We start from the raw sequence: 55,955 nt of genomic DNA, 5'->3' as shown, positions 1-55,955 counted from the left end.
ACCGGACGCGTCCGACGGGCACGCCCCCGAGGGGCGGTTCGCGCACCGGCACGGTCACGGGCACGCCCACTCCCTCGCCCACCACCGCCGGCTCGCCAGGATCGTCAAGGTGGTCGCGTTCTGCGCCGCCACCGTCGCCGGGAGCATGCTCGTCCTGCGCGGCAACGAGGCCATCGCCGGTCTCGGCACGCCGACCACCGCCGATTCCCGGACCACCACCGCGACCGCCGCCGGGGCGCCGGACCCGGGCCGGGTGCTCCAGGTCGTCGCGCACCCCGACGACGACCTGTACTTCATGAACCCGGACCTGCGGTACTCCATAGCCTCCGGCCACCCCGTGACCTCGGTCTACCTGACCTCCGGCGAGGCGGACGGCGTCAACGCGGGCTCCGCCAAGGGCGCCTCCACCCGCCCCGACAAGCCGGCCTACGCCGAGGCCCGGCAGAACGGCATCCGCGCCGCCTACGCCAAGATGGCCACCGGCGACCGCAGCAGTCCATGGAAGCGGACCGTCGTGCCGACCGTGGGCGGCGCCCACGCCGAGGTGGACGTCCTCGTCGCGAAGCCCGAGGTCAACCTCGTGTGGCTGCAACTGCGCGAGGCGGGCCACGTCTACCAGGACGTCCCCGACAGCCTGCACGGCTTGTGGGACGGCAAGGTCCCGCACCTGGAATCGGTGCTGGCCTCCGGCACCCCCGTCGAGCAGCCGTTCACGTACACGCGGGACCAGGTCGTACGGACCCTCGTGGGGATCCTCGCCCGCTACCGGCCGACCACCATCCGTACCCAGGACCCCACGCCCGGCCGGACCTCGGACACCAAGCGGTACACCGACCACCAGGACCACTTCTACGGCGCCCGGTTCGTGCAGCTGGCGAGCGCGGCCTACGCGCGGGAGGTCAAGGACCGGCCGCACTTCGCGACGCAGAACTACGTCGGCTACTTCAACAGCTCGCTGCCGAGCTCCCTCGACCCGACCGAGGCGCGCGAGAAGCTGGACATCCTGGACACCTACGCCTGGCTGGACCGGAAGAACCACTGCGGCAGCGAGGCCGGCTGCGGGGACCTCAAGGTCGCCGACCGCCCGGCGGGCAACCGCTGGACCGAATCCATCAACTACGCCCGTGGCAGCGGAACTTCCTGGCTGACCTCGGACGCGCAGCAGGGCCTGTGGGCCTTCAAGGTGCTCGACGGGCAGGTCGCCCTCTGGCACCGGACCGGATTGATAGGCCGGTGGAGCGGGCCGCGTCTGCTCCCCGGAACGGGTATGGACCAGGGCGTATCGACCGTCACGCTGAAGGACGGCCGGATCGCCGCCCTCGGCACCCGCACCTCCTTCGGGGAGGCGCCTTCCGACTACCGGCGCGAGGTCGTCCTCGCCGTGCAACGGGCTCCCGGCTCGGAGGAGTTCGGGGAGTGGGAGTCGTTGGGCACCCCGGAGGGCGCGGACGAGGAGTGGACGTCCGACATCAGCGCGCCGGCCGTGGCGGTCGACGGCGCCGGGCGGATGGCGGTGTACGTGCGCGACGGCGCGTCCACCCTGCGCGGCCGGACCCGGGCGGCGGACGGCGCGTGGGGGCCGTGGGAGCGGCACGGCGGCGGCGACCTGCACGGCACCCCCGTGACCGCGACGGACGGTTCCGGGCGGCTGATGGTGTTCGCCGCGACCACCCGGTCGGTGACGGGCTGGGCCCAGCCGGAGCCGGGCGCCGCGCTGGGGCCGGCCACGGCCACCGGCCTGCCGGAGACGACGGTGCCGTTGACGGCGGCGGGCCGCGAGGGCGGGGTGCGGCTGTGGTTCCGCAAGCCCGGATCGGGCAACGTCCGTACCGCCCTGATGACCGCGGGCGACGGGCTGCGGGCGACCGGCCTCACCGACCTGGGCGGACTCCAGGGCTTCGGTTCGGTGACGGCGAGCGGAAACCTCCTCGCCGGCCGCTCGTCGGGCGGGCAGTTGGGCTCGGACCTCGGCCCGGGACACCTGTGGCAGCGCTCGCCGCTGATGTTCGTCGGCGCGCCGTCCAGCACGTTGACGGGCAGGAACCTGGTCAGCCTGGCGGTGGTCGGACTCGACGCGCGGCTGTACGTCACGTCGTCGGCGAACGGCTCGGGCGGCCCGGGCGGCGGTGGCGGGGTGGACGGCGCGAGCCGTGCGGACGGCGCCGGCGACGCGGGTGGCGCGGGCGGTTCGAGCGCCTACCTGGCGCCGTGGATGCCGGTCGGCCCGAGCAACACCGGACCGTAGCGAACCACCCGAAGCCCAGCAATCCGCGCATACTGCGAAGAACGCCCCTCCCAGGGGCGTTCTTCGCTTTACCGACACGGTCAACTCCGTCCAGGATCCGGGCACATGCACCTCCGGGAGCCCCAACAGGCACAATCACACCCGGTCGTTTTCGGAAAGCGGGCGTCATCGGCGAAATCGGTGAACCAAGTCCCCCGATTTGGCCTCTCAATGACCGAACAGCGGTTCTTCCCGCCCCGGAACGACCTCAAGGCGCTGACCGATGCCCGTTTCCCGCCGCCGCTTCCTCCTCGCGGCCGTGTTGCCCATGCTCACCCTGGGCGCCACCGGTGTGCTCGCCGTCGCCTCGGGCCAACAGACCTCGGCCGAGGCGACCGGGACGCGGGGCACGCCGCCCCTCCTCCCCGCGAGCACCACGGCCGGAACGGTGGTGCAGGTCGTCGCCCACCCCGACGACGACCTGTTCTTCATGAACCCCGACCTCAGCCGGTCCCTCACCGCCGGGACCCGGGTCACCACCGCCTACCTGACCTCGGGCGAGGCCGACGGCCGCAACGAGGCCCGCGGCGGCGAGGCCAAGGACCCGGAACAACCGGCCGACCGCTCCCACTACGCGGAGGCCCGGCAGAACGGCATCCGCGCCGCCTACGCCCAGATGGCCACCGGCGACCGCGGCAGCGCCTGGAAGCGGACGGTCATACCGACCGCGGGCGGCGGGGAGGCCGAGCTCGACGTCCTCGTCGCCCGGCCCGAGATCCACCTCGTCTGGCTCCAACTGCGCGAGGCGCGCAGCCCGACCGGAAAGAACCCGGACAGCCTGCGCGGCCTGTGGAACGGGGACATACCCGCACTCGAAGCCCAACTGGCCTCGGGCACCCCGGTCGCACAGCCGTTCACGTACACCAAGGACCAGGCGATACAGGCGATATCCGGGGTCCTGGAGCAGTACCGGCCGACGACGATACGCATGCAGGACCCGACACCCGGCCGGTACGAGCACACCGGCAAGTACACCGACCACCAGGACCACATGTACGGCGCCCGCTTCGTGCAGGCGGCCACCGCGGCGTACGCGGAGCGGGTCACGGACCGCCCCCGGTTCTCCGTCCAGAGCTACCTCGGCTACCACAACGGCGCCCTGCCGCACTCGCTGGACCCGCAGACGGCCGAGACGAAGACCGGCTACCTGCGGACCTACGCCTGGCAGGACCGCGCGGACTGCGGCAGCCCGTCCGGCTGCGGCGACCGCAAGGTGGCCGGCAGCCCCACCGGCCGCAACTGGGCCCAGTCGCTGCGCTACGCCCGCGCCGACACCACCTCCTGGCTGACCGAGGGCACCCCCGGCCGACTGTGGGCCTTCACCGCGCTGGACGGCCGGATGGCCGTCTGGAACCGCGACCGCGCCGGCGCCTGGACGGGCCCCGCCCTGCTCCCCGGGGCCGGCATCGACCCGGGCGCCACCACGGCCCGCCTGCCCGACGGCCGCATCGCGGTCCTCGCCACCCGCACCACCCTGGGGTCCGGGGCCGCCGACTACCGGCGCGAGGTCGTCCTCGCCGTCCAGACCGTCCCCGACGGGCCGTTCGCGGCCTGGCAGTCACTCGGCACCCCCGAGGCGGGTGACGAACCCGGCACCTCGGCGATCAGCGCCCCGGCCGCCGCCGTCGACCCGGCGGGCCGGCTCACCGTCTACCTCCGCGACACCCGTCGCACCCTGCGCGCGAGCGTGCAACAACCGTCGGGCGGCTTCACCGACTGGCAGCGCCTGGGCGGCGAGGACCTGCAGAGCGACCCGGTGACGGTGTTGGACGCCGCCGGCCGGCGCCACGTCTACGCCAGCACCGCCAAGTCCGTCCTCGCCTGGACGCAGCCCACCCCCGGGGCCCCGCTCGCCGGCCCCTTCCCCACCGCGCTGCCCGCCACCACGGTCCCCCTCACGGCGACCCCCGACGGCGCGGGCGTCCGCCTCTGGTTCCGGCGACCCGACTCGGGCGTCGTCCGCAGCGCCCTGGTCACCGCGGGCCCCGGCGCGCCCCAGGTGTCCGCGCCCACGGAGACCGGCGGCCGGGCCGGCTACGGAGCGGTCGGTGTGGCGGGCCGCCTCGTCACGGGCCGCGCCGACACCGGAACCATCGCCGCCGCCCCGGTGGGCGGTCCACCCGCCTGGACCGAGTCCCGCATGCTCTACGCGGGCGCCCCCGCGGCCGTCCAGGAGGCGGGCGGCGGCGTCACGACGGCGGTCCTCGGCCTCGACGCCCGCATCCACACCGCCACCGCCGGTCCCGCCGTCGGCCCCGCCCCCGTATGGCGCCCGGCGGTCGCGACGGCGGCCCTGCCGAAGGCCTGACGCACCCCGGCCGTCAGGACGCGCCGTCGGGCGGAGGCACGGTCTCGACGGTGCCGGCACGGCGTGCGCGTTCGACCGCCAGCACCGTCAGGTGGCTGGTGAGGGACTCCCGCGGCCCGGACCTGACGAGGTCGGGGTCGCCCGCGGCGACGGACGCGACGAAGGCGTCCATCAGCGCGGCGTCACCGCCGCCGTGACCGCCGCCCGCGTCCGCGGTCCCCTCGACGTCGACCTCGACGGTTTCCTCGCGGCGGGTCAGGAAGTCGTACACCCGCACCTGCCGGCCGTCGCCCCGCAGTTCGCCGCGGGTCCCGAAGACACGGGTCCGACGGTCGGCCTGTTCGGTGAACGCGGTCATGGTGAACGTGGCCGTGGCCCCCGAGCCGAACTCCATGGACACCACCTGGTGGTCGACCACGTCGTTGTCACAGGCGTACACGCACCGGCCGTACGGCCCCTCCCGCAGCGCCACCTCCAGGGCCCGCGGGGTGAACTCGTCGATCACCACGCTCAGCGGCCATCCGTGCCGGCCGGCGGCGAGCCGGTCACCGTAGTCCCTGGGTGCGGAGTACGGACACGTGGCCTCCACCGAACAGTCCAGGCAGCGGTCGGCGGCGCCGGCGGGCCGGTTCCCGGCGTGGAAGTGGGAGAGCCGACCGAAGCTGGACACGCGTACCGGCGGCTGCCCGAGGACGTACTGCAACCAGTCGAGGTCGTGGCAGGACTTCGCCATGATCATGGACGTCGATTCGTCCTCCCGCCGCCAGTTGCCCCGGACGAACGAGTGCGCCTGGTGCCAGAACCCCACCGGTTCGAGGTGCTGCACGCTGACGACCTCCCCGAGACGACCGGAGTCGACCACCCGCTTCAGGGCCTGCGTGTAGGGGGTGTAGCGCAGCACGTGGCCGACCGCGAGGATCACCCCGGCCTCCTCCGCGGCGGCGACGATGCGCCGGCAATCGGCCTCCGTCAGCGCCATCGGCTTCTCCAGCAGGATGTGGCAGCCGAGCGCCGCGAACGCGAGTACGGGCTCCAGGTGGTCGCGGTCCAGCGTGCAGACGAGCACCGCGTCCGCGACCCGGCCGCGGGCCGCCAGCACCCGCCAGTCGTCGACCGCCGCGTCGGCCTCCAGCCCGTGCGCGGCGACGAGCCGGTCCCGCCGGACCTTGCGGGGCTCTGCCAACGCCACGACCCGGGCCCGCTCCGGATGTTCCAGCGCCCAGGCCGCGTACCCCGTTCCCCGCTGACCGGCACCGACCACGGCGAGAGTGATCATCGAAGCACCTTCCCGCTCCGGCCCCGCCCGCACGAACGAAGCCCGTACCCGTGAAGCCGACACCGGCCGGACGCCGGGCGCCGGCGACTCCCCGTCACATTCCGGCACTTGCCCCACCGCGCCGTCAACTCCCCGCGCGGAAGGATCCCTCGGGAAGGCGGCCGGGCCGCCGGGGAGGGGACCGCCACCCACCCGAACAACGGCGCCGGCACCGAACTCCGTTCCGCCGCATCGACCGGCCGCGCCCTTCCGGGCTCCGCCGCTCACGGAAGGCTCGGGTGGATCGGCTCGTTCGGCGGCGGGGCGCACACGAACCCGCCCCGAAAGGTCCGGTCCGTGGTCGGGAGGCGGCCCACGGACGGCCCGGGAGCGCGAAAACGACTTCGGGCCGGCGGTCATCGACCGTCGGCCCGAGGTGTCGGAAGATTCCGACAGTGGCGCTGAACTGCGCCTACAGCACCGGCATCATCTTGCGGAGTTCGAAGGCCGTGACCTCGCTGCGGTACTCCTCCCACTCCTGCTTCTTGTTGCGCAGGAAGAAGTCGAAGACGTGCTCGCCCAGCGTTTCGGCGACGAGTTCGCTGCGTTCCATCAGGGAGATGGCCTCGCCGAGGTTCTGCGGGAGGGGTTCGATGCCCATGGCGCGGCGCTCGGCGTCGGAGAGGGCCCAGACGTCGTCGTCGGCTCCCGCCGGGAGTTCGTAGCCCTCCTCGATGCCCTTGAGGCCCGCCGCGAGGAGGACGGCGTACGTCAGGTACGGGTTCGCGCCGGAGTCGATCGAGCGGACCTCGACGCGCGAGGAGCCCGTCTTGCCCGGCTTGTACATCGGGACGCGGATCAGGGCCGACCGGTTGTTGTGGCCCCAGCAGATGTACGAGGGGGCCTCGCCGCCCGAGCCGGCGGTGCGGGAGGATCCGCCCCAGATCCGCTTGTACGAGTTGACCCACTGGTTGGTGACCGCCGCCGTCTCCGCCGCGTGCCGCAGCAGGCCCGCGATGAAGGAGCGGCCGACCTTCGAGAGCTGGTACTCGGCGCCCGACTCGTAGAACGCGTTGCGGTCGCCCTCGAAGAGGGACAGGTGGGTGTGCATGCCCGAGCCCGGGTATTCGGAGAACGGCTTCGGCATGAAGGTGGCCTGGACACCCTGTTCGAGGGCGACCTGCTTCATGACGAGACGGAAGGTCATGATGTTGTCGGCCGTCGAGAGCGCGTCGGCGTAGCGGAGGTCGATCTCCTGCTGACCGGGGGCGCCCTCGTGGTGGCTGAACTCGACCGAGATGCCCATCGATTCGAGCATGGTGATCGCCTGCCGGCGGAAGTCCATGCCGACGTTCTGCGGGGTGTGGTCGAAGTAGCCGGAGTTGTCGGCGGGTACCGGACGGGACCCGTCCAGCGGCTTGTCCTTCAGCAGGAAGAACTCGATCTCCGGGTGGGTGTAGAAGGTGAAGCCCAGGTCGGAGGTCTTGGCGAGGATGCGCTTGAGGACGTAGCGGGGGTCCGCGAAGGACGGGGAGCCGTCCGGCATGAGGATGTCGCAGAACATCCGGGCCGTCCCGGGGGCCTCGGCGCGCCACGGCAGTATCTGGAACGTGCTCGGGTCCGGCTTGGCGATCATGTCGGACTCGTAGACCCGGGCGAAGCCCTCGATCGCGGAGCCGTCGAAACCGATGCCTTCGTCGAAGGCCTGCTCCAGTTCGGCGGGTGCGACAGCGACGGACTTGAGAAAGCCCAGTACGTCGGTGAACCACAGGCGCACGAAGCGGATGTCGCGCTCCTCAAGCGTCCGGAGGACGAATTCCTGCTGCTTGTCCATGGCTTCATCCTCGCAGTTCAGACGGCCTGTGCACCACCGCCCCGAGGAGTGGGTGGGCACAGTCGGGCCGGCCCAGTATCGCCGGCGGTGGTTTCCGCCACATTACGCACCCCCGAAAGGTGATGACACCCCGCACTGACCGTGGGCCGGTCATGAGCATTACCATCGGCGCCCATGGGGGCTGGGGAGCACGAAGGGCGCGGGGACCGCGGGCGTCGGCCCGTGCGTCGTGCCGCCGTCGTGCTGCTGATCGCCTTCGGGGTGGCGGCCGTGATGGCCTTCCTGTGCGTGCGGCCCGCCGACGCGCACGCGCCGGACCCCGTACGGGCGCAGTCCGCGCACGCCGTCTGCGTGTCCCCGTACGACCTGCCGGGTTGCTCGCCGCTGTCCCGCGTGACGCCGGCCGTGCTGCCGGCGCCGCCGCCCGCGGTGGCGCTCGTGGGGGCCGGGTCCGATGTGGCCGCCCGTACGGCGCCGGTGGGGCCGGTCCGCCCTCCCGGAACGCTCGCCCGCGCCCCCGACCTGCACGCCCTGCAAGTGCTGCGGACCTGACGGGTCCCGCTCCGCACCGCACCGCACCACAGGCTCGACCCCGACACCCCCCTCACCAGAAGGAACCAGGGCACATGGCCAGCAGGACGTCCGACCAGCACTCCCGCCAGACGCGCATAGCCGAGATGCGCCGCGCCGACAAAGCACGCGACCGGCGCAACAAGATCATCGCCATCACGGCCTCGACGGCGATCGTCGCCGGACTCGTCGGCTTCGGCGCGTGGGTGCTGATCGACCAGAAGCAGAAGGACGAGGCGACCGCGAAGGCCAAGGCCTCCGCCATCAAGAACCCGGTGAGCGGCGAGCAGGAGTGGGACGCGAAGAAGCTCGGCCGCAACCACGTCGAGACGCCGGTGAAGTACGAGATGAACCCGCCCGTCGGCGGTGACCACCACCCGCGCTGGATGAACTGCAACGGCGACGTCTACACGGAGCCGGTCCCCGAGGTGAACGCCGTCCACTCGCTGGAGCACGGCGCGGTCTGGGTGACGTACAACGACAAGGCTCCCAAGGCCGACCTCGACAAGCTGTCCGAGAAGGTGCGCAAGCTCCCGTACACGCTGATGAGCCCGGTCAAGGAGCAGACCGGCGCGATCATGCTCAGCGCGTGGGGCAAGCAGGTGACGGTGGAGAGCGCGGCCGACCCCCGGGTCGAGCAGTTCTTCACCAAGTACGTGATGGGCGCGCAGACCCCCGAGCCGGGCGCGGCCTGCACGAACGGGCTGACCGGCAAGTGAACCGTACGTACTGGGCCGCGGGCGCGGCCGTCGTCCTGGCCGTGCTGTTCGCGGTCGGGGCCACGGTCGCCACCGCGAGCGGCTCGGGCGGCGGCGACGCGGCCCGCACCCCGGGGCTGCACTCCCCCGACGCGGGGTTCGCCCGGGACATGGCGGTGCACCACCAGCAGGCGGTCGAGATGTCGTTCGTCGTCCGTGACCGCACGCAGGACGAGCCCGTCCGCACCCTCGCCTACGACATCGCCAACACCCAGGCCAACCAGCGCGGCATGCTGCTGGGCTGGCTGGACCTGTGGGGGCTGCCGAAGGTGGTGGCCGACGAGCCGCCGATGTCCTGGATGGGGACCGCCGAGGACGGGGGGCACGGCGGGCACTCCGGGCACGCCTCGGCCCCCGCCGGATCCGGGGCGATCATGCCGGGCATGGCCACGAAGGAGGAGCTGACGCGGCTCGGCGCCGCCGCCGGCCGGGACGCCGAGGTGCTCTACCTCCAGCTGATGACCGACCACCACAAGGGCGGCGTCGCGATGGCGGAGGGCTGTGCACACCAGTGCCAGACCCCGGCGGAGCGGGAACTGGCCCGGGGCATGGTCGAGGCCCAGCAGTCCGAGCTCACCCTGATGGCGGACATGCTGAAGCAGCGCGGGGCGGCGCCGCGCGGCTGACGCGTACGGCTCGCCCACGAGCGCCCGTACGGGTGAGGAGGCACGGTCTCCCATCCGTACGGGCGTTTCCGTTCCCGCGTCGGGCCCGGTCGGGTCGAGCCTCGTCGAGCCCCGTGGAGTCGCGTGGAGTCGCGTACTCCGAACGGGCGAACGAGGATGGGGACGCCGGGACGGACGCGTCCGCGCCCGCCGCGACGGCGTGCTCAGGAGGTTCCCACGATGACCACCGCCGGAGAGATCATGCACCCCGGGGCCCAGTGGATTCCCGCCACCGAGACCCTGGACCGGGCCGCTCAGCTCATGAGCCGCCTCAACGTGGGCGCGCTGCCCATCAGTGACACCGAGCAACGGCTCTGCGGCATCCTGACCGACCGCGACATCGTGGTCGGCTGCGTTGCCATGGGGCACGACCCGTCGAAGATCACGGCGGGTGACATGGCCAAGGGGACGCCGCGCTGGATCGACGCGGGCGCGGACGTCTCGGAGGTGCTCCAGGAGATGCAGGACCACCGGATCAAGCGACTGCCCGTGATCAGGGACAAGAAGCTCGTCGGCATGATCAGCGAGGCCGACCTGGCCCGGCACCTCTCGGACAAGCAGGTGGCCGACTGGGCGGAGCAGGTCTACGCCCGGGGCTGACGGATCGGGCACGGGGGCGCCGGGCTCGCGCGCCCCGGGGCCGACGGGCCCACGGGGCTACGGACGATGCCGCCGGGGCCGCTCGGCGGCCTCCAGGACCGCCCGTGCCACCTGGTGCGGGCGGTCCAACATGACCAGGTGCCCGGACGGTTGCGCCACCTCGAAGCGCGCTTCGAGCAGCGCGGCCAAGGCCTCCTGCCGGGCGAGCCAGCGCCGTGCGGTGCGCCCGGTGCCCCCGACGTGACCCACCATGACGGTGGCGGGTGCCTCCAGGGGGTGCGTACCGCGCAGGGCGGCCACCTCCGCGGCCGTGTCCGGGTAGCGGGAGTTCTCCAGCAGCGCCCCGCGCCAGACCCGGCCGGTGCGGTAGCAGCGGCGTACGAGGTCCGGCGGGGCCGGGTCGCCACCACCGGTCCGCGAGGCCCGTACGACCAGGCCGCGGGCGGCCGGGCCGAGCGCGGCGGGGAGCCCGGCGACGGTCACCGCCCGGCCGAGGACCCGGGCCGCGCCGGTGCGCAGCGCGGCGGGCAGCAGCGCGCGCGGGTGCTCCTCGACGCTGGAGTCGAGGAGGACGACGGCCGCGGTGCGCCCGGGGTACAGGCGGCCGAAGGCCTCCGCGTGGAATCCGGCGATGGAGTGCCCGACGACGGTGACGGGCCCGGAGTCGGTGACCGGGCCGAGGGCGTCGAGGAGGGCGGCGATCCGGTGGGCCTCCCCGGCGGCGGTCGCGGGTTCCGCGGCCGGCCCGCTCAGCCCGTGTCCGGGCCGGTCGAAGCGGACGACGGTGCGGCCCCGGTCGGCGAGGAGCCGGGCGACCGGGTCCCAGTCGAACCAGGCCATGGCGAGCCCGGCGGCCAGCACGCACACCGGCCCCCGGCCCTCGACGAGCACGTGCAGCGGGACCCCGTCGACGCGTACGAAGCGTCCGGCGCCGCCGCTCACGTCCGGCGCTCGCGGTGGACGGAATGGGCGAGCAGCCCCAGCCAGACCGCCACGAGCAGCACCTGGAGCCGCTGGCCGGCGCCGAGGGCCCAGGTTCCGTGACCTGCGGTGAACATGGCGATGGCCGTCAGGGTCCAGGCGGTGGCGAGGAGCTCCAGGACGACGAGGGCGGGACCGTAGCGGGCGAGCGGCGCGAACCAGCCGTAGCGGCGGGCCGCGATGGTGAGGGCGACGATGCCGGTGAGGGCGCCGGTCATGGCGAGACTGCTGCTGACGGCATGGGCCTGATGGGTGGCCGGGACCAGTCCGGCGGTCTCGCGGGCCGCGCATTCGGGGTCCACGGTGGGCGCGCAGCTGAGCGGCAGCCAGGCGTCGGCGGCGGTGGCCGCGCCGAAGAGCGTGATGCCCGCCCAACCGATGACCGCCCACGGGCGCCGCGACTCGGCGTACCGCACCAGCCGGGCCAGGGCGAGGAGTCCGCCGAGGAGGACGAGGACGCCCGCGGTGAAGTCGGTGGCGCGGAACAGGCCGCCGAGGGGCTGGTCCTGCGCGGCGAGCTCGCTGACGTACGTCTCGATCGGGTTGAGGCCGGTCGAGAGGACGACTTCCAGCACCCACGCGGTGTAGGCGGCGGCGCCGAGACCGATCAGGGTGGCGACGGGCCAGGCGCTCCGCACGGAGGGGCCGTTGCTGCCATTTGTACGCATAGTGTGACTAATCCTAAGCAGATCCGGGTCCGGTCCCCCGGTCGGTACCACCGGGCCGACCGGGCCCACGGAGGTAGGACGTACGGGCACCCGCCGACGTTGCCCGCGCCGCGCGTGGCGATCACCACTGCCGGCACGGGACGACGCCGGGGGTCGGGTGTCGGCGGGGCGGGTGATCGCCATGGATCCAGACAAGCCGGTGGATACCGCCCCCGGATCACCGCACCGGAGGGGCGAAGTCGGTTGGTGGGGCTGCCCCGTCGTGACAGGCTGGCGCACGCCCCGCCCGCCCACCGCCCGAGGACGCCCCGGTATGAGCACGCCCCCGAACCCGCCCAACGACTCCGTCGGCCCGCCGACGGAGGCCGAGGGGACACCCATACCCGAGACCCCGGCGCGGACGTCCCTGTCGAAGTCCCCCTCCACCGAGCCCACACCGCAGGACGCGCCCCCGGCGACGCCGGCCACCTCACTGAGCAAGACCCCTCAGGACGAACCCCCGGCCGCGCCGGCCACGTCGCTGAGCAGGACACCCCAGGACGCGCCCCCGGCGGCCCCCGCCACCTCACTGAGCAAGACACCGCAGGACGCGCCCCCGACCGCGCCCGCCCCTCCGGTTCCGGTACCGGCACCGACGCTGCACGACCACTTCGGGCCCGACGCTCCCCCGGCGACTTCCCCGGCCCCCGCGCCCGTGGAACCGCCCGCCCCCGGCTTCGGTGCCCCCACGACGGCGGAAGCCCCCGCGGCCCCCGCCGAGCACAACCCGTTCGCGCCTCCCGCCCCCGGCGGGTTCGCGCCGCTCACCCCGCCCCCGCCGCCCGCCGGCGGCTACGGCGTGCCGGCCAACGCCTGGGGAGCCCCGACCGGCCCCACCGCCGGGTATCCGGGTCAGCCGGGATACCCGGGTGGCCCGCAGGCCCCTCCCGGCCACCCGGGCCCCTCCGGATACCCGCCCTACCCCGGCTATCCGGGCTATCCGGGCCACCCGGCGTCCGGCCCGCCCGCCAACGGGCTCGCCGTCGCCTCCCTGACCCTCGGCATCATCGCGATCCCGGTGACCTTCGCCCCGTTCTTCTTCTGGCTCGGCACCCTCATCGGCCTCACCGGCCTCGGCATGGGCATCGGCGCCATGGCCGCCGCCCGGCACGGCGCCGCCCGCAAGGGCATGGCGCTCGCCGGCACGATCCTGAGCGTGGTCAGCCTCCTGACCTCCGTCGCCGGCGGGTTCCTCACCGTGGCCGTCGCCCGGAGCACGTCGGAGAGCATCGACGAGGACTGGGAGGAGGACGAACCCTTCACCCTGCCGTCGGGCGGCCCGACGTTCAGCCTGCCGCCCAAGCCCCGCGACGAGGGCCCCGGCATCAGCACCCCGCTGGCGTTCGGCGAGACGTACTCGTACCCGAGCGGCATCAAGGTCAGCCTGTCGTCGCCGAAGAAGTACGTCACCAACAGCAAGGTCTTCAAGGTCGGCAACGCCGTGCAGCTGACGCTCACCATCACCAACGGCACGAACAAGCCGCACGAGGTCATCTACGCCGTGCCCGACATCAAGGACGAGAAGGGCAACGAGGGCGAGGTCGTCTACGACGTCCGGATGCCGCAGCACGTCGAGGGCACCATCGAACCGGGCCGGTCCGCGACCGGCACGATCGCCTACGAGATCCCCGAGGGCGCCACGCGCATCGACGCCGTGATCTCCCCCGGCGTCATGCTGCGGGACGTGAAGTTCAGCGGCCCGATCGGCTGACGCCGACGGGGCCCGGATGCCCGGACCACAGGACATCGCGTCAGAAAGACGATTAGAGTGGGCGGCGTGCCTCAACTTCGTCTCGCTCTGAATCAGATCGACGCGCACGTCGGCAACATCGCCGCCAACGCGGACTCGATCGTCCACTGGACCCGGCACTCCGCCGAGCAGGGCGCACACCTCGTGGCGTTCCCGGAGATGGTGCTGACCGGGTACCCCGTCGAGGACCTCGCCCTGCGCGGTTCCTTCGTCGAGGCCTCCCGCGAGGCGCTCCGCGGGCTCGCGGAGCGCCTCGCCGCGGAGGGCCTCGGCGAGCTGCCGGTGGTCGTCGGCTACCTCGACCGCACCGAGCAGGCCGTGCCCCGCCTCGGCAGGCCCGCCGGTTCCCCCGAGAACGCGGCCGCCGTCCTGCACGGCGGCCGGGTGGTGCTGCGCTTCGCCAAGCACCACCTCCCCAACTACGGCGTCTTCGACGAGTTCCGGTACTTCGTGCCGGGCAACACCCAGCCGGTCGTCCGGGTCCGCGGCATCGATGTGGCCCTGGCCATCTGCGAGGACCTGTGGCAGGACGGCGGCCGCGTCCCGGCCACCCGTGCCGCCGGAGCCGGGTTGTTGATCTCCGTCAACGCCTCCCCGTACGAGCGCAACAAGGACGACCTACGCCTCGAACTGGTCCGCAAGCGGGCCCAGGAGGCCGGTTGCACCCTCGCCTACGTCGCCATGATGGGCGGCCAGGACGAGCTGGTCTTCGACGGCGACTCGATCGTGGTCGACGCCTCCGGGCAGGTCGTCGCCCGCGCCCCGCAGTTCTCCGAGGGCTGCGTGCTGGTCGACCTGGAGCTCCCGGCCGCCTCGCCGGACGCCCCCGAGGGCGTCGTCGGCGACGGCCTGCGGATCGACCGCGTCGTCCTGTCCGAGGAGCCGGTGGAACCGTACGAGCCCGTCGTCCCCGGCGGTTATGCGGACCGCCTCGAAGACGACGAGGAAATCTACGACGCGCTCGTCGTGGGCCTGCGCGCCTACGTCAGGAAGAACGGGTTCCGGTCGGTCCTGATCGGCCTGTCGGGCGGCATCGACTCCGCGCTCGTCGCCGCCATCGCCTGCGACGCGGTCGGCCCGCAGAACGTGTACGGCATCTCGATGCCGTCGAAGTACTCCTCGGACCACTCCCGGGGTGACGCGGCCGGGCTCGCCGAGCGGACCGGGCTGAACTTCCGGACCGTGCCGATCGAGCCGATGTTCGACGCCTACATGGGCTCGCTGGGCCTGACCGGCCTGGCGGAGGAGAACCTCCAGTCCCGACTGCGCGGCACCATGCTGATGGCCGTCTCCAACCAGGAGGGCCACCTCGTGCTGGCCCCGGGGAACAAGTCCGAGCTGGCGGTCGGCTACTCCACCCTCTACGGGGACTCCGTCGGCGCGTACGGCCCGATCAAGGACGTCTACAAGTCGGACGTCTTCCGTCTCGCCCGGTACCGCAACCGGGCCGCATTCGAGCGCGGCGAGATCCCGCCGATCCCGGAGAACTCGATCCTGAAGCCGCCGAGCGCCGAACTGCGCCCGGGCCAGGTCGACACGGACTCCCTGCCGGACTATCCGGTGCTGGACGCGATCCTGGACCTGTACGTGGACCGCGACCAGGGGCTGGACGCCATCGTCGCGGCCGGCTTCGACCGCGAGCTGGTCGCCAGGACCCTGCGGATGGTCGACACGGCGGAGTACAAGCGCCGGCAGTACCCGCCGGGCACGAAGATCTCCGCGAAGGGCTTCGGCAAGGACCGCCGGCTGCCCATCACCAACGGCTGGCGCGAACAGGCGTAGGCACGGCCGCGCCGACCGGGACGGCGCTCGCGGCCACGGCCGCGGGCGCCACGGCCACCACTGGGGCCTGGCGTCGAAGTCCCGTCGTCGCCGCGAGGCAGACGGGAGTTCGACGACAGGCCCTACGGCCGGACGGTGAGGCGGGCCGCGATGGGCAGGTGGTCGCTGCCCGTGCGCGGCAGGGTCCAGGAGGCCTCCGGCTTGATGCCGCGCACCATGATCTGGTCGATGCGGGCCATCGGGAACTGCGCGGGCCAGCTGAAGCCGAAGCCGTCGCCCGCCGCGCCCTGGGTGGAACGCATCTGCGAGGTGACCTCGGACAGGGCCCGGTCGTTCATGGTGCCGTTGAGGTCACCGAGCAGGATGACCTTCCGCAGGGGTTCGGCGGCGAGCGCCGCACCCAGCGCGTCGGCGCTGTTGTCGCGCTGGTTCGCGGTGAAACCGGCGTTGAGCTTGACCCGTACCGAGGGGAGGTGGGCGACGTAGACACCGATCGCGCCCGTGGGACCGGCCACGGTGGTGCGCATGGCCCGGACCCAGCCGAGGCGGATGTCGACGGGCTTGCTGGAGGTCAGCGGGTACTTGCTCCACACTCCGACGGTGCCCTCGACGGCGTGGTACTTGTACGTGTCCGCCAGGGCCTTCTCGTATATCGGGACGGCACTCGCCTTCAGCTCGGTCAGCGCCAGCACGTCGGCCTTGGACTTCGCCACGGACTCGGCGGTGCCGAGCGGGTCGAGGTTGTCGGCGTCGACGTTGTGCGCGGCGACCATCAGGTTGCCGCCGGCGCCTGACTTGTCGGTGACCAGACCACCGAAGAGGTTCGCCCAGACCACGGTGGTCAGCAGTATCGAGATCAGCGCGGTGGCCGACTTGCGGATCACCGCCGCGACGAGCAGCACCGGCACCATCAGGCCCAGCCAGGGCAGGAAGGTCTCGGTGAGGCTGCCCAGGTTGCCGACGTCGTTCGGCAGCTCCGCGTGCAGGATCATGACCAGCGAGGTCACGGCGGCCAGCGAGGCGGTCACGATGCCGCGCTTCCAGATGCCCCGGTCGTGCCTCAGTCCGGCCAGCCGGCGCCCGAGACCGGTTCGCGAGGGCCCCGGCTCGGAGCCGCCGTTCCCCGTCTCCGTCATGTACGCCTGTGCCATGCCCATGTCCTCGCTGCCGTGCTCGCGCTCCGTCCCCGCCCCTTGACCCTAGGCGATGCACGGAGCCTTCGGTGCCGTCCTTCACGGCCGTACGACCGGAGGGACGAACGGCCGTGCGGCAAGGGTTCCGCTTGTCACGAAACGCGCACATTGGCTCGGGCGCGCCCTGAGCCGCAGCAGGAGTGTGACGGACCGGTCATCCGCCGCCCTCCGCGGCACTTCCGTCGTGGGCCGGACGGGTGCCACCATGGTGGGTGAGTCCGGGGACGCCGTGAGGGCGCCTCGAGATGACACAAGGAGCAGTTGCAATGTCGCATGCCGTTTCGCCTGCCCGCGAGGCCTCTCCGACCCTGTACGGGGGTGCGGGCACCCGCCGCATCACCGTCCGCGACCTCACCCTCGCCAAGGAACGCGGCGAGAAGTGGCCCATGCTCACCGCCTACGACGCGATGACCGCGTCCGTGTTCGACGAGGCCGGCATCCCGGTCATGCTCGTCGGCGACTCGATGGGCAACTGTCACCTCGGCTACGAGTCCACCGTCCCCGTGACGATGGACGAGATGACCCTGCTGTCGGCGGCCGTCGTACGGGGCACCAGCCGGGCCCTGATCGTCGGCGACCTGCCGTTCGGCTCCTACCAGGAAGGCGCCGTGCAGGCGCTGCGCAGCGCGACCCGGCTGGTCAAGGAGGCCGGGGTCGGGGCCGTCAAGCTGGAGGGCGGCGAGCGTTCGCTGGCCCAGACCGAGCTGATCGTGCAGTCCGGCATCCCCGTCATGTCCCACCTGGGTCTGACCCCGCAGTCCGTGAACGCCATGGGCTACCGGGTGCAGGGCCGCACCGACGAGGCCGCGCACCAGCTGCTGCGCGACGCGAAGGCCGCCCAGGACGCGGGCGCCTTCGCGGTGGTCCTGGAGTTGGTCCCGGCCGAGCTGGCCGCCGAGGTCACCCGGTCCCTGCACATCCCGACCGTGGGCATCGGCGCGGGCTCGGAGTGCGACGCGCAGGTGCTGGTGTGGACCGACATGATGGGTCTGACCGGCGGGAAGATGCCGCGGTTCGTGAAGCAGTACGCCAACCTCCGCAAGACGATGACCGACGCGGCGAAGGCCTTCGCCGAGGACGTCGTCGGCGGGTCCTTCCCGCAGGCGGAGCACGCCTTCCACTGAGGCGGTCCTTGAAGGTCACGCCCGGCCCGACGGCCCGCCGACACGGATGTCGGCGGGCCGTCGTCCGCCTGTCGGACGCTTGTAGGGGCTTTGTCAGTGGCGGATGGTCCCATGGTGGGCATGACGCGAAACGACAACCATCCCAACGCCGTGGAAGTGCGGGGTCTGGTCAAGCACTACGGCGAGACCAAGGCCCTCGACGGTGTGGACCTCGATGTCCGCGAGGGCACCGTCCTCGGGGTCCTCGGCCCCAACGGCGCGGGCAAGACGACCCTGGTGCGCTGCCTGTCCACCCTGGTCGTCCCGGACGCCGGAACCGCCCGGGTCGCCGGCTACGACGTGGTCCGCCAGCCCCGGCAGCTGCGCCGGACCATCGGCCTGACCGGGCAGTACGCCTCGGTCGACGAGAAGCTCTCCGGCTGGGAGAACCTCTACATGATCGGCCGCCTGCTGGACCTGTCCCGCAAGGACGCCCGGCTGCGCGCGGACGAGATGCTGGAGCGGTTCTCCCTGACCGAGGCGGCGAAGAAGGCCGCCATGAACTACTCCGGTGGCATGCGCCGCCGGCTCGACCTGGCCGCGTCGCTGATCGGCAACCCGGCCGTCCTCTACCTGGACGAGCCGACCACCGGTCTCGACCCCCGCACCCGCAACGAGGTGTGGGACGAGGTCCAGCGGCTGGTCGCCGAGGGCGCGACCGTCCTGCTGACCACGCAGTACATGGAGGAGGCCGAGCAGCTCGCCAGTGAGCTGACGGTCATCGACCGCGGCAAGGTCATCGCCAACGGCAAGGTCGACGAGCTGAAGGCCCGCGTGGGGGGCCGCACCCTGCGGGTCCGTCCCGTGGACCCGTCCGACCTGCCGGGCATGGCCCGCTCCCTCGCGGAGGCCGGTCTGGACGGCATCGCCGGTTCGCAGGCCGTGCCGGACGAGGGCGCGCTGCTGGTCCCGATCCTGAGCGACGAGCAGCTGACCGCGGTGGTCGGGCTGCTGGCCGCCCGCGGGTACGCGATCGCCGACCTCGGCACGTACCTGCCCAGCCTCGACGAGGTCTTCCTGTCCATCACCGGGCAGAAGCCGTCCTCCGCCGAGGAGTCCGTCACCACCGAGAAGACCGAGCGGAATCAGGAGGTCGCGGCATGAGCACCGTAACCACGACGAAGCAGCCCGCCGACACCGCGTCCGCCCAGGCTCCGGCGGTCGTACCGGCCGGTGAGGGCCGGATCGGCCTGCGGGCCAACCTGCGGCACATCGGCGCCCTGGTGCGCCGCAACGCCCTCCAGATCAAGCAGGACCCCGAGTCGATGTTCGACGTCCTGTTCATGCCGATCATCTTCACGCTGCTGTTCGTGTTCGTCTTCGGCGGCGCGGTCTCCGGCAAGGGCAACCAGGGCGCGTACGTCAGCTATCTGGTCCCCGGTCTGATGGCCATGATGGGGATGAACATCGCCATGGCCGTGGGCACCGGGGTCAACGACGACTTCAAGAAGGGCGTGATGGACCGCTTCCGGTCCATGCCGATCGCCCGGTCGTCGGTCCTCCTCGCGAAGATCGTCGTCGAGATCGGCCGGATGCTGATCGCCATCGCGATCCTGCTCTGCGTCGGATTCATCCTCGGCCTGTCGATCGACGGCTCGGTCCTGGACCTGTTCTTCGCCGTCGGTCTGTCGGTCGTCTTCGGCGCCTCGCTGATGTGGATCTTCATCCTGCTGGGTCTCACGATGAAGACCGCGCAGGCCGTCCAGGGCATGGCGATGCTGGTCCTGATGCCGCTCCAGTTCGGCAGCTCGATCTTCGCCAAGCCGGACACCATGCCGGGCTGGCTGCAGAGCTTCACCGACTACAACCCGCTGTCCAACCTGGCCGACGCCGCCCGCGCCCTGATCAACGGCACGCCGCTCGGCAACTCGGTGTGGATGACCCTGGCCTGGTCCGTCGCCATCACGGCGATCACCATGCCGCTGGCCGTCCGCAAGTTCCGCCAGAAGACCTGATTCCCACCGGGTCGCAACGGTCCGTTCGGATCGCGTCCCGGACGGGCCCCCGACCCGGGCCCGGATCAGCAGAACAGGGCGGTGGCCTCCTCCAGGGTGAGGCCGCCGCCTTCGGCGTACGCCGCCTCGTACGCCGCGTCACCCAGCGCCTCACGTAGCAGTTCCTCGGCGCGGGCGGAGTCCTCGCGTTCGGTCGACACGGGGAAGTGCCCCGTGGGCAGCAGGGCCCGGTAGGCGCCCATCAGCCGGGCCGCGTCGCGCATCCGTCGCTCGCCGCCGAGGAACGCCAGGGAGAGGCCGGCGGTCAGCAGGTAGACGGCGGGCATCTGCGGGGCCACCAGCAGCGCCATCGGGTCCTGGACGGACCCCATGGCAGGGCGGATCCGGTCCAGGGCGTCCTGGTGGCGGCCCTCCCGGTTGTCCAGCCAGGCCATCGTGCCGAGCAGGAAGCCGTCGAAGACGGCGAACGCGCCGAACGCGAACTCGTCGCGCAGGATTTGGAGCTGCTCCCGGGCCTCGGCGATGCGGCCGGTGCGGCCGAGGATGCCCGCGAGGAACATCCGGGCCGCCGGCAGGGCCTCGGTGCCGTATTGCTGGAAGGTGGCGGTGACGTCCTTGAGGATCTGCTCGGCCTCCTCGTGCCGGCCGCTCTCCGAGAGCGTCCCGGCCATCCGGACGCGCAGCACGGCCACCTGGACCTTGGCGCCGAGGCGTTCGGCGTAGGCGATGGCCTCCCGGTAGTCGCGGGCGGCCGGGCCGTACTCGCCGCGCTTCTCCAGGGATTCGGCGCGCGCCGACAGCGCTTCGGCGCAGCCCCAGGCGTCGCCGAGGTCGCGGAACAGCGCCAGGCTCTCGTCGGCGTCGCGGGCGGCGTCACCGGCCCAGTCGGCACGGTTGGCGAGGACGTTGGCGCGCAGTTGGAGCGCGGAGGCCAGTTCCCAGCGGTAGCCGAGCGCACGGGCGGTGGTCACCGTCGCGTCCACGACCTCCTTGAGCAACCCGGGGTTGCCCGAGATCATGACGGCGTAGATCCACAGGGAGCTGGGCGTGCGGCAGGTCTGGGGCAGTCCGGGCCGGTAGGCGGTGAGCACCCCGTCGATCTGGGCCCGGACGTCCGGGCTGTTCCAGGTGTCGTTGGTCTGGTCCCGGGCGGCCAGCCGGACCAGGTGGACGGCGCGCCAGGCCTCGGTGAGGAGTTCGCCGGAGTAGGGCGGGGGCGAGTCGACGAGCCGCTCGTGTACGGGTTCGGCGGGGACCACGGGCGGGGCGAAGGGGTCGGGGCCGAGCGCCGCGGCGGCCTCGGTCCAGTGCCGGGACTCGGCCCGCAGGTCGTGCATGTGCCAGTACCAGCCCAGCGAGTGGATCAGGCACAGCACCTCGTCCGCGTCGCGGGTGGTGACGGCCCGGCGCAGGGCGGTGCGCAGGTTCTCGTACTCGGTGGCCAGCCGGTCGGCGGCGGCCCGCTGGCCGTGTCCGCGGAGCACCGGTTCGGTGGTGCGGGCGAGTTCCCGGTAGTGGACGAGGTGACGGTGCCCGGTGGCGCCGAGATCCCCCGGCGCTTCGGCGAGGCGTTCGGCGGCGTACTCGCCGACGGTCTCCAGGAGGCGGTAACGCATGTCGGCGCCGTCGGGGCCGGGGGTGGCGACGACGAGGGACTTGTCGACGAGGGAGCCGAGGGTGTCGGCGATGTCGAGGCCGCCGTGCGCGCAGACGGTCTCGGCGGCGGCGAGGTCGCAGCCGCCGGCGAAGACGGACAGCCGGCGCAGGACGGTGCGTTCGGCTTCGTCGAGGAGGTCCCACGACCAGTCGACGACGGCCCGCAGGGTCTGCTGGCGGGGCAGGACCGTGCGGGAGCCGCCGGTGAGGAGCCGGAACCGGTCGTCGAGCCGGTCGGCGATCTGGCGCGGGGTGAGCAGCCGCAGCCGGGCGGCGGCCAGTTCGATGGCCAGCGGCAGGCCGTCGAGGCGGCGGCAGATCTCGGCGGCGGCGACCGGGTCGTCCGCCGGGCTGAAGCCGGGTCGCGCGGCGGCCCCCCGGTCCCCGAGGAGGCGGAGCGCGACCGGGTCGGGCAGGGGTTCCACGGGGCGCAGGGTCTCCCCCGGTACGCCGAGGGGTTCGCGGCTGGTGGCCAGGATCTGCACGCCGGGGCAGTGCGTGAGGAGCCGTTCGGCGAGTTCGGCGGCGGCGCCGATGACGTGCTCGCAGTTGTCGAGGAGCAGCAGGATCCGGCGGCGCGCGCAGTGCTCGGTGAGCCGGTCGAGGGGGTCGTCGCCGGCCCGGTCGGTCAGGGCCCGGATCTCCTCGGCTGCGGCGCCGCGGAGCTTGGTCTCGCGGGCTCCGAGGGCGGCGAGGACGGCTTCGGCGACATCCTCGGGGTCGTCCACGGGGGCCAGCTCGACGAGCCACACCCCGTCGGTCCAGGCGTCGGGGAGGTGCGCCCCGTCGGCCGGGGTCCCGTCGGCGCGGGCCCGGTCGGCGCGGGCCCGGTCGGCGTGCGCCTCGGCGGCCTCCTGGGACAGGCGGGTCTTGCCGGCGCCGCCGGGGCCGAGCAGGGTCACGAGCCGGGCGCGGGCGAGGTCCTCGCCGATGACCCGGATGTCGTCCTCACGACCGACGAAGGTGGTGAGGCGGGCGCGGAGGTTGCCCGGGGCGGGCGCCGGCTCGGGCGGGCGCGGGGCGGCGGCTGCCGGCTCGGCCGGGGCGGGGCCGCCGGTGACCGACGCGGGCTCGGCGGGCGCCGGGGTGGGGGCGGTCCCCGCGGGCGCCGCCACCACCGGGGTGCGCGGGAGCTGCGGCTCGGGCGGGCTGAGGAGCTCGGTGTGCAGGGCGCGCAGGGCGGGGCCCGGGTCGGCGCCCAGGCGGGCGGCGAGGTCGCGGCGGACGTCCTCGTAGGCGGCCAGGGCCTCGGCGGGCCGGCCGGCGTCGCGCAGGGCCCGGATCCGCAGCACCTGAAGGGGCTCGTCCAGGGGCCGGCGGGCGCACAGTTCGGCCAGCTCCGGCAGGATCCGCGGGGCGTCGCCGAGTTCGAGGGCCGCGGCGAGCCGACCCCGGCGCGCGTCCAGGCGTACGGCCTCCCAGCGGGCGGCCTCGGCCGCCGGGTCGGGCAGGTCGGCCAGGGCCGGTCCGCGCCACAGGGCGAGGGCCTCGTCGTAGCGGGCGGCGGCGCCCGCCGGGTCGGGGGTGTCGGAGGCTTCGCGGACGAGGCGTTCGAAGCGGTACAGGTCGATGTCCTCGCGCCGCGCGTCGAGCAGGTAGCCGCCCTCGGCGGAGCGCACGGCCCCGGGTCCCAGGGCCCGCCGCAGCCGACCGACGAGGGCCTGGAGCGCGGCGGGGGCGTCGGCGGGCGGTTCCGCGTCCCACACGTCGGCGACCAGCAGGGCGGGCGGGACCGCCCGACCCGGACGCAGGGCGAGCGCGGTCAGCAGGGCCCGCAGGCGCGGGCCGCCGACGGCGACGGTGCTCCCGTCGTCGCGGATGGCCTGGGCGGTGCCGAGAATCGCATAATGCACCGGCCCATTGTCGCCGCCCCCGCACTCCTGCCCGCGCACGGGCCGGGGTAGGTTTCGCCGCATGGGTCACCAGGGCAGCCGCGGCGAGCGGCAGATCAGTTCCGTATTCCTCGGCGTGGTCGCCGTCATGGCGGTCACGGGCTGGGCCGTGTGGACGGGCTACGCGGCGAGCCCGGGGTTGGCCGTCTTCCTCTTCGTGACCTCGGCGTGGATCGTCTCGCTGTGCCTGCACGAGTACGCGCATGCCCGCACGGCCCTGCACGGCGGTGACATCAGCGTCGGTTCGAAGGGCTATCTGACGCTGAACCCGCTGAAGTACACGCACCCGCTGCTGAGCATCGTCCTGCCGGTGGTCTTCGTGATCCTGGGCGGGCTGGGTCTGCCCGGTGGCGCCGTGTACATCGAGCGGGGTCGGATCCGGGGCCGTTGGAAGCACAGTCTGATCTCGGCGGCGGGTCCGCTGACCAACGTGGCCTTCGCCGTGGTGTGCACGGCGCCGTTCTGGCTGCACGCCCTGGACGGGGTGCCGGTGCCGTTCCGGATGGCGCTGGCCTTCCTGGCCCTGCTCCAGGTGTCGGCGGCGATCCTGAACTTCCTGCCGGTGCCCGGCCTGGACGGGTACGGGGTCATCGAGCCGTGGCTGCCGCACCGGGTGCGCCGCGAGGTGGAGCCGCTGGCGCCGTTCGCGCTGATCGGCGTGTTCGTGCTGCTGTGGATCCCGTCCGTCAACACGGCCTTCTTCGACGCGGTGAGCGGGGTGCTGAGCACGCTCGGCGTGTCGGACCTGGACACGTACTGCGGTCGCGACCTGTACCGCTTCTGGAACGAGACGGACGGGTTCTTCTGCGCGCTCCCCGCCGAGTAGGCGCGGGAGGCCCGGGCCGGGGGCCCGGCGGCGGGGCTCAGACCTTCTGGGGCTTCTCCGCCTTGGCCTTGCGCATGTAGTACCAGGCCATGTTCGACGTCAGGCCGGCCAGCAGCACCCACACGATGCCGAGGAAGCTGCCCTCGACGAAGGCGACCACGGCGGCGGCCACGGCGAGGACGCAGACGACAACGGCGAACACGGCAAGGCGGGGCATCGGGAACAGCTCCTCGGCGACACGGGGCGGGGTCGAGCTCCTCCAGTGTCCCCCATGCGCCCCGGCGCGGACGGCCGGGGCACGGCCGCGGGAGGGCCGGATGCCGTCGGGGCCGCTGCGGGCGGCCCCGACGGGGGGCTCACACGTCGGTGAGGCGGAGTCCGGCGTGGGCCTTGTAGCGGCGGTTGGTGGAGATCAGGTTGGCGACCATGGCCTCGACCTGGTGGGCGTTGCGCAGCCGGCCGGCGAAGACGCCCCGCATGCCGGGGATGCGGGCGGCGAGGGCCTGGACGAGGTCGGTGTCGGCGCGGGACTCGCCGAGGACCATCACGTCGGTGTCGATCTCCTCCACCGAGGCGTCCTGGAGCAGGACCGCCGAGAGGTGGTGGAAGGCGGCCGTGACCCGGGAGTCGGGGAGCAGGGCGGCGGCCTGCTGGGCGGCGCTGCCCTCTTCGACCGGGAGGGCGTAGGCGCCCTGCTTGTCGAAGCCGAGCGGGTTGACGCAGTCCACGACGAGCTTGCCGGCGAGGTCCTCGCGGAGGGCTTCCAGGGTCTTCGCGTGGCCCTCCCACGGCACCGCGATGATCACGATGTCGCTGCGGCGCGCGCAGTCGGCGTTGTCGGCGCCCTCGACCCCGAGGCCGAGTTCCGCGGCGGCCGTCTCGGCGCGGTCGGCGGCGCGGGAGCCGATGATCACCTTCTGACCGGCGCGGGCGAGCCGGTAGGCGAGGCCCCGGCCCTGGTCGCCGGTGCCGCCGAGGACGCCGACGACGAGGCCGGAGACGTCCGGCAGGTCCCAGGGGTCCTTGGCCGGCGGCTTCTGCGTGCTGTCTGTGGAGGTCATGGGGGCGAGGGTACTGCCGAGTAGTCGCCGGTTCGAGTCCCGTGGTGCACGGCCAAGTGGAAGGAAGCGCTCCTGAAGGTGTGCCCGATGGTGCAGGATGCCGTCATGGACGCCGTCAGGGTCGCGCTGCTGCGTGAGGTGCTCGCCGGTACCGAGTGGCCGCGGGAGGCCCGCCGGTTCGCGGGTTCGCTGCGCCGGTCGGTGACGCCGTCCGGGAGCGGTCCGCTGCTGGTCGGCACGGAACAGTACGAGCCCTGGCACATGGCCGCGCACCTGGTGGACGAGGCCGCCTGGTCGGGGTTGCCGGAGCTGGCGCCGACGCTGGTGCGCCACCGGGTGCTGCCGGGGGAACCGCCGCACCTGTCGGTGGGGCTGGGGCGGCTGGAGGGGGCCCGGCGCGGGCACACGCTGCTGGTGGTGGCTCCGGAGCGGCCCGGCGCGGGGCTGCTGGAGCGGGTCCACGACGCCCGCCGCGCGGGGGCCACCGTACTGGCGCTGGACGCCGGGGACCCCGATCTCGGCGCGCTGGCGCACGAGGCGCTGTCGGTGCCGCCGGACACCGCCGGTCTGGATCTGGACACGGTGCAGCACCTGGTCAGCGCGGCGGCCGGGGAGAACGGCCCGGCCGCCCGGCGGGGGCCGGGGCGGTTCCGGGACCGGCTGGCGCGGCTGGCCGATCAGCTGACCGCCCCGCCGGCCGGCCGCTGGTAGGCGGCGCGGGCGCAGGTCCTAGGGCGTCGCGGCCCCGCCCTCGCCCTCCTCACGGGTCTTGTCGTTCCACTTCGGATCGTTCTGCCATTCGAGGTTGCGTTCCTGCGCCGTCTCCATGGCGTGGCCGGCCTCCTCGGGGCTCCCGTACGGGCCGAAGCGGTCCTTGGCGGGGCAGTCGGGGCCCTCTTCCACCTTGTTGTGGACCAGGCAGTAGTACCACTCGCCCGGCTTGCCCACCTGACGCTTCTTGAACAGGGCCATCGTCGTCCGGCTCCTCTCGATGCTGCTCTCGCAGCCATGCTGCCCCATCCCCGCTGGATACACTCGCTCGCATGTCTGGCCAGTCGCTGCTCGTACCAGGCGAGCTCTCTCCCGTCCGTTCCGTTCCCGGAAACATCCGCCGGCCCGAGTACGTGGGCAAGCCCGCGCCCACTCCGTACACCGGACCGGAGGTGCAGACGGCCGAGACCATCGAGGCCATGCGCATCGCCGGCCGGATCGCCGCCCAGGCGATGGAGGAGGCCGCCAAGCTCATCGCGCCGGGGGTGACCACCGACGAGTTGGACGCGGTCGCCCACGCGTACATGTGCGACCACGGTGCCTACCCGTCGACGCTGGGATACCGGGGCTTCCCGAAGTCCCTGTGCTCCTCGCTGAACGAGGTCATCTGTCACGGCATCCCCGACTCGACCGTCCTGCGGGACGGCGACATCGTGAACCTCGACGTGACCGCGTACATCGGCGGGGTGCACGGCGACAACAACGCCACCTACCTGTGCGGGGAGGTGGACGAGGAGTCGCGGCTGCTGGTGGAGCGGACCCGCGAGGCCCTGAACCGGGCGATCAAGGCGGTCAAGCCGGGCCGCCAGATCAACATCATCGGCCGGGTCATCGAGTCGTACGCCAAGCGCTTCGGCTACGGGGTGGTCCGGGACTTCACCGGGCACGGCATCAACTCGTCGTTCCACTCCGGTCTGATCATCCCGCACTACGACAGCCCGCACGCCACCACCGTCATCGAGCCCGGCATGACCTTCACGATCGAGCCGATGCTGACGCTGGGCACCCACGACTACGACATGTGGGACGACGGCTGGACCGTGGTGACGAAGGACCGCAAGCGGACCGCGCAGTTCGAGCACACGCTCGTGGTGACGGACAGCGGGGCGGAGATCCTGACCTTGCCGTAGGCATGAACCATCCGGACCTTTTTACCGACAAGGCGTCGGGAACACATTGACTTAGGCAAGCCTAAGTAGGAAGATCGGGCATGGCGGCACTGCCGCCACGCCTGTTTCCCCTTCCTTTCCGGAGGTCCGTCTTGGACGCCTTCTCCACGGTCATCCGTGTCGCCTCGCACGAGCAGCACACCGAGGCCGAGACCTCGACGTTCATGAGCGACCTGCTCGGCGGGCGGCTCGGCGTGGACGCGTACACCCGCTACACCGAGCAGCTGTGGTTCGTGTACCGGGCGCTGGAGGAGGCGGCCGACGCCCTCCGGGAGGACCCGGTGGCCGGGCCGTTCATAAGGCCCGAGCTGATGCGGCAGGCCGAGATCGAGCGGGACCTGGCCCACCTGCGCGGGCCCGGGTGGCGCGAGAGCCTGGTCGCGCTGCCCGCGACCGCGGCGTACGCCGAGCGGGTCGCCGAGTGCGCGGCGTCCTGGCCCGGTGGCTACGTGGCCCACCACTACACGCGCTACCTGGGCGACCTCTCCGGCGGCCAGATCATCCGCGACAAGGCGGAGCGCACCTGGGGCTTCGAGCGCAAGGGCGACGGCGTCCGGTTCTACGTGTTCGCCGACATCTCCAACCCGGCCGCCTTCAAGCGGACCTACCGGGAGCTGCTGGACGCGATCGCGGCGGACGACCTGGAGAAGCAGCGCATCATCGACGAGTGCAAGCGCGCCTTCGACTTCAACGGCGCGGTCTTCCGCGAGCTGGGCGAGCAGTTCCGCCTCAGCGCCTGACCCCGTACGCGAACGGAGGGCCGGCCCGGTGCGATGCGCACCGGGCCGGCCCTCCGTCATGTCCGACGCGTCGCCCCACGGGACAGCCCTCAGGCGGCGAAGCGGACCCGTCCGCCGATCTCGATCGTGCCGTCGGGGGCCGGGGCGGTGAGGATCTGCGAGCCCTCGCCCTGGGTGATGTTCAGGGCGCGGCCGAGTTGCGCGGTCAGCAGGATCGCCGCGGAGCCGGTGGCCTCGTCCTCGACGACGGCGCCGTCGGGGCGCCGGGGGAAGCCGCGGGCCCGGACCCGGCCGGCGGCCTCGTCCTCCCAGGCCCAGGCGTACAGCCAACCCTCGCCCGGGGGCGGGGCCGGCAGGGCGTCGACCTCGGCCGCGCTCGCGTACTGCTCCGTGCGCTTGCCCGTGACCCACTCGGGGCGGGCCGTGATCCAGGTGAACTCCCCGTCGCCGCGGGCCCATACGGAGCCGGCCGGCGGGTTGAGCTCCTCGATGTCGAGCAGCCAGGCGACGCCGACGAGCGGGTGTCCCGCGAAGGCCATCCGGGTGCCGGGCGTGCGGATGTCGACGACCCCGCGCTCGGGGTCGTCGACGAACACCGTCTCGCTGTAGCCGAGTTCGGCGGCCAGCGCCTGCCGGGACGCGTCGTCCGGGCAGGTGCGGCCGTCACGGACCACTCCGAGCGGATTGCCGAAGCGGCCGTCACCCGCGCAGAAGACCTTGAGCACATCGAGATCGTTCACGCGGGCATTCAAGCACGGCTCAGGCCTGGGCCGTTCGGCGCCGACGGGCGACGAACACCGCGCCCGCACCGGCGGCGACCACCAGGGCGGAGGCCCCGAGGAGGGCGCCGGCCGGGACCTCGGATCCGGTGGTGGCCAGGTTGCCGCCGACGGAGCCGCCGCCACCGGCCGAACCGCCGCCGCCGACCGAACCGCCGCCCACGGCGCCGCCGGTGGTGCCGGCGCCGGTGGTGCTGCCGCCCGAGGAGCCGCTGCCGCCGCTGCCGGCCGGCGGGAGGGTGACGTCCTTGTCCACGGCCACCGAGAGGTCGAGGGAGTCCATCGGCTTGCCCGGCTTGTACTTGTCCAGGACGGCGTTGTCGTTGGCGAAGACGGCGGAGCCCTGCTCGGTGAAGACGGCCGGGACCCCGTTGAGGGCGAGCAGCCCGTCCTTGGTCTTGTAGTCGGCCTTCGACAGGTCGAGCGTCGCGAAGGGGATGTCCTTGCGCAGGCCCGCGGCCGTCTTCGCGTCGAGGGTGAGCGTGCCCGTCGCGCCGTTGCCGACGACGCGGATGTTGCTGAACGTCAGGTCGAGCGCGTGCGCCGGGTACTCGAAGCGCAGGGTGCCGTCGAAGGCGGCGTTCAGCTTGCGGTTCTTGGTGTCGAGCTCGCCCTTGCCGAAGGCGAACGCGTAGGTGTTGCCGCTCTTGGCGGCGCCGCCGGACGCGGTGATGCCCTTCTCCCCGACGTACTCGCGGAAGGACTGCATGATGCCCCAGGTCAGCTTGCCGCTGAGGATCTTCTGGGGGCCGTCGGCGGGAGGCGTGACGGGCGGGGTCACCGGCGGCGTCACCGGCGGGGTGACGGGAGGCGTCACCGGCGGGGTCACGGGCGGGGTCACGGGAGGCGTCACCGGTGGGGTCACCGGCGGCGTGACGGGCGGGGTCACGGGAGGCGTCACCGGCGGGGTGACCGGGGGCGTCACGGGCGGGGCGAACTTCAGGGCCACCGTGACCTTGTCGCCGTCCGCGCCGGAGTAGGCGGGGCGGGCGAACACGGCGGCGAACTCCGGGGTCAGCTTGGTCGACAGGCCGGCCATGTTCATTCCGGTGAAGGCCACGTCCGCGAGGGGCACGTTCGGCGTGAGCGTGCCGTTCTTGGTGACGTCGGCCGTCAGCTTCTTCGTGCCGGTGCTGATCCGGAAGTTCTCCATCTTCACGACGAACCCGTGCGCGGTCCCGTCGAAGACGACGCGGCCCTTGAAGTTCGCGGTGACGACGTGGCCGCCGTCCTTGTCGTACTGACCCGTCGCCTGCCCGAAGCGGAAGCCTCCGGGTATCTCGGTGGCGCCGTCCTGGACGGTGACCGAGCCGATGCCCTTCACGTATTCGCGCAGGCTCGTGAGCACCCCCCAGTCGAGGGTGCCGTCGAGCACCGGGATGGGCGCGGCAGCCTGCGCCGCCGCGGGCTGCGCTGCGGCCTGCGCGGCTGCGGCCGGGGCGTTGCCGTCGGCGGTGGCGGGCAGGGCGAAGGCGGTGGTGCCGAGGGCGGCGGCGGTGAGTACGGCGGCCGCGACGGCGATCGGGCGGCGGGGGGACGACGACATGGCTGGGTGCTCCTGAAGGACCGTGACGAAGAGGAAGGGGGTGGGGCGGGTGCTACGGGGCGTCGGGGGACGCGGGCGCGGCGGGCGCGGGCTCGGCCGCGTTCGCGCGGCGGGACCGCAGCACCAGGAAGGCCGCGCCGCCGGCCAGGACCAGGACGGCCGCGGCGAGGGCGACGTACAGCCCGGTGTCGGAGGACTTGCTCGCCGCGGCGGCGGGTGCCGGTGCGGGAGCGGCGGAGGGGGAGGAGGCCTGGGGGGCCGGCGCGGGGGCGGCGGTGGAACCCAGGTCGGGCAGGGCCGGGAGCTGTGCGCTGCCGTCCAGGGCGACGGCGAGCGAGATCGGGTCCATCTCGGTGCCGGCCTTGTACATGGAGTTGAAGGCCTGGGAGCCGCCCTCGGTGAGGGTGGCCGGGGCCTCGGTGACGGTGGCGAGGTTGCCCTCGGTCTTCAGCGCCTTGGCGTCGAACTCGACGAGCGCCACCGCGTTCTTGGTCTCCGTGCCGGTGGTGACGTCGGCGGACAGGACGCCCTTGCCGTTCTCGACCTTGACCCCGACCTTGGCGAGCTTAAGGTCCAGGTGGGCGCCGGTGAAGTGGACGGTGCCGGCGAACGCGGCGTCGAGGGCGCCCTTCGAGCCGTCGTACGAGCCCTTGCCCTGGGGGAAGCGGAAGAGCGCGCCGCCGTCCTGGGCGCCTTCGGCGAGGGTCCACTTGCCCTGGCCGATGGAGCCGGTGACGTACTCGCGGAAGGTGCGGCGGATGCCCCAGTCGACGGCGGCGTCGGTGAAGGCGCCCTGCGCCTGCGGGGTCGCGGCGGGGGTGCTCGGCGTTTGCGAGGGCTGCCGCGAGGGCTGCTGCGCGGGCTGTTCGGCGGTCGGGGCCTTGACGTCGGCGGACAGCGAGAGGGGGTCGAGCCGCGCGCCGGCCTGGTAGTAGCCGGCGAAGGCCTTGGCGCCCTGTTCCGTGAGGGTGGTCGGAACGTTGGTGAGGGCGAGCGGGCTGCCGCCGCCCTTCATGTTGATGCCGCCCAGCCCCAGGGTGGCGAAGGGGACCTGGGACTGGTTGGTGACCGCCCCGGTGTCCTTGGCCTTGCTGGAGACGTCCAGGTAGAGGGTGCCGCTGCCGCCGGAGATCCTGACGGTCGGACGGCTGACGGTCATGTCCAGTTCGTACGCGCCGTCCGGCTTCTGGTGGCCCTGGAAGGCCACGCCGCCGGTGAAGGACGCCGTGAACTCACCCGTGTCCGGGTCGTAGGAGCCGTTCGCCGAGTGGAAGCGGAAGAGGCTGCCGCCGACCGTGGCGGCTCCGCTCCTCAGCTTGAAGCCGCCCTTCGCGATGGGACCGGTGACGTAGCTCTGGAAGGAGGACTTGAGGCCCCAGTCCAGTCGGCCGCCCTGTACGGTACGGCTCGCCGCATGAGCCGCGGTGGCCGGGAGCAGGGCACCCAGCAAGGCCGCCAGCAGGGCGACGGCGAACACACGGACGGATCTTGCGGGCATGAATGTCCCCTCCAGGGTCTAGCAAGCGAGGTTAGGCTAACCTAAGCTATCCCGGTCGAGGGGGGAACCCCCACGCCGGCAGAACCTCAGAGCCCCCAGTCGGACGATCAGGACGGTGCCTTCGTGCCTACGCCCGCCGCGTCAAACCGCTTCCCCCGCCTCGCCGTTGCCCTCGTGGCGATGGCCCTGGCGGTGACGGGATGCGGAGGTACGGCCACCCCCGAAAACTCCCCCGCGGCGAGTGCCGCGGCCGTCCCGGACCGGATCGAGCCGCTCGCCGCCGCACCGGTCCCGGCCCTACCGGTGACGGTGCCCTCGGTGGACGGCCCCCAGGTGACCGTCACCTCCGCGGACCGGATCATCCCGCTGACGGGCAGCCTCAACGAGATCGTCCAGACCCTCGGGCTCGGCAAGCAGGTCGTCGCCCGCGACATCACCGCCACCTTCGAGCAGGCCTCCGCCCTGCCGGTGGTGACACGTGGACACGACGTCTCCGCCGAGAGCGTGTTGTCGCTGCGCCCGACGCTGGTGCTGGCCGAGACCACCACCGGCCCCGCGGAAGCGATTCAGCAGATCCGCGACGCCGGGATCCCGGTCCTGGTGATCGCCCCCGCCAAGACGCTGGAGGACGTCCCGAAGCGGATCGACGCCGTGGCCGGCGCGCTGGGCGTCCAGGACGCCGGCGCGCAGCTCAAGCAGCGCACCGCCGACCGGATCGCCGCCGCCCGCAAGGACGTTCCGGCCGCCTCCGGGAAGAAGCCCCGCGTGGCCTTCCTCTACCTGCGCGGCACCGCCTCCGTGTACCTGCTCGGCGGCTCCGACTCCGGCGCCGCCTCGCTGCTGGAGGCCGCGGGCGCCGTCGACACCGGCAAGGACTCCGGCCTCGGCAAGGACTTCACCCCGATCACGAGCGAGGCCCTCGCCGCCGCCGCGCCCGACGCGATCCTGGTCATGACCAAGGGCCTCGAATCGGTCGGCGGGGTCGACGGCCTCGTCAAGGTCCCGGGCGTCGCCCAGACCCCGGCCGGCATGGACCGCCGAGTGGTCACCGTCGACGACGGCGTGCTGCTCAACTACGGGCCCCGCACCGACCAGGTGCTCTCCTCCCTGGTCGCGCAGCTCTACGGCAAGGGCGCCTGAGCATGACCCTCCCCTACGATCCCCCGCAGGCCGCCGGCTCCGCCACGGACCGGCCGACCGCGACGGAAACGCCCGTGACGGAGGCGGCGGTGACGAAGCCGGCCGCACTCCCGCACCCGCCCTCGGCCCCGCAGGGGCCCGGGGCGCCGGAGCCGGCCGAACCGTCCGCCGGACCCGACGCGGGTCCCGCCGGGCCGCGCGGTCGCCGGGCCCTGGTGCTCACCGTCGTCCTCGCCGCCGCCCTCGTCGCGTGCGCGCTCCTCTCCGCCGGAACCGGCGCCTACCGCATTCCGACCGGGGACGTGCTCGCCTCGATCCAGCACCGCATGGGCCTCGGCGGCGCCGCCCTCGACCGGGTCGGGGAGAGCGTGCTGTGGAACGTACGGCTGCCCCGCGTCGTCCTCGCGCTGCTGGTCGGAGCCAGCCTCGGCTGCGCGGGCGCCCTCATGCAGGGCGTCTTCGGCAACCCGCTCGCCGAGCCGGGCGTGATCGGCATCTCGGCCGGCGCCGCCGTCGGCGCGGTCGCCGCGATCGGACTGGGCCTCACCTTCCTCGGGAACTGGACCATCACGGCCTGCGCCTTCGTCGCGGGCCTGATCACCGTCTGCGCCGTGTACCTGCTGTCCCGCAACGGCGGCCGGACCGAGGTCGTCACCCTGATCCTCACCGGCATCGCCGTGAACGCCTTCGCGGGCGCCCTGATCGGCATGTTCATCTTTTTCGCGGACAGCGGTCAGGTCAACCAGATCACCTTCTGGCAGCTCGGCTCGCTCGCCCAGGCCACCTGGCCCAAGGTGCTCGCCGTCCTCCCCTGCGCCCTCGCCGGCCTGTTCGTCGCCCCCTTCTACGCCCGCAAGCTCGACCTGCTCGCCCTGGGCGAGCGCCCCGCCCGCCACCTCGGCATCGACGTCGAGCGGCTGCGCGTCGCCCTCATCCTGGTGGTGGCCCTGCTGACGGCGGCGGCCGTCGCCGTCGCCGGCGTCATCACCTTCGTCGGGCTCCTCGTCCCGCACCTGCTGCGGATGGCGAACGGCCCCGGGCACCGTTTCCTGGTGCCGGGCAGCGCGCTGGCCGGGGCCCTCGTGCTGCTCGCGGGCGACCTGGCCGCCCGTACCCTCGCCCAGCCCGCCGAGTTGCCCCTCGGCGTGCTGACCGCCCTGATCGGCAGCCCGTTCTTCTTCTGGTTGCTGCGTCGCACCCGCCGCAAGCAAGGAGGCTGGGCGTGACCAGCAAGCTGACCGGGCTGTTCGGCCGGAACAAGCGGACGGTCCCGGACCGGCCGCTGCCCGGGGCCGCCGTCGCCGAGATCGAGGGTCTGCGCCTGCGGCTCGGGGACCGCGAGGTCCTCTCCGGGATCGACCTGACCGCCGTGGCGGGTGAGGTGCTGGCCCTGGTCGGACCGAACGGCGCGGGCAAGTCCACCCTGCTCGCCGCACTCGCCGCCGACCTGCCCGCGACCTCCGGCAGCGTACGGATCGACGGGCGCCCGGTGGGCGACTGGTCGGCGCCCGAGCTGGCGCTGCGCCGGTCCGTGCTCCCGCAGGCCGCCGCCCTGTCGTTCCCCTTCCCCGTCGCGGACGTCGTACGGATGGGTCGCGCACCCTGGGCGGGCACCGCCTTCGCCGACGCGGACGAGGAGGAGGTGGCCGCCGCCATGGCCGCCACCGAGGTCACCCACTTCGCCCGGCGGCCCTTCTCCGCCCTGTCCGGGGGCGAACGGGCCCGCGTCGCGCTGGCCCGCGTCCTCGCCCAGCGGGCCCCGCTGCTGCTGCTCGACGAGCCCACCGCGGCGCTGGACCTGCGCCACCAGGAGCTCGTGCTGCGGATCTGCCGGGAGCGGGCGGCGGCCGGGGACGCGGTGGTCGTCGTCCTGCACGACCTCGGGTTGGCGGCGGCGTACGCGGACCGGGCGGCCGTGCTCCACGACGGCGGGATCGCGGCGGACGGGCCTCCGTCCGAGGTGTTCGGCGACGCCTTGCTGAGCCGTGTCTACCGGCAGCGGGTGGAGGTGTTCCCGCACCCGCGCACCGGCGCGCCGCTCGTCGTTCCGCTGCGCGAGCGGACCCGCCCGGGCACCGCCGACGACCGCGCGGGACGGCTCACGGACCCCGGCTTGACCCGGGCTTGACCACGGCTTGAGAGTGAAATGGCGGGGCCGTGACGGGCTTGTGTCCGGGGTGGAAATGTGAGAGGTGATTCACTGGACGGGCGGGTTGAGGTGAGGTAAGCCTCGGTTAAGTTAGGCCTGCCTCACTCGCTCATCACCCCCCGTCCTCAGCCCCGCAGGAGCCCCCATGCGCCCCGCCCGCATCACCGTCCTCACCGCGGCCGCCGCCGTGGCCGCGCTCACCGCCGTCACCGGCTGCGCCGAGAAGAGCGGCGGTACGGGCACCGACGCGATCAGCGTGAAGGCGTCCGACAGCGCCTGCGAGGTCTCCGCGAAGGAGTTCCCCGCGGGCAAGGTCACCATCGACGTCGAGAACAAGGGCTCCAAGGTCACCGAGCTCTACGTGCTCTTCCCGGACGACCGCATCGTCACCGAGCGGGAGAACATCGGCCCCGGCACCAAGGCCTCCATCACCGCGGAGATCAAGGCCGGCGACTACGAGATCGTCTGCAAGCCCGGCATGAAGGGCGACGGCATCCGCCAGAAGGTCAAGGCCACCGGCGAGGGCGGCGGCGAGAAGCGCAGCCCCGAGTTGGACGCCGCGGTCGCCGCCTACCGCAAGTACGTGCAGGAGCAGGCCGACGAAACGCTCCCGAAGGCCCGGGCGTTCGCCGACGCCGTCAAGGCCGGGGACGTCGAGGCCGCGAAGAAGGCGTACGCGCCCTCCCGCATCGGCTGGGAGCGCACCGAGCCGGTCGCCGAGTCCTTCGGCGACATCGACCCGAAGGTCGACGTCCGCGAGGACGGCCTGGAAGCCGGCCAGGACCCGGCCAAGGATTGGACCGGCTGGCACCGCCTGGAGAAGTCCCTCTTCCAGGACAACAAGATCGACGACAACGACAAGAAGCTCGCCGACACCCTGATCGCCGACCTCACCGACTGGCAGAAGAAGGTCGGTCAGGCGGAGATCACCCCCACCTCCATGGCCAACGGCGCCAAGGAGCTCCTCGACGAGGTCGCCACCGGCAAGGTCACCGGTGAGGAGGAGCGCTACAGCCACACCGACCTCGTCGACTTCAAGGCCAACGTCGAGGGCGCGCAGAAGTCGTACGAACTGCTGAAGCCGACCGCCGAGAAGAACGACCCCGCGCTCACCAAGCAGTTGGACACCCAGTTCGCCGCGCTGACCCTGCTCCTCGACAAGTACCGCGCCGACAAGACCTCCTACGAGTTCACCTCGTACGACAAGGTCGGCGAGGCGGAGCGCAAGGAGCTGTCGGACGGCGTGAACGCGCTCGCGGAGCCGCTGTCGAAGCTGGCCGCCGCGGTCGCCAAGTAGCCGACGACCGGAAGAGGCGGGAGAGGCGAATGGACGACTCGGTGCCGGGCCCGGAAGAGACCCGCGGTACGGCGAACGGCCCCTCGCGCCGCGCCCTGCTCGGCTGGGGCGGGGCCGGGCTCGCGCTCGGCGCCGCCGCGACCGGCGGCGCGGTCGCCGCGCTCCGCTCCGGTGCGGACCAGGTCCCGGCCGCCCTGTCCGGCGCGGCCGTACCCTTCCACGGCCCGCACCAGGCCGGCATCGCCACACCCGTCCAGGACCGGCTGCACTTCGCGGCCTTCGACGTGCGGACCAAGGACCGGGCCGAGCTGGTCGCGCTGCTCAAGGAGTGGACCGCGGCCGCCCGGTTGATGACGGCCGGCCTGCCGGTCGGCGAGGGCGGCTTCGGCGGCCTCCCCGAGGCCCCGCCGGACGACACCGGCGAGGCCCTCGGTCTGAAGGCCTCCCGCCTCACCCTGACCATCGGCTTCGGCCCGGGCCTGTTCGCCAGGGACCGGTTCGGGCTGGACGGCCGGCGGCCGGCGGCCCTCGTCGACCTGGAGCTCTTCCCCGGCGACAACCTGGACCCGGCCCGCTCCGGCGGCGACCTCTGCGTCCAGGCCTGCGCCGACGACCCGCAGGTCGCGGTGCACGCCATCCGCCAGCTCGCCCGCATCGGCTTCGGCCGGACCGCGATGCGCTGGTCGCAGCTCGGCTTCGGCAAGACCTCGTCCACCACGCCCGACGAACAGACCCCGCGCAACATGATGGGGTTCAAGGACGGCACCCGGAACATCTCCGGCACCGACACCGCCGCCCTGGACGAGCACGTCTGGGTCGGGCCCGGGGACGGCGGCGACTGGATGGCCGGCGGTTCGTACCTGGTCGCTCGGCGCATCCGGATGAACATCGAGACCTGGGACCGCACCTCCCTCCGGGAGCAGGAGGACATCTTCGGCCGGGACAAGGGCGAGGGCGCTCCCGTCGGCAAGTCCAAGGAGCGCGACGAGCCGTTCCTGAAGGCGATGAAGCCCGAGGCGCACGTCCGACTGGCCCACCCGGACTCCAACAACGGGGCGACGATCCTGCGCCGCGGCTACTCCTTCACCGACGGCACGGACGGCCTGGGCCGGCTCGACGCGGGCCTGTTCTTCCTCGCCTACCAGCGCGACGTCCGGACGGGCTTCGTCCCCATCCAGCGCGCGCTGGCCAAGTCGGACGTACTCAACGAATACATCCAGCACGTGGGTTCGGCAGTCTTCGCCGTCCCGCCGGGCGTCCGCGACGAGGACGACTGGTGGGGTCGGACGCTGTTCGCGTAGTCCCCTCCGGAGAGGAACCGCCGTGTTCGGCAACTATCTGATCGGCCTGCGCGAGGGTCTGGAAGCGGGCCTCGTCGTCTGCATCCTGGTCGCCTACCTGGTCAAGACCGACAACCGGGCCGCGCTGCGCCCGGTGTGGATCGGCGTCGGGATCGCCTGCGCGCTCTCGCTCGCGTTCGGCGCCCTGCTCGAATTCGGCACGCAGGAGCTGACCTTCGAGGCGCAGGAGCTGATCGGCGGGACCCTGTCGATCGTCGCCGTCGGCCTGGTGACGTGGATGGTCTTCTGGATGAAGCGCACCGCGCGACACCTGAGGGGCGAGTTGCAGGGCAGGCTCGACGCGGCGCTCGCGCTGGGCACCGGCGCGCTCGTGGCGACCGCGTTCCTCGCGGTGGGCCGCGAGGGCCTGGAGACCGCCCTGTTCGTATGGGCCTCGGTACGGGCGAGCGGCGAGGGTTCCTCGGCGCCGCTGATCGGGGTCCTGCTCGGCATCGCGACGGCGATCGTGCTGGCCTGGCTGTTCTACCGCGGCGCGCTCAGGATCAACCTGTCGAAGTTCTTCACGTGGACCGGCGGCATGCTCGTCGTCGTCGCCGCGGGCGTCCTCGCGTACGGGGTGCACGACCTCCAGGAGGCCCGTTTCCTCGGCGGCCTGGAGAACCGGGCGTTCGACATCAGCGGCGCGATCCCGCCGGACAGCTGGTACGGGGTGCTCCTCAAGGGCGTCTTCAACTTCCAGCCCGACCCGACGGTCCTCCAACTCGTGGTGTGGGCGCTGTACCTGGCGGTGGTCCTGACGCTGTTCCTGCTGCCGGTCCGCTCCGGCAAGCCCTCGGGCACGCCCGCCGGGACCCCGGGCGCCGCCCGGGGGTGAGCCGTCGAGCCCCGGGGCGCGCCGTCACCAGAGGCGGTCGGTGTTCCCCGGGTGCAGCGGGACGCGGGTCCCGGTCAGTGCGGTGCGATCGACCTCCCCGTCCGGGGTGAAGAACGCCGCGAGGACGGCCTTGTCGAAGCCGGGGGCGTCGGTGGCCAGCGGCTCCTCGGGGGTGCCGCCGACCAGGACGGTGCCGGGCAGGACCTCGAAGCCGGCCGCCCCGTAGAAGGGGACGAGGGGCCGGTCGCAGCTGAACAGCGCCAGGTCCACGGCGGGGTCGTCGGCCAACGCCGTGCGGGCCGCCGCCACCAGCCGGCCGCCCAGGCCCCGGCCCCGCAGCTCCGGCCGGGTCACCACCGAGCTGAGCCCGGCCGCGCGACGGCTCCGGCCGGCGACCGGGACCTCCTTGTACAGCAGCGCCAACGAGGCGCCGACCGTCCCGTCGGCGTCCATCAGCAGCAGCGCCCGCGGGGTGAGGGCCGGGTCGTGCCCGGGAGCGGCGCCGGGCCAGGCCGTCGCCTCCAGGGCGGCGACGCGGGCCGCGAGTTCCTCCGGGAGGTCGGCCTCCGCGTACGAGAGCAGTCGCATCAGGGGATGCGCACGCCCGCGCCGGTCACCCGCACCCGGGGGTCACCGGCCCGCAGCTCGACGGTCAGGACGCCGGGGCGGCCCATGTCGTCGCCCTGGTGGAGGGTGAGCACCGCCGCCTCGGGGACGAGGTCGAGCTGCCGGGCGTACGCCCCGAAGGCGGCCGCGGCGGCTCCGGTGGCGGGGTCCTCCACGACGCCGCCGACCGGGAAGGGGTCGCGGACGTGGAAGAGGGCCGGGCCGGCGCGGTGCACGAGCTGGACCGTGGTCAGGTCCAGGCGCCCCATCAGGGCCTCCAGCCGGGGGAAGTCGTACGACAGGTCGGCGAGGCGGGCGCGGGTGGCCGCGCCGAGCACGAGGTGGCGGGCGCCCGCGTAGGCGATGCGCGGCGGCAGTTCGGGGTCGAGGTCGGCGGCGGGCCAGTCGAGGGCGGCGAGTGCCTCCGCTAGGTCGTCCGCGGCGATGTCCTCGACGTGCGGGACGACGCTGGTCAGGGTGGCCCTCAGGTGTCCCTCCTCGGAGGTGACGGACACCGGCACGGTGCCGGCCGGGGTGTCGAAGACCAACTCCCCCGGACCGATCCGCTCGGCCAGCGCCACGGCCGCGGCCACGGTGGCGTGTCCGCAGAACGGCACCTCAGCCTTCGGGCTGAAGTACCGGACGGTGAAGCCGCGGCCGGGCTCCGGGGCCGTTCCACCGGGCTCGGCCGGTCCGGCCGGGCCGGTGAGGAAGGCCGTCTCGCTGTAGCCGAGCCGGGCGGCGACGGCCAGCATGGCGGCCTCGTCGAGACCGGCGGCGTCGAGGACCACCCCGGCCGGGTTGCCGCCGGCGGGGTCCTCGGAGAAGGCGGTGTAGCGCAGCACTTCGGTCGTCATGATCGGCTCAACCGCAGCGGGCCGGGCACCATTCCCGGCGGCCGGACCGTCGCCCGCGCGGGCTCAGCCGCGGCCGATGTACGGCATGGCGGTCGCCATCACCGTCGCGAACTGCACGTTCGCCTCCAGCGGCAGCTCCGCCATGTGGAGCACCGTGCGGGCGACGTCGGCGGCGTCCATGACGGGCTCCACCGCGAGTCGGCCGTCGGCCTGGAGGATGCCGGTCTGCATGCGCTCGGTCATCTCGGTCGCCGCGTTGCCGATGTCGACCTGTCCGCAGGCGATCCGGTGGGGGCGGCCGTCCAGCGAGAGGGACTTCGTCAGGCCGGTCATGGCGTGCTTGGTCGCCGTGTAGGCGATGGAGTTGGGGCGCGGGACGTGGGCGGAGATGGAGCCGTTGTTGATGATCCGGCCGCCCTGCGGGTCCTGGGCCTTCATCTGCCGGAAGGCCGCCTGCGCGCACAGGAAGGCCCCGGTCAGGTTGACGTCGACGACGGACTTCCAGGCCTCGTACGAGATGTCCTCCAGCGGAACCCCGCCGGGGCCGAAGGTGCCCGCGTTGTTGAAGAGCAGGTCGAGGCGTCCGTAGCGCTCACGCACCGCCCCGAAGAGCGCGTTCACGTCGTCGGGGTCGCTGACGTCGGCGCGGACGGGGAACACGTCCGCGTCGGTCCCGGCGGCCGCGGCGGTGTCCTCCAGGGGTCCGGTCCGACGGCCCGCCACGGCCACGGACCAGCCGGCCCCCGCCAGGGTCAGGGCCACGGAGCGGCCGATGCCGGTGCCCGCCCCGGTCACGATTGCGATCTTGCTCAGACGTGCGCTCATGGGGCCGCAGGCTACGTCACACCGGCGACGGGTCCACGGACGTTCCGCCAGCTGAGAGCATGGGGCGGTCAGGGGTGCATAAAGCAGATGAAAAGACTGGAGTTCCGCATGTCGGAGAGAGGCCCCTCGACGGCCCCCTCGCACGGGTCGTCGCCCGAGCCGTCCCCCGAAACATCCGCCGCCCCCGCACCGAACCCCGCCGCCGCCAACGCCGCCGTCGGCGTCCCGGAAGCAGGCGCCGCCCCCGCACCCCTGGCGGCCGCACGGCGCACCGGCCTGCTCGTCACCTTCGTCCTCGGCGGGCTCACCGCCCTCCCCCCGCTGTCCATGGACATGTACCTGCCGGCGCTGCCGGAGGTCACCACCGCCCTGAACAGCCCGGCCGCGACCGTCCAGCTCACCCTCACCTCCTGCCTCGCCGGCATGGCGCTGGGGCAGTTGGTGATCGGACCGATGAGCGACAAGTGGGGCCGCCGCAGGCCCCTGCTGATCGGCATGATCGTCTACGTCCTCGCCACCGCGATCTGCGCCCTGGCCCCGACGGCCGAACTGCTGATCGGCTTCCGGCTGCTCCAGGGCCTGGCCGGGGCGGCCGCCATCGTCATCGCGCGGGCGGTGGTGCGCGACCTGTACGACGGGGTCGAGATGGCCCGGTTCTTCTCCACACTGATGCTGATCTCCGGGGCCGCCCCGATCGTCGCGCCGCTGATCGGCGGCCAGGTGCTGCGGTTCGCCGACTGGCGGGGGGTCTTCGTCGTGCTGACCGTCGTCGGCGCCGCGCTCACCGCGGTCGTCTGGCGCACCCTCGACGAGACGCTGCCGCCCGAGCGGCGCCAGACCGGGGGCGTGGGCGCGGCCCTGCGGACCATGCGCGGCCTGCTCGGCGACCGGGTCTTCGCCGGGTACACCCTCACGGGCGGCTTCGCCTTCGCGGTGCTCTTCTCCTACATATCCGCCTCGCCGTTCGTGGTGCAGGAGATCTACGGGGCCTCCCCGCAGGCCTTCAGCCTGCTGTTCGGCGTGAACTCCGTCGGGCTGATCATCGTCGGCCAGATCAACGGAAAGCTGCTGGTCGGCCGGGTCAGCCTGGACAAGGCGCTGGCCGCCGGGATCGGGATCATCACCGTCGCGTCCGTGGCACTGCTGCTGATGTCGACCGGGGTGTTCGGGGAGGTCGGGCTGTTCCCGGTCGCCACCGCCCTGTTCGTCCTGATGTCGGCGATGGGCCTGCTGCTGCCGAACACCAACGCGCAGGCCCTGATGCGGACCCCGCACGCGGCCGGATCGGCCTCGGCCCTGCTGGGCACCTCCTCGTTCCTCGTCGGGGCCGTCGCCTCGCCGCTGGTCGGGATCGCGGGCGAGGACACGGCAGTGCCGATGGCGGTGGTCCAGCTCGCCTGTTCGCTGCTGTCGGCGGCCTTCTTCTTCGGGATGTGCCGACCGTGGCGGCCCCGGAGCCCGATGGCCACCGCGGGCTGAGCCCGTGCGGGCGGCGCGGGTGACCGTACCGCCCGCGTCCGTCGGGGCACCGTGCCACTGATGCCGGGCGGCCCCTCGGGGCGCCGTAAACTTCCCGGGTGAACGTCTCCGTCCCCGCCTCCGCCCCGACCACCGCCGAAACCCTCAGGTCCGCGCTGGCCGGACTGCTCGACGGGCTCCCGCCGAAGCAGGCCACGGCCGCCGTCGAGCGGCTGATCTCCAACTACCGGGGCACGATCCCGACCGACACCCCCGTGCTGCGCGACCGTTCCGACGTGGCGGCGTACGCGGCGTACCGGATGCCGGCCACCTTCGAGGCCGTTCGGTCCGCCCTGGACGGGCTGGCCGGGGCGGCGCCGCAGTGGGCTCCCGCCTCGCACGTGGACGTGGGCGGCGGGACGGGCGCCGCGACCTGGGCGGTCGACGCCACCTGGGACGGTCCCCGGACCACCTCCGTACTGGACTGGGCGGAACCGGCACTGGCCCTCGGCAGGGAGCTGGCGGGCCGTTCCTCCTCCGAGGTGCTGCGCGGCGCCGAGTGGCGCCGGGCCGTCATCGGGAGCGGCATCGCCCTGCCCGACGCCGACCTGGTGACCGTGTCGTACGTGCTCGGCGAGCTGACGGAGCCGGCCCGGCGGGCCGTCGTGGCGGAGGCGGCCCGCGCCGGGCAGGCCGTCGTCCTGGTCGAGCCGGGCACACCCGAGGGGTACCTGCGCATCCGGGAGGCCCGCGAGCAGCTGATCGAGGCCGGCCTGAAGGTGGCGGCGCCCTGCCCGCACGACGGGACCTGCCCGATCGGCGTCGGGCAGGACTGGTGCCACTTCTCGACCCGGGTCAGCCGTTCCTCCCTGCACCGGCAGGTCAAGGGCGGCTCCCTCGCGTACGAGGACGAGAAGTTCAGCTACGTCGCCGCGACCCGGTTCCCGGCGACGCCGGTCCCCTCCCGGATCACGCGGAGGCCGCAGATCCGGAAGGGGCTCGTCCAGCTGGAACTGTGCGGCCCCCTGGAACAGGGCCTGACGCGGGCCACCGTGACCAAGCGCCACGGCGACCTCTACAAGGCCGCGCGGAACGCCGACTGGGGCCACGGGTGGCCGCCGGCCGGGGCCGGGGACCCGCAGGACCGGTAGGGCCCTGCGGGCTCCGGGGAGCCGTACGTCCGCGGACCCCGCCGGGTGCTCAGTCCTCCTCGGGGGGCGCGGGCCTCAGTTCCTGCGTGCAGCACTTCACGCTGCCGCCGCCCTTGAGCAGTTCGCCGAGGTCCATCGGGACGGGCTCGAAGCCGCGCTCGCGCAGCGGTGCGAGCAGTCCGACCGCCGCCTGCGGGAGCAGGACGTGCAGGCCGTCCGAGACGGAGTTCAGCCCGAAGGCCTCGGCGTCCGGGGTGTCCACGAGCAGGGCGTCCGGGAAGAGCCGGCGCAGCACGGCCCGGCTCCCCGGCGAGAAGGCCTGCGGGTGGTACATGATCTCGTCGCCGTCGAGCACGCACAGGGCCGTGTCCAGGTGGTAGAACCGCGGGTCCACCAGGTCGAGGCCGATGACGGGGCGACCGAAGAACTCCTGGGCCTCGTCGTGCGAGAGGGGGCTGGAGCGGAAGCCCCGGCCGGCGAGGATGTAGGAGGCGGTGACGGCGAAGTCGCCCTCGCCCTCGTTGACGTGGGACGGCTCGTGGACGTCCCGGAAGCCGTTCGACCGGAACCAGTCGAGGTGGATCCCCGCCTCGGCGGTGCGTTCCGGATGGGCGAACCTGGCTCCGAGCACCCGGCCGTCGACGACGAGGGCCCCGTTGGCCGCGTAGACCATGTCGGGCAGGTCGGGGTGCGGGACGAGGGTCTCGACGGTGTGCCCGAGGGCGCGGTAGCGGTCCCTGAGGTCCTCCCACTGGGCCTGTGCCAGGGGGAGGTCCACCGGTTTCGTGGGGTCCATCCACGGGTTGATGGAATACGTGACCTTGAAGTGTGCCGGTGGGCACATCAGGTAGCGCCGGGGTGTGGCGTCTCTGCGCAAAGAAGGCTCCTCACGACTGCGAACTCACGAGGCGTGCGTTGTGTGAAGGAATCGTCTCTCCTCCGGGGGAACCGCGCAGTGAACTGACCGGGTGGTTCAGCGAATCACCAAAAGACGAGACGTCTCGAATTGGTACGTTGGACCGCATGAGCAAGACTCCCGACGCCACCCGCCGCAGCGACCGCTCGCGGCGCGCCATCCTCGACGCCGCCCTCGCGCTGGTCGGGGAGGTCGGCTACAACAAGCTGACCATCGAGGCCATCGCCGCCCGCGCCGGCGTGGGCAAACAGACCATCTACCGCTGGTGGCCCTCGAAGGCGGCCGTCCTGCTGGACGCCTCGCTCGCACTGGCCGGGGACGCCGGGGACGACGCGCAGTGGGCCGGCTTCCCCGACACCGGTGACCTCGCCGCCGACCTGAAGTTCGTGCTGCGGGCGACGGTGGACGAGTTCAACGACGAGAAGTACGAGGCACCAGCGCGCGCCCTGACCGCCGCCGGGGCGACCGACCCGGAACTGGGCGCCCGGTTCACCGAACAGCTCCTCGAACCGCAGCTCGCCCTGTACGAGGCGCGGCTGCGGTCGGCGCGGGACGCCGGACTGATCGCCCCCGACACCGATCTGCGGCTGACGGTGGAGATGCTGCTCGGGCCGTTCACGTACCGCTGGCTGATGCGGACCGCGCCGCTGACCCACGCCTACGCCGACGCCCTCGTGGACGCGGTGCTGCGGTCGGTCGGCGGACCCGACGGGAGCCCGGAGCCGAGGCCCGGCACCGTGGGATAGGTCACGGCCCCGGGGCGGCCCGGCCCGGGGCGGGCGGGCCGTGGGCCGGATCGGCCGGGAACGCGCGGCCGGATCGGGCCGGTCCGAGGGGCCCCGGATCGAGGGGTGCGGTCACCCGGACCGCAGGATGGTGGGACCATGGGGAAAGTCCGCCGGGGCAACGGTGAGGTGAGGGGATAGATGGGGTCTGAGTCCGGCCGCGTCAAACGCGGCGAGCAGAGCAGGATTTCCCAGTGGCTGCGCCGCCGCTCGAAACCGGCTCCCGAAGACCCCGGCAGGGAACGCGAGGCGCTGCTCCTGGCCGTGGCCGCCGCGGGCCTCCCGATCTCACCGGCCGCCCATCCCGCCGGATACCGATGTTCGTGCGACCGCGTCGGCTGTCCGACCCCCGCACGACACCCCGTCTCCTTCGCCTGGCAGACGCAGTCGACCACCGACCGGGCGCAGATCGAACGCTGGGCGCGCAACCAGCCCCAGGCCAACTTCATCACCGCGACGGGCATGGTCCACGACGTCCTGGACGTGCCGCTGGAAGCGGGCCGCGGCGCCTTGGAGCGCCTGCTGGCAGCCGGGATCGAGGTCGGCCCCGTCGCCGAATCGGCCGGTACGGGCGAACAGGCCCGGATGCTCTTCTTCACGGCGACCCGCGGTACGCCGGAGGACGAGGACGAATGGTGGCCCTGCGAACTGGACTGCCACCCCGAGACGATGGACGAGCACCCGGGCCTGCGCTGGCACTGCCGGGGCAGCTACGTCCTGGTCCCCCCGTCCACCCTGCCGGGCGACCTCTCGGTGAGCTGGCTGCGCGACGTGAGCCACCCGCTCCCGGACCCCCTGACCCTGCTGGAGACCCTGACCGACGCCTGCGCCCAGTACGCGGGCGAGGCCGGACACACCCCGGCCGCGGTGGCCTGGCCACTGGGCCGCTAGGGCCTGTCGTCACAGTCCCGTCGTCGCCCGGAGGGCGGCCGCGAGGCAGACGGGAGTTCGACGACAGGCCCCAGGGGGTGTTCCGCCCTCGGGCGGTGCGGGGCGCGTCGCCCCGGACCGCCCGACCGTGCGGCCGTCCCGGCGGGCGCCCGCCTCAGTGGATCTGCGTCACGACCACGTCCAGCGACCAGGCTCGGCCCGCCTTGGCGGGGGCCTCGGCCTCCACCGTGTAACCGAGGTCGCGCAGGGCGGTGACCAGCTCGGCGGGGTCGGCCGGGGCCGCTCCCGCCAGCAGCAGGTCACGCACCAGGCGGCCCTTGGTGGCCTTGTTGAAGTGGCTGACCACCGAACGCTTCTCCACCCCGTCCACGATCTGCGAGTGCAGCACCCGGACGCCGGCCGTGCGTCCGGCCGCCGCGCCCTTCGGCTTCCAGGCGCTCGTGTACGCCGAGGACCGCAGGTCGAGGACCAGCCCGTCGCCCGCCGCCTCCGGCAGCGCGTCCGCCATCGGGGTGCGCCAGTACGCGCCCAACGCGCCCAGCCCCGGCAGCTTGACGCCCATCGAGCAGCGGTACGAGGGGATCCGGTCGGTCACCCGGACCGCGCCCCACAGTCCGGAGAAGACCAGCAGCGAGCGGTCGGCCTCGGCGCGGGCGGCGGCGGGCAGGTCGGCGAGACCGAGGGCGTCGTAGAGGACCCCGGTGTAGATCTCCCCGGCCGGGAGGGCGGGCGCGGACAGCAGCCCGGCGTTCTTCGCGACCTCGCCCCGCAGGCCCTCGCTGAGCCCGAGGACCTCACGGGCCTTCAGCTCGTCCGCGGAGCACAGCTCGACCAGCTCCTCCAGCACCGCCGCGCGCGCGGCGGCCAGCCCCGGCAGGGACAGGGAACTCGGGTCGAGCGGTGCGCCGGAGCCGCCGGCGGCCTTTCCCTCGGAGGGCGGCAGCAGCACGAGCACGGTGGTTCTCCTTCAGTACGACGCGGCGCAGGGGGGTGCGGCCCCCGAGCCAGGGTAGACGGCGCGGCGTCCGCCCCGGACCCGCCCGGGGGACGGCAGGACCGCCCGGGACGAGGGAATAGATCACCCTTTTACGGATGAAAAGGCCTAGGCTCGGGTCCATGCCACGCCGCCTCATGCACATCACCGGCACCGACGGGGCTGCCCTGCGGGCCGCGCTGTGCGCCCTGCGCACCCGTCTGGGCGTGCCCGAGGAGTTCCCGACCGCGGTCCTCGCCGAGGCCGAGCGGGCCGCCGCCGCCCCCCGGCTGCCGTCCCTCGACGCCACCGACATCCCCCTCTTCACCATCGACCCGCGCGGATCCGTCGACCTCGACCAGGCCATGCACCTCGCGGCGCGGACCGGCGGCGGCTACCGCGTCCACTACGCCATCGCCGACGTCGCCGCGTTCGTCACCCCCGGCGGCGCCCTCGACGCGGAGGCCCACCGTCGCGTCACCACGCTCTACTTCCCCGACGGGAAGGTCCCCCTGCACCCGCCGGTGATCTCCGAGGACGCGGGCAGCCTGCTCCCCGACCGGACCCGACCGGCCCTCCTGTGGCGGTTCGACCTGGACGCCGAGGGACGCGTCGGGACCACCGAGGTCCGCCGGGCCCTGGTCCGCAGCCGCGCCCGCCTCGACTACGACGGCGTGCAGAAGGCCCTCGACACCGGCACCGCCGACGCCTCCCTGATCCTGCTGAAGGAGATCGGCAGGCTCCGCGAGACGCTGGAGACCGAACGCGGCGGCATCTCGCTGAACGTCCCCGAACAGGAGATCACCGAGCGCGGGGGCGCCTACGGGCTGGTCTACCGGGCCCCGCTGCCCGCGGAGGCCTGGAACGCGCAGATCTCCCTGATGACCGGCATGGCCGCCGCCGACCTCATGCTGGCCTCCGGCACGGGGATCCTGCGCACCCTGCCCGCCGCCCCGGACGGCTCGGTCGGCCGGTTGCGGCGTGCGGCGCAGGCCCTGCGGATCGACTGGCCGCACCACGTGCCGTACGCACGCCTCGTACGCTCCCTCGACCCGCGGCTGCCGGCCCACGCCGCCTTCCTCCAGGAGTGCACGACGCTGCTCCGCGGCGCCGGGTACACCGTGTTCACCGACGGCGACATCCCCGACCCGGCCGTGCACGCGGCCGTCGCCGCCCCGTACGCGCACTGCACCGCGCCGCTGCGTCGGCTCGCCGACCGGTACGCCGGCGAGCTGTGTGTGGCGGCGTCGGCCGGGACCGAGCCCCCTCGGTGGGCCACCGACGCGCTGGCGGCGCTGCCCCGGGAGATGGCCGGGGGCACCCGCACGGCCAACGCGGTGGAACGCGCCTGCGTGGACCTCGTCGAGGCGGCCGTCCTCAAGGACCGCGTCGGGGAGACGTTCGAGGCGACGGTCATCGACGTCAAGGAGCACGAACCCCGGGTGGGCACCGTCCACCTGGAGGACCCGGCGGTCGTCGGCCGGGTGGAGTCCCCCTCCGACGACCTGCCGCTCGGCGCCCGCATCCGGGTCCGCCTGACGGAGGCCGACCCGGGTACCGCGAAGGTCCTGTTCGCCCCCGCCTGAACCGGCCCGCCGCGCTACCGCAGTGCGGCGACCAGCGCGCGGGGGTCGTCCGCATGGAAGCGGATCGTCCGGGCTCGGGCGCGGGCGCCGAGCGGGCGGCGGAATTCCAGCGGGCGGTTCAGCTCCAGGGTCACCGTGGTCTGGCTCCCGACGATCAGGTCGAGCACCTCGCCACAGCCGGCGCCGTCCCCGTCGCCGTCCCCGTTCCCGGCGTCGGACAGCTTGATCAACCGGCCTTCCGGGTAGCGGCGGTCGACGCGGGCCGAGGCCACGGCGTCCGCCGGGACGGTGAGGTCGAACAGGGCCCCGTACCGGATCCGCAGCGATCCGTCGGGGCGCACCACGTGCGGCCGGGTCACGCAGGCGGCGTGCAGGGCCAGCACCAGCAGGACCCCGTACACGTCGAGCACCAGCACCACCCGGTGCACGGCCGGCCAGGGGATGAGGAAGGCCAGCGCGACGGTCTCGACCACCGACACGAAGACCAGGCCGTACATCATCGCCGTCTGCGGTCCGGTGTAGGCGGCGACGACGTCGCCGGGTCCGACCCCGTGCTCGCGGCGCAGCACCCACCGGCCCAGCGAGGCCGCCGCGCGCAGCTCGTGCAGCAGCAGGCGGCGTACGGCGACCGGCACCACGGCCCGCACCGCCTCCCGGCGCGCCCCGGCCGGTGTGGCACCGCGGGCGCGGGCGGCCGCGTACAGGGAGCGCAGGACCCACGCCTCCAGCAGCAGCACCCCCAGGACGAGCGCCTCGGCGGTCACCGCGGCCCAGCCGGGCAGCCGGACCCCGGAGGCCACACAGACGACGAGGAGCAGCTCGCCAGGTACGACGGCGGCAGCCGCCATGCGGGCCGCGCGAAGGGCGTTCATCGCGACCCGCCCCCGCCCATGTGCCGGGCGAAGGCGTCCATGACCCGGCGGACGACCTCGGCCTGGGCCGGGGCGTAGTCGGCGAGCAACGCCTCCTTGAAGCCCTCCACGACGACCCCGTCGGTGGGGATGGTCGCGAACACGTCCTCGGGGACGACGGCGACCAGGGCGTCGGCGAGCGGTCCGATCCGGGGGTCGTCCGCGGCGGCCCCTTCGAGCTCGTCGAGCCGTTCGTAGAGTTCGAGGACCTTCGGGTCGGCGGCGATCCGCCCGAGGGCCGCGTAGACGGCCTCTCCCCCGGCGCCCACTCCGTCGAGCAGGGTCAGGTGCTCGCGGTCCTTGGCGGCCGCGGCCGAGTCGGTCGGCGGTGCCTGGGCCAGCAGCGCGGCGAGGGCGGGCGAGACGGGTTCGCCCTCGCCGGGGCCGGCGGCGAGCAGGACCCCCAGCCGGCGTCGGCGTTCGGCCAGTTCGGCCTCCTGCCGGGCGAGGTCGGCGTCGAGTTCCCGCAGGACGTCGGACAGTTCGCGCCCGGCGTCGTCCGCGAGGACGTCGCGCACCTCGTCGAGGCTCAGTCCGAGTTCCGTGAGCCGGCGCACGCGGGCCAGCAGCACGGCGTCGCGCACGGTGTAGGCCCGGTATCCGTTGGGGCGCCGCTCCGGTTCCGGGAGCAGCCCGACATGGTGGTAGTGCCGGATCGCCCGGGTGGTGACCCCGACGAGCACGGCGATCTCTCCGATCCGCATGCCCCTCAGTAGAAACCCTGACGCTGCGGCAAGGTCAAGTCGCCACGGACAGCCGGTAGCATGGTCGGCACGACAGACGAGTCGGCCGGGCGGCCGCGTCGGGGTCCCCGGATCCCGCCGAGGAACGTCCGGGCTCCACAGGGCAGGGTGGTGGCTAACGGCCACCCGGGGTGACCCGCGGGACAGTGCCACAGAAAACAGACCGCCGGGGACCTCGGTCCTCGGTAAGGGTGAAACGGTGGTGTAAGAGACCACCAGCGCCTGAGGTGACTCAGGCGGCTAGGTAAACCCCACCCGGAGCAAGGTCAAGAGGATCCGTCCCCGGACGGGTCTGCGCGGACGATCGAGGGCTGCCCGCCCGATGTTCGCGGGTAGACCGCACGAGACCGGTGGCAACGCCGGTCCTAGATGGATGGCCGTCTCCCCGGCGACCGCGAGGTCTCCGGGCGACAGAACCCGGCGTACAGGCCGGCTCGTCTGCCGTACTCCACTTCGCGCCCGACGGCGCACGCACGAGAACCCCCGCCGCTGCGGCGGGGGTTCTCGTCGTTCGCGGGCCCGCGCGCTCAGCGCAGGTGCGCGGTGTCGTTCAGGAGGCGGACCGAGGCGTTGCCGTCGGCGTAGTAGGCGACCGCCGACAGGGAGGCCGCGGAGAGCTCCATCCTGAACAGGGCTTCCGGCGGGGCTCCCAGGGCGAGGCGGACCAGGGTCTTGACCGGGGTCACGTGCGTGACCAGCAGGACCGTGCGGCCCGCGTGTGCGGCGAGGAGCCGGTCGCGGGTGGCGGAGACCCGGCGGGTGACGGTCGCGAAGCTCTCGCCGCCGCCCGTGGGGGCCGCCTTCGGGGAGTCCAGCCATGCCTGGAGGTCGTCCGGGAACCGTTCGCGCACCTCGGCGAAGGTCAGCCCCTCCCAGGCGCCGAAGTCGGTCTCGCGGAGCCCTTCCTCGACGGTGACGGGCAGCCCGAGACGGTCCGCGACGGCCTGGGCCGTCTCCCGGCAGCGGCGCAACGGCGAGCTGACGACGGCCTGGACGGTGCCCCGCGCGGCCAGCGCGACGGCGACGGCCTCGGCCTGCCGGCGGCCCGCCGGCGACAGCTCGGGGTCGGTGCCGCCGCTGCCGGAGAACCGCTTCTGCGGGGTGAGGGCCGTCTCGCCGTGCCGCAGCAGCACGAACGTGGCCGGGGCACCCATGTCGGGGCCCCAGCCGGTTCCGGTGCCCGCGGCGGAGTTCCCCGGCCGCTGCTCCTCGACCGGGGCCGGGGTGGCGGGCGCGGTACCGACCGCGCCGGTCGGGTCCGGGTGCGCGGTGGTGCCGGTCTCCGCGGTGACGTGCGGGGCGGCCTCGTCGCCGAACAGGGTGTCGGTCTGCCGGGGGCCGGTCGCGACGGAGTGCGCCGCGGCGGTGTCGGCCGTGCGGGCACGACCCGTACCGCCGCCGGAGGCCAGGGCGGCGCGGACGGCCGCGGCACCCTTCGCCGCGTCGCCGGGGGGTCCCGAGGGGGCCGCGGGCGCGGCGAAAACGGCCGTGGAGGCGGAGGGCTCCCACTGCTTGCCGCGCTTGCCCGCGTCCATCGCCTCGTTGGCGAGCCGGTCCGCGTGCTTGTTGCGCTCGCGCGGGATCCACTCGTAGGTGACCTGGGCGCGCGGCAGGACCTTCGCGGCCTCGGCGGCGAGCGGCTTCATGTCCGGGTGCTTGATCTTCCAGCGCCCCGACATCTGCTCGACGACCAGCTTGGAGTCCATCCGGACCCTGACCGTGGCGTCGGGCGCCAGCTCGCGCGCCGCCTTCAGGCCGGCGATGAGGCCCTTGTACTCGGCGACGTTGTTGGTCGCGACGCCGATGAACTCGCCGCGTTCGGCCAGCGTCTCGCCCGTCGCCGGGTCCAGGACGACCGCGCCGTAGCCGGCGGGCCCCGGGTTCCCCCGGGATCCGCCGTCCGCCTCGACGACGAAGTGCGGCATCAGATGCCCGAGTCCGCCGCACGGACGAGGATGCGTCCGCAGTTCTCGTGCCGGACGACCTGGTCCCGGGCCGCGGCCTTGATCTCGTTGATCTCCGCCATGTCGAGCTCCAGCCGGCAGCCCTCGCAGCGGCGCTGGTACAGGCGGGCGGCACCGACACCGCCCTGCTTGACGCGGATCTTCTCGTACAGGGCCATGAGGGCGTCCGGCATGGAGCCGACGATGACCTCGCGGTCCTTGGAGATCTTGGCGGCCTCGTCGTCGAGCTCACCGGTGGCGGCGTCGCGGCGCGCGGTGGCGTCGGTCAGCTTGGCCTCCAGGGCGGCGACGCGCTCGGTCAGGCCGGTGACGCGCTCCTGGGCGGCCTCCAGGCGCTCCATGACCTCCAGGACGACGTCCTCCAGGTCGCCCTGCCGCTTGGCGAGGGAGACGACCTCGCTCTGCAGGTTGGCGAGGTCACGGGCCGAGATGCCGACGCCGGTGTCGAGGCGCTGCTGGTCGCGGGCGGCCCGCTGGCGCACCTGGTCGACGTCCTGCTCGGCCTTGGTCTGCTCGCGGGCGGCGTCGCCGGCCTGGGTCCGGGCGGCGACGAGCAGGTCGCGCTGCTGGCTGAGGTCCTTGGTCAGGGAGTCGACCTCGGCGTGCTCGGGCAGCGACTTGCGCTTGTGGGCGAGCTGCGACAGCCGCACGTCCAGGGCCTGGACGTCGAGAAGTCGGATCTGGTCGGCGGGCTCGGCGTTCAGTTGGGGGCTCCTGAGTGAGAAGGGGGTGTGACGGACGGCGCGTGCGCCGTCCACGGGTCGGTGACCGTGCGCGAGACGTGGGTCCGCAGACCCCATCCGTGGCGCTCGGAGATCGCGTCGAGCTGGGCGGCGGCCTGCTCGCACCAAGGCCACTCGGTGGCCCAGTGGGCGGCGTCGACGAGGGCGAGCGGGCTCTGCTCGCGCGCCTCGGACACCGGGTGGTGCCGCAGGTCGGCGGTGAGGAAGGCGTCCACGCCGGCGGCGCGGACCTGCCCGAAGAGGCTGTCGCCGGAGCCGCCGCTGACGGCGACGGTACGGATGACGGCGTCGGGGTCGCCCGCGGTGCGGATGCCCTGCGCGGTGTGCGGGAGCCTGGCGGCGGCGCGGGCGGCGAACTCGCGCAGGGTCTCGGGGTGGTCCAGTTCGCAGATCCGGCCGAGGCCCCGGCGGCCCGTCGGGTCGGTGGGATCGGGTACGAGGGGGCCGGTGATCCGCAGGTCGAGGGCGCCGGCCAGGGCGTCGGACACGCCGGGGTCGGCGGTGTCGGCGTTGGTGTGGGCGACGTGCAGCGCGATGTCGTTCCTGATCAGCGTGTGCACGACGCGGCCCTTGAAGGTGCCCGCCTCGACGGTCGTGGTCCCGCGCAGGTAGAGGGGGTGGTGGGTGACGATCAGGTCGGCGCCCAGCTTCACCGCCTCGTCGGCGATCTCCTGGACCGGGTCCACGGCGAACAGGACGCGGGTGACCTCGGCGTCGGGGTCGCCGCACACGGTTCCGACCGCGTCCCACTGCTCGGCCCGCGAGGGGGGCCAGAGAGCGTCCAGCGCGGCGATGACTTCAGAGAGACGGGGCACAGGCCAAGGCTACCGCCCCTTTTTCGGGCCCCCCTTCGTCTCCGGGTCGCTCCGGGCCCGGCCGGCGGGGGTGCGCCGCCCCGGAACGCCACCGGCCGGCCGCCGTTCCCGTCGGGCTCCGGGAGCACCACGGGGTCGGGAGGGGCACACGTGAACGCGCCGGTATCCCAATCGCCCCGATATGCAACAGCACAATCGTGCTGTCTTCCGAGGGCGAACCGCCCCGTGGCCACCCGTACGTGTGAAGCCTGCTGCGTCGTGTGGTTCGGCAGGGGGTACGAAACTAGCTTCCTCAGCGGAGGTGACGGCCCGGATGACTGTCTGCGCCATCGAGATCACGAGGACCGACCCGTTCACGATCACCGCCGACGGCGCCTACGCCGCGCGGCTGGCCGGTGAGGGGGAGGCGCGCTACCCGGAACGCTGGACGCTGGCCGGGCCGGAGGCGTACGCGGTGCCGTTGCCGCTCGCGCAGCCGGAGGAAGCCGACAGCGAGGTGCTGCCGCTGGCCGACGGGCGGGTGCTGATCCACCGCCGGGTCGCCGACCGGCACGTCTTCGCCCTGTTGTATCCCACAGGCACGGAGGCGGCCCCCCGCACCGGGGAGCTCGTCCTGGGCTCCGTCCCCGCGCAGGAGGGGGTACGGGTCGCGCTGCTGCCCCCGTCACCCGACGGCGCCTGCGCCTACGCCCTGGCGGTGGGCCCCGAGGACAGCACCGTCTGGCAGGTCGCCGGGAACCCCTCCGGGCCGCAGCGGGTCGCCCAGGTCCCGGGCCTCTGCTCGGGCGGCGTCTGGCTGGACCGGGCGGGCCGGCTGCTCGCGCTGGACCGCGAACTGGACGGCCGCACCAAAACCGTCGCCGTGGACCTGGCCGGAGCGGTCAGCCCGCTGCTCCAGATCTCCGAGGACAGCGACGACCGGCTGCTGCTGGCCGCCCCCGACAGCGGGCTGCTGGTGATCCGCTCGGACGCCCCGGGCGAACCGCGGCTCGGCTGGGGGGTGCTGGGCAGCGCCCGGCCCGTCCGCTTCCCCGAGTGCCTGCGACTGGAGGAGGGGGCGACCCCCTTCGCGGTCCAGCCGGGCCAGGTCCTGATGCCGGAGAACTGCGGGGTCGCACTGCGCGTGGGTGAGACCGGCCTCGCCCTATGGCGCCCCGCCGACCGGCACGTCTTCCGGCTCGGCGCGCCGACGGGCTGGCTGGGCGGTACCGGCCTGTGGACGGCGGAGGGCCGACTGCACCTGCCGTACTCCGTCCCGGAGGCCGCCTGCGGCGTCATGGGCCTCGGCCTGCCCGTCGCCCCGCTGCCGCAGGTCCGCATGGACCCGCAGCCGGCCGTCGACCCGGTGCCGCAGCCGGCCGTCGACCCGGAACCGGAGCCGGCCGCCCGCCCGGTCCCCCTCCAGCAGGCCCCGCTCGGCTGAGGTTCGACCGGTCCGTGGTAGGCAGGGCGGGTGACGATCTCCGAAGACCTCGGTACGGCCCGGCCCTACGACGCAGTGTTGTGCGACGTCGACAACGTGATCCGCTTCTACGACTCCACGCGCCTGACCGGGCTGGAACGCCGCTCCGGGCTCCCCGAGGGCACCACCGCCGGGGTCGCGTTCGCGCCGGAGCGGGACGGGCCGCTGATGCGCGGCCGGATCACCCCGGCCCAATGGGTGGAGTCCGTCACCGAGGGCCTGACCGGCTCGCACGGCGTACCCGCGGAGCTGGCGCACGAGCTGGCCTCGGCGCTGGCCACGGCCCCGTTCTCGGCGGACGACGCGACGGTCGGCGCGCTGCGGGAGGCGCGTGCGGCAGGGCTCACGCTGGTCCTGGTGACGAACGCGACCGTGGACCTGGAGGACGACCTGGAGTCGATGGGTCTGACCGGCCTCGCCGACCACGTCGTCAGCAGCGCCCGCGTGGGCGTGGCCAAGCCGGACCGGGAGATCTACGAGATCGCGGTCGCGCGGGCCGGGGCGGCGCCGGGCCGGTGCCTGTTCGTGGACGACCGGCGGGAGAACGTCGAGGCGGCCGAGGCGCTGGGGATGACGGGCGTCCACTACCGCCGCCCGGAGGACCTGCGGGCGGCGCTCGGCTTCCTGGACCGGGCGCGGGGACTGCCGGACGGAGCCTGACCGGGCACGGCGGAGCCTGACCGGGCACGGCGGAGCCTGACCGGGCACGGCGGAGCCTGACCGGGCACGGCGGAGCCTGACCGGGCACGGCGGAGCCTGACCGGG

50 protein-coding genes and 1 other RNA gene (1 of these 51 running past the window's edge) are annotated in these 55,955 nt (G+C 73.4%); 29 read left to right on the top strand and 22 right to left on the bottom strand.

Annotation, left to right across the window (positions count from 1 at the left end):
- Together ACZ58N_RS10540 and ACZ58N_RS10535 are read left to right on the top strand one after the other, a co-directional pair.
- Positions 1-2,245 carry the 3' portion of a PIG-L family deacetylase gene (locus ACZ58N_RS10540; RefSeq protein ID WP_471157652.1) on the top strand. 332 nt of this gene lie to the left of the window's left edge, so the window shows 2,245 of its 2,577 coding nt (coding positions 333-2,577); its start codon lies beyond the left edge, outside the window; it ends in the stop codon at positions 2,243-2,245.
- 262 nt (positions 2,246-2,507) lie between these two features.
- The gene (locus ACZ58N_RS10535) at positions 2,508-4,592 is read left to right on the top strand and encodes a PIG-L family deacetylase (RefSeq protein ID WP_471157651.1); all 2,085 of its coding nucleotides are present in this window, start codon (positions 2,508-2,510) and stop codon (positions 4,590-4,592) included.
- Between the two features lie 13 nt (positions 4,593-4,605).
- Here the strand turns inward: ACZ58N_RS10535 and ACZ58N_RS10530 are convergent, their stop codons facing one another.
- Positions 4,606-5,868: a Gfo/Idh/MocA family protein gene (locus ACZ58N_RS10530; RefSeq protein WP_471157650.1), complete on the bottom strand. Its 1,263-nt coding sequence runs from the start codon at positions 5,866-5,868 to the stop codon at positions 4,606-4,608.
- Positions 5,869-6,319: 451 nt separating this feature from the next.
- Positions 6,320-7,681 carry a type I glutamate--ammonia ligase gene (gene glnA / locus ACZ58N_RS10525; protein ID WP_073914665.1) on the bottom strand — a complete coding sequence of 454 codons (1,362 nt, stop codon included), beginning with the start codon at positions 7,679-7,681 and terminating at the stop codon, positions 6,320-6,322.
- Between the two features lie 174 nt (positions 7,682-7,855).
- Between glnA and ACZ58N_RS10520 the strand changes: the two genes are divergently transcribed.
- The 4 genes from ACZ58N_RS10520 to ACZ58N_RS10505 all read left to right on the top strand — a co-directional run bounded on the left by ACZ58N_RS10520 (position 7,856) and on the right by ACZ58N_RS10505 (position 10,274).
- The gene (locus ACZ58N_RS10520; protein WP_471157648.1) at positions 7,856-8,233 is read left to right on the top strand and encodes a hypothetical protein; all 378 of its coding nucleotides are present in this window, start codon (positions 7,856-7,858) and stop codon (positions 8,231-8,233) included.
- Positions 8,234-8,307: 74 nt separating this feature from the next.
- Entirely contained in the window at positions 8,308-8,970 is a 663-nt protein-coding gene (locus ACZ58N_RS10515) for a DUF3105 domain-containing protein (protein WP_471157646.1), read from the top strand.
- Positions 8,967-9,635, top strand: a complete 669-nt coding sequence (locus ACZ58N_RS10510; RefSeq protein ID WP_471157645.1) for a DUF305 domain-containing protein — start codon at positions 8,967-8,969, stop codon at positions 9,633-9,635. The genes ACZ58N_RS10515 and ACZ58N_RS10510 overlap by 4 nt, the downstream gene beginning before the upstream one ends.
- A gap of 219 nt (positions 9,636-9,854) precedes the next feature.
- Positions 9,855-10,274, top strand: coding sequence for a CBS domain-containing protein (locus ACZ58N_RS10505; protein ID WP_471157644.1), 420 nt, complete (start codon positions 9,855-9,857; stop codon positions 10,272-10,274).
- A gap of 57 nt (positions 10,275-10,331) precedes the next feature.
- On the opposite strand, the gene ACZ58N_RS10500 is transcribed toward ACZ58N_RS10505, so the two are convergent.
- A complete protein-coding gene (locus ACZ58N_RS10500; RefSeq protein WP_471157642.1) occupies positions 10,332-11,216 on the bottom strand; it encodes an alpha/beta fold hydrolase in 885 nt (294 codons plus the stop codon).
- Positions 11,213-11,923, bottom strand: a complete 711-nt coding sequence (locus tag ACZ58N_RS10495; RefSeq protein ID WP_471157641.1) for a DUF998 domain-containing protein — start codon at positions 11,921-11,923, stop codon at positions 11,213-11,215. The genes ACZ58N_RS10500 and ACZ58N_RS10495 overlap by 4 nt, the downstream gene beginning before the upstream one ends.
- Before the next feature lie 313 nt (positions 11,924-12,236).
- Here ACZ58N_RS10495 and ACZ58N_RS10490 point away from each other — a divergent pair, with 313 nt between their 5' ends.
- Both ACZ58N_RS10490 and ACZ58N_RS10485 read left to right on the top strand, forming a co-directional pair.
- Complete coding sequence (locus ACZ58N_RS10490) at positions 12,237-13,673, top strand: DUF2062 domain-containing protein (RefSeq protein WP_471157640.1); 1,437 nt, start codon at positions 12,237-12,239, stop codon at positions 13,671-13,673.
- Positions 13,674-13,730: 57 nt separating this feature from the next.
- On the top strand, positions 13,731-15,494 hold the full coding sequence (locus ACZ58N_RS10485; RefSeq protein ID WP_471157639.1) for an NAD+ synthase: 1,764 nt from the start codon (positions 13,731-13,733) through the stop codon (positions 15,492-15,494).
- A 122-nt stretch (positions 15,495-15,616) separates the two neighbouring features.
- On the opposite strand, the gene ACZ58N_RS10480 is transcribed toward ACZ58N_RS10485, so the two are convergent.
- Complete coding sequence (locus ACZ58N_RS10480; RefSeq protein ID WP_471157638.1) at positions 15,617-16,645, bottom strand: endonuclease/exonuclease/phosphatase family protein; 1,029 nt, start codon at positions 16,643-16,645, stop codon at positions 15,617-15,619.
- Positions 16,646-16,953: 308 nt separating this feature from the next.
- Here ACZ58N_RS10480 and panB point away from each other — a divergent pair, with 308 nt between their 5' ends.
- From panB to ACZ58N_RS10465, 3 genes are all read left to right on the top strand, one after another.
- Positions 16,954-17,811 carry a 3-methyl-2-oxobutanoate hydroxymethyltransferase gene (gene panB, locus ACZ58N_RS10475; RefSeq protein ID WP_471157636.1) on the top strand — a complete coding sequence of 286 codons (858 nt, stop codon included), beginning with the start codon at positions 16,954-16,956 and terminating at the stop codon, positions 17,809-17,811.
- A gap of 120 nt (positions 17,812-17,931) precedes the next feature.
- On the top strand, positions 17,932-18,954 hold the full coding sequence (locus ACZ58N_RS10470; RefSeq protein ID WP_471157635.1) for an ATP-binding cassette domain-containing protein: 1,023 nt from the start codon (positions 17,932-17,934) through the stop codon (positions 18,952-18,954).
- The gene (locus ACZ58N_RS10465) at positions 18,951-19,805 is read left to right on the top strand and encodes an ABC transporter permease (RefSeq protein ID WP_471157634.1); all 855 of its coding nucleotides are present in this window, start codon (positions 18,951-18,953) and stop codon (positions 19,803-19,805) included. The genes ACZ58N_RS10470 and ACZ58N_RS10465 overlap by 4 nt, the downstream gene beginning before the upstream one ends.
- A 65-nt stretch (positions 19,806-19,870) precedes the next feature.
- On the opposite strand, the gene ACZ58N_RS10460 is transcribed toward ACZ58N_RS10465, so the two are convergent.
- Entirely contained in the window at positions 19,871-23,377 is a 3,507-nt protein-coding gene (locus ACZ58N_RS10460) for an AfsR/SARP family transcriptional regulator (RefSeq protein ID WP_471157632.1), read from the bottom strand.
- On the opposite strand from ACZ58N_RS10460, the gene ACZ58N_RS10455 reads away from it, so the two are divergent.
- Complete coding sequence (locus ACZ58N_RS10455; protein WP_471157630.1) at positions 23,376-24,179, top strand: site-2 protease family protein; 804 nt, start codon at positions 23,376-23,378, stop codon at positions 24,177-24,179. The genes ACZ58N_RS10460 and ACZ58N_RS10455 overlap by 2 nt on opposite strands.
- A gap of 37 nt (positions 24,180-24,216) precedes the next feature.
- On the opposite strand, the gene ACZ58N_RS10450 is transcribed toward ACZ58N_RS10455, so the two are convergent.
- Positions 24,217-24,396, bottom strand: coding sequence for a hypothetical protein (locus ACZ58N_RS10450; protein WP_471157629.1), 180 nt, complete (start codon positions 24,394-24,396; stop codon positions 24,217-24,219).
- Between the two features lie 139 nt (positions 24,397-24,535).
- On the bottom strand, positions 24,536-25,240 hold the full coding sequence (gene npdG / locus ACZ58N_RS10445) for an NADPH-dependent F420 reductase (protein ID WP_471157628.1): 705 nt from the start codon (positions 25,238-25,240) through the stop codon (positions 24,536-24,538).
- A gap of 105 nt (positions 25,241-25,345) precedes the next feature.
- Here npdG and ACZ58N_RS10440 point away from each other — a divergent pair, with 105 nt between their 5' ends.
- Positions 25,346-25,951: a hypothetical protein gene (locus tag ACZ58N_RS10440; RefSeq protein WP_471158284.1), complete on the top strand. Its 606-nt coding sequence runs from the start codon at positions 25,346-25,348 to the stop codon at positions 25,949-25,951.
- Positions 25,952-25,969: 18 nt separating this feature from the next.
- Here the strand turns inward: ACZ58N_RS10440 and ACZ58N_RS10435 are convergent, their stop codons facing one another.
- The gene (locus ACZ58N_RS10435) at positions 25,970-26,212 is read right to left on the bottom strand and encodes a hypothetical protein (protein WP_471158282.1); all 243 of its coding nucleotides are present in this window, start codon (positions 26,210-26,212) and stop codon (positions 25,970-25,972) included.
- A 71-nt stretch (positions 26,213-26,283) separates the two neighbouring features.
- Here ACZ58N_RS10435 and map point away from each other — a divergent pair, with 71 nt between their 5' ends.
- Positions 26,284-27,141 (top strand): type I methionyl aminopeptidase, encoded by an 858-nt coding sequence (gene map / locus ACZ58N_RS10430; RefSeq protein ID WP_389705372.1) that lies wholly within the window; start codon positions 26,284-26,286, stop codon positions 27,139-27,141.
- 131 nt (positions 27,142-27,272) lie between these two features.
- Entirely contained in the window at positions 27,273-27,920 is a 648-nt protein-coding gene (locus tag ACZ58N_RS10425) for a biliverdin-producing heme oxygenase (protein WP_471157626.1), read from the top strand.
- A gap of 89 nt (positions 27,921-28,009) precedes the next feature.
- Here the strand turns inward: ACZ58N_RS10425 and ACZ58N_RS10420 are convergent, their stop codons facing one another.
- From ACZ58N_RS10420 to ACZ58N_RS10410, 3 genes are read right to left on the bottom strand one after another with little or no spacing between them, the layout of a single operon-like run.
- Positions 28,010-28,660, bottom strand: a complete 651-nt coding sequence (locus tag ACZ58N_RS10420; protein ID WP_471157624.1) for a PhzF family phenazine biosynthesis protein — start codon at positions 28,658-28,660, stop codon at positions 28,010-28,012.
- Between the two features lie 19 nt (positions 28,661-28,679).
- Positions 28,680-30,245, bottom strand: coding sequence for an HtaA domain-containing protein (locus ACZ58N_RS10415; protein ID WP_471157623.1), 1,566 nt, complete (start codon positions 30,243-30,245; stop codon positions 28,680-28,682).
- 52 nt (positions 30,246-30,297) lie between these two features.
- On the bottom strand, positions 30,298-31,743 hold the full coding sequence (locus ACZ58N_RS10410) for an HtaA domain-containing protein (RefSeq protein ID WP_471157622.1): 1,446 nt from the start codon (positions 31,741-31,743) through the stop codon (positions 30,298-30,300).
- Between the two features lie 180 nt (positions 31,744-31,923).
- Between ACZ58N_RS10410 and ACZ58N_RS10405 the strand changes: the two genes are divergently transcribed.
- From ACZ58N_RS10405 to efeU, 6 genes are all read left to right on the top strand, one after another.
- Positions 31,924-32,883 carry a heme/hemin ABC transporter substrate-binding protein gene (locus tag ACZ58N_RS10405; protein WP_471158280.1) on the top strand — a complete coding sequence of 320 codons (960 nt, stop codon included), beginning with the start codon at positions 31,924-31,926 and terminating at the stop codon, positions 32,881-32,883.
- Positions 32,884-32,972: 89 nt separating this feature from the next.
- The gene (locus tag ACZ58N_RS10400; protein WP_471158279.1) at positions 32,973-34,109 is read left to right on the top strand and encodes a FecCD family ABC transporter permease; all 1,137 of its coding nucleotides are present in this window, start codon (positions 32,973-32,975) and stop codon (positions 34,107-34,109) included.
- A gap of 56 nt (positions 34,110-34,165) precedes the next feature.
- Complete coding sequence (locus ACZ58N_RS10395; protein ID WP_471158277.1) at positions 34,166-35,011, top strand: heme ABC transporter ATP-binding protein; 846 nt, start codon at positions 34,166-34,168, stop codon at positions 35,009-35,011.
- A 166-nt stretch (positions 35,012-35,177) separates the two neighbouring features.
- Positions 35,178-36,329 (top strand): iron uptake system protein EfeO, encoded by a 1,152-nt coding sequence (efeO, locus tag ACZ58N_RS10390; RefSeq protein ID WP_471157621.1) that lies wholly within the window; start codon positions 35,178-35,180, stop codon positions 36,327-36,329.
- Between the two features lie 29 nt (positions 36,330-36,358).
- The gene (gene efeB / locus ACZ58N_RS10385; protein WP_471157620.1) at positions 36,359-37,630 is read left to right on the top strand and encodes an iron uptake transporter deferrochelatase/peroxidase subunit; all 1,272 of its coding nucleotides are present in this window, start codon (positions 36,359-36,361) and stop codon (positions 37,628-37,630) included.
- Positions 37,631-37,652: 22 nt separating this feature from the next.
- Complete coding sequence (gene efeU, locus ACZ58N_RS10380) at positions 37,653-38,504, top strand: iron uptake transporter permease EfeU (protein ID WP_471157618.1); 852 nt, start codon at positions 37,653-37,655, stop codon at positions 38,502-38,504.
- 24 nt (positions 38,505-38,528) lie between these two features.
- Here the strand turns inward: efeU and ACZ58N_RS10375 are convergent, their stop codons facing one another.
- From ACZ58N_RS10375 to ACZ58N_RS10365, 3 genes are all read right to left on the bottom strand, one after another.
- Positions 38,529-39,092 (bottom strand): GNAT family N-acetyltransferase, encoded by a 564-nt coding sequence (locus ACZ58N_RS10375; protein WP_471157617.1) that lies wholly within the window; start codon positions 39,090-39,092, stop codon positions 38,529-38,531.
- Positions 39,092-39,967, bottom strand: coding sequence for a PhzF family phenazine biosynthesis protein (locus ACZ58N_RS10370; protein WP_471157616.1), 876 nt, complete (start codon positions 39,965-39,967; stop codon positions 39,092-39,094). Before ACZ58N_RS10370 ends, ACZ58N_RS10375 begins: the two co-directional genes overlap by 1 nt.
- A 63-nt stretch (positions 39,968-40,030) precedes the next feature.
- Positions 40,031-40,792 (bottom strand): SDR family oxidoreductase, encoded by a 762-nt coding sequence (locus ACZ58N_RS10365; protein ID WP_471157614.1) that lies wholly within the window; start codon positions 40,790-40,792, stop codon positions 40,031-40,033.
- 108 nt (positions 40,793-40,900) lie between these two features.
- Here ACZ58N_RS10365 and ACZ58N_RS10360 point away from each other — a divergent pair, with 108 nt between their 5' ends.
- Both ACZ58N_RS10360 and ACZ58N_RS10355 read left to right on the top strand, forming a co-directional pair.
- Positions 40,901-42,271: a multidrug effflux MFS transporter gene (locus tag ACZ58N_RS10360; protein ID WP_471157612.1), complete on the top strand. Its 1,371-nt coding sequence runs from the start codon at positions 40,901-40,903 to the stop codon at positions 42,269-42,271.
- A 98-nt stretch (positions 42,272-42,369) separates the two neighbouring features.
- On the top strand, positions 42,370-43,401 hold the full coding sequence (locus tag ACZ58N_RS10355; RefSeq protein ID WP_471157610.1) for a small ribosomal subunit Rsm22 family protein: 1,032 nt from the start codon (positions 42,370-42,372) through the stop codon (positions 43,399-43,401).
- A gap of 49 nt (positions 43,402-43,450) precedes the next feature.
- Here ACZ58N_RS10355 and ddaH read toward each other — a convergent pair whose 3' ends face one another.
- Positions 43,451-44,278 carry a dimethylargininase gene (gene ddaH, locus ACZ58N_RS10350; protein ID WP_471157608.1) on the bottom strand — a complete coding sequence of 276 codons (828 nt, stop codon included), beginning with the start codon at positions 44,276-44,278 and terminating at the stop codon, positions 43,451-43,453.
- A 146-nt stretch (positions 44,279-44,424) separates the two neighbouring features.
- Between ddaH and ACZ58N_RS10345 the strand changes: the two genes are divergently transcribed.
- Together ACZ58N_RS10345 and ACZ58N_RS10340 are read left to right on the top strand one after the other, a co-directional pair.
- Entirely contained in the window at positions 44,425-45,063 is a 639-nt protein-coding gene (locus ACZ58N_RS10345) for a TetR/AcrR family transcriptional regulator (RefSeq protein ID WP_471157607.1), read from the top strand.
- 180 nt (positions 45,064-45,243) lie between these two features.
- A complete protein-coding gene (locus tag ACZ58N_RS10340) occupies positions 45,244-45,993 on the top strand; it encodes a bifunctional DNA primase/polymerase (RefSeq protein WP_389710983.1) in 750 nt (249 codons plus the stop codon).
- A 154-nt stretch (positions 45,994-46,147) separates the two neighbouring features.
- Here ACZ58N_RS10340 and yaaA read toward each other — a convergent pair whose 3' ends face one another.
- A complete protein-coding gene (gene yaaA, locus ACZ58N_RS10335; RefSeq protein WP_471157606.1) occupies positions 46,148-46,948 on the bottom strand; it encodes a peroxide stress protein YaaA in 801 nt (266 codons plus the stop codon).
- A 161-nt stretch (positions 46,949-47,109) separates the two neighbouring features.
- Between yaaA and ACZ58N_RS10330 the strand changes: the two genes are divergently transcribed.
- Positions 47,110-48,552: an RNB domain-containing ribonuclease gene (locus ACZ58N_RS10330; RefSeq protein ID WP_471157605.1), complete on the top strand. Its 1,443-nt coding sequence runs from the start codon at positions 47,110-47,112 to the stop codon at positions 48,550-48,552.
- Between the two features lie 14 nt (positions 48,553-48,566).
- Here ACZ58N_RS10330 and ACZ58N_RS10325 read toward each other — a convergent pair whose 3' ends face one another.
- Together ACZ58N_RS10325 and ACZ58N_RS10320 are read right to left on the bottom strand one after the other, a co-directional pair.
- Positions 48,567-49,424, bottom strand: a complete 858-nt coding sequence (locus tag ACZ58N_RS10325; protein ID WP_471157603.1) for a hypothetical protein — start codon at positions 49,422-49,424, stop codon at positions 48,567-48,569.
- Positions 49,421-50,167, bottom strand: coding sequence for a MerR family transcriptional regulator (locus ACZ58N_RS10320; protein WP_471157602.1), 747 nt, complete (start codon positions 50,165-50,167; stop codon positions 49,421-49,423). Before ACZ58N_RS10320 ends, ACZ58N_RS10325 begins: the two co-directional genes overlap by 4 nt.
- 77 nt (positions 50,168-50,244) lie before the next feature.
- On the opposite strand from ACZ58N_RS10320, the gene rnpB reads away from it, so the two are divergent.
- An RNA gene (gene rnpB / locus ACZ58N_RS10315) (RNase P RNA component class A) lies at positions 50,245-50,647 on the top strand.
- An 86-nt stretch (positions 50,648-50,733) separates the two neighbouring features.
- On the opposite strand, the gene ACZ58N_RS10310 is transcribed toward rnpB, so the two are convergent.
- From ACZ58N_RS10310 to ACZ58N_RS10300, 3 genes are read right to left on the bottom strand one after another with little or no spacing between them, the layout of a single operon-like run.
- Positions 50,734-52,131, bottom strand: a complete 1,398-nt coding sequence (locus ACZ58N_RS10310; protein ID WP_471157601.1) for a bifunctional RNase H/acid phosphatase — start codon at positions 52,129-52,131, stop codon at positions 50,734-50,736.
- A complete protein-coding gene (locus ACZ58N_RS10305; protein WP_471158275.1) occupies positions 52,131-52,874 on the bottom strand; it encodes a zinc ribbon domain-containing protein in 744 nt (247 codons plus the stop codon). Before ACZ58N_RS10305 ends, ACZ58N_RS10310 begins: the two co-directional genes overlap by 1 nt.
- On the bottom strand, positions 52,871-53,728 hold the full coding sequence (locus tag ACZ58N_RS10300) for a Nif3-like dinuclear metal center hexameric protein (RefSeq protein WP_471157600.1): 858 nt from the start codon (positions 53,726-53,728) through the stop codon (positions 52,871-52,873). Before ACZ58N_RS10300 ends, ACZ58N_RS10305 begins: the two co-directional genes overlap by 4 nt.
- Positions 53,729-54,041: 313 nt before the next feature.
- On the opposite strand from ACZ58N_RS10300, the gene ACZ58N_RS10295 reads away from it, so the two are divergent.
- Positions 54,042-55,151, top strand: coding sequence for a hypothetical protein (locus tag ACZ58N_RS10295; protein ID WP_471157599.1), 1,110 nt, complete (start codon positions 54,042-54,044; stop codon positions 55,149-55,151).
- Positions 55,152-55,181: 30 nt separating this feature from the next.
- The gene (locus ACZ58N_RS10290; RefSeq protein ID WP_471157597.1) at positions 55,182-55,850 is read left to right on the top strand and encodes an HAD family hydrolase; all 669 of its coding nucleotides are present in this window, start codon (positions 55,182-55,184) and stop codon (positions 55,848-55,850) included.
- The last annotated feature ends 105 nt before the right edge of the window (positions 55,851-55,955 follow it).

This window comes from Streptomyces sp. NPDC040432 (genome assembly GCF_055595445.1).
The sequence above is the reverse complement of the archived record's forward strand: the minus strand, read 5'-3'. Positions and strand labels throughout refer to the sequence as shown.

Excerpts from the sequence above, each read along its gene's own strand:
- ACZ58N_RS10535 (WP_471157651.1), top strand. The coding sequence starts at position 2,508 with ATGCCCGTTTCCCGCCGCCGCTTCCTCCTCGCGGCCGTGTTGCCCATG.
- ACZ58N_RS10530 (WP_471157650.1), bottom strand. The coding sequence starts at position 5,868 with ATGATCACTCTCGCCGTGGTCGGTGCCGGTCAGCGGGGAACGGGGTAC.
- glnA (WP_073914665.1), bottom strand. The coding sequence starts at position 7,681 with ATGGACAAGCAGCAGGAATTCGTCCTCCGGACGCTTGAGGAGCGCGAC.
- ACZ58N_RS10520 (WP_471157648.1), top strand. The coding sequence starts at position 7,856 with ATGGGGGCTGGGGAGCACGAAGGGCGCGGGGACCGCGGGCGTCGGCCC.
- ACZ58N_RS10515 (WP_471157646.1), top strand. The coding sequence starts at position 8,308 with ATGGCCAGCAGGACGTCCGACCAGCACTCCCGCCAGACGCGCATAGCC.
- ACZ58N_RS10505 (WP_471157644.1), top strand. The coding sequence starts at position 9,855 with ATGACCACCGCCGGAGAGATCATGCACCCCGGGGCCCAGTGGATTCCC.
- ACZ58N_RS10495 (WP_471157641.1), bottom strand. The coding sequence starts at position 11,923 with ATGCGTACAAATGGCAGCAACGGCCCCTCCGTGCGGAGCGCCTGGCCC.
- ACZ58N_RS10490 (WP_471157640.1), top strand. The coding sequence starts at position 12,237 with ATGAGCACGCCCCCGAACCCGCCCAACGACTCCGTCGGCCCGCCGACG.
- ACZ58N_RS10480 (WP_471157638.1), bottom strand. The coding sequence starts at position 16,645 with ATGGCACAGGCGTACATGACGGAGACGGGGAACGGCGGCTCCGAGCCG.
- panB (WP_471157636.1), top strand. The coding sequence starts at position 16,954 with ATGTCGCATGCCGTTTCGCCTGCCCGCGAGGCCTCTCCGACCCTGTAC.
- ACZ58N_RS10470 (WP_471157635.1), top strand. The coding sequence starts at position 17,932 with ATGACGCGAAACGACAACCATCCCAACGCCGTGGAAGTGCGGGGTCTG.
- ACZ58N_RS10465 (WP_471157634.1), top strand. The coding sequence starts at position 18,951 with ATGAGCACCGTAACCACGACGAAGCAGCCCGCCGACACCGCGTCCGCC.
- ACZ58N_RS10455 (WP_471157630.1), top strand. The coding sequence starts at position 23,376 with ATGGGTCACCAGGGCAGCCGCGGCGAGCGGCAGATCAGTTCCGTATTC.
- ACZ58N_RS10460 (WP_471157632.1), bottom strand. The coding sequence starts at position 23,377 with ATGCGGCGAAACCTACCCCGGCCCGTGCGCGGGCAGGAGTGCGGGGGC.
- ACZ58N_RS10450 (WP_471157629.1), bottom strand. The coding sequence starts at position 24,396 with ATGCCCCGCCTTGCCGTGTTCGCCGTTGTCGTCTGCGTCCTCGCCGTG.
- npdG (WP_471157628.1), bottom strand. The coding sequence starts at position 25,240 with ATGACCTCCACAGACAGCACGCAGAAGCCGCCGGCCAAGGACCCCTGG.
- ACZ58N_RS10440 (WP_471158284.1), top strand. The coding sequence starts at position 25,346 with ATGGACGCCGTCAGGGTCGCGCTGCTGCGTGAGGTGCTCGCCGGTACC.
- ACZ58N_RS10435 (WP_471158282.1), bottom strand. The coding sequence starts at position 26,212 with ATGGCCCTGTTCAAGAAGCGTCAGGTGGGCAAGCCGGGCGAGTGGTAC.
- map (WP_389705372.1), top strand. The coding sequence starts at position 26,284 with ATGTCTGGCCAGTCGCTGCTCGTACCAGGCGAGCTCTCTCCCGTCCGT.
- ACZ58N_RS10415 (WP_471157623.1), bottom strand. The coding sequence starts at position 30,245 with ATGTCGTCGTCCCCCCGCCGCCCGATCGCCGTCGCGGCCGCCGTACTC.
- ACZ58N_RS10410 (WP_471157622.1), bottom strand. The coding sequence starts at position 31,743 with ATGCCCGCAAGATCCGTCCGTGTGTTCGCCGTCGCCCTGCTGGCGGCC.
- ACZ58N_RS10405 (WP_471158280.1), top strand. The coding sequence starts at position 31,924 with ATGGCCCTGGCGGTGACGGGATGCGGAGGTACGGCCACCCCCGAAAAC.
- efeO (WP_471157621.1), top strand. The coding sequence starts at position 35,178 with ATGCGCCCCGCCCGCATCACCGTCCTCACCGCGGCCGCCGCCGTGGCC.
- efeB (WP_471157620.1), top strand. The coding sequence starts at position 36,359 with ATGGACGACTCGGTGCCGGGCCCGGAAGAGACCCGCGGTACGGCGAAC.
- ACZ58N_RS10375 (WP_471157617.1), bottom strand. The coding sequence starts at position 39,092 with ATGCGACTGCTCTCGTACGCGGAGGCCGACCTCCCGGAGGAACTCGCG.
- ACZ58N_RS10370 (WP_471157616.1), bottom strand. The coding sequence starts at position 39,967 with ATGACGACCGAAGTGCTGCGCTACACCGCCTTCTCCGAGGACCCCGCC.
- ACZ58N_RS10365 (WP_471157614.1), bottom strand. The coding sequence starts at position 40,792 with ATGAGCGCACGTCTGAGCAAGATCGCAATCGTGACCGGGGCGGGCACC.
- ACZ58N_RS10360 (WP_471157612.1), top strand. The coding sequence starts at position 40,901 with ATGTCGGAGAGAGGCCCCTCGACGGCCCCCTCGCACGGGTCGTCGCCC.
- ACZ58N_RS10345 (WP_471157607.1), top strand. The coding sequence starts at position 44,425 with ATGAGCAAGACTCCCGACGCCACCCGCCGCAGCGACCGCTCGCGGCGC.
- ACZ58N_RS10340 (WP_389710983.1), top strand. The coding sequence starts at position 45,244 with ATGGGGTCTGAGTCCGGCCGCGTCAAACGCGGCGAGCAGAGCAGGATT.
- ACZ58N_RS10330 (WP_471157605.1), top strand. The coding sequence starts at position 47,110 with ATGCCACGCCGCCTCATGCACATCACCGGCACCGACGGGGCTGCCCTG.
- ACZ58N_RS10325 (WP_471157603.1), bottom strand. The coding sequence starts at position 49,424 with ATGAACGCCCTTCGCGCGGCCCGCATGGCGGCTGCCGCCGTCGTACCT.
- ACZ58N_RS10320 (WP_471157602.1), bottom strand. The coding sequence starts at position 50,167 with ATGCGGATCGGAGAGATCGCCGTGCTCGTCGGGGTCACCACCCGGGCG.
- ACZ58N_RS10310 (WP_471157601.1), bottom strand. The coding sequence starts at position 52,131 with ATGCCGCACTTCGTCGTCGAGGCGGACGGCGGATCCCGGGGGAACCCG.
- ACZ58N_RS10295 (WP_471157599.1), top strand. The coding sequence starts at position 54,042 with ATGACTGTCTGCGCCATCGAGATCACGAGGACCGACCCGTTCACGATC.